Genomic DNA, 57,671 nt, shown 5'->3' on the forward strand with positions numbered 1-57,671 from the left:
GCACACGGGGCGGGCGGGGGAGTGCGCATCTTGCCTGCTTTGGGGGTGCTGTAGGAATTGACGCACAAGCCGTCACGCTTTAGGGCAGCGTCCTGCCCACAGCCCGCGGGGTGTGGCATAGGGACGGTGTATGGCGGGCATTGAAACTATCGAATTCAATGAGTAATTGATAACAACTATCATTCCTGCATTGATCTGACCGAGGAGCCGCCATGTCCCCCCTGCACCACCTGCTGCGTCAGCACGCCACCGCCTTGTTGAAGGCGGGCAGCTACTACGGGGTGCACATCGTGGTGGCCGCCGCCGTGGCCTATGCCGTCACCGGCAACTGGCTGGCGGCCCTGACGCTGAGCCTGCTGGAGCCCTCGGTCCAGGTGGTGGCCTACTTCCTGCACGACAAGGCCTGGGCCCGGGTGCCGATGGCACGCTACCGCACCCTGCTCAAGACGGTCAGCTACTATGGCGTGCACTTGGTGGTGGCGGCGGGCGTGGCCTATGCGGTCACCGGCGACTGGGTGGCCGCCCTGACGCTGAGCCTGCTGGAGCCCACGGTGCAGATGCTGTTCTTCTACCTGCACGAGACGCTGTGGGAGCGCCAGGCGCAGCGCCGCCAGGCCGCGGCCAGCCCCCAGCTGCCGGTCTGCGGCCACCGCAGCGTGCTGCAGCACAGCGCTTGACCCCCGGGAGCCCACGATGCCCACCTCGACATGGACCCGGTTTGCGCAATGGCTGGTGCAGCGGCTGGCTGGCCTGGCGCCTTGCCATGGCTAAAAAAAGAAGCGCACAGCGCTTGATCAATCAGGCTTTGCGGTACAAAACAACCACAAAGCCTTGCAGATTCAGCGCAACCTGCTCATGAAAAAACCCTGCACACCAGGGCGTGCAGGGTGGATGGGCGCGCGGGCGGCGCAGGCTCAGTCCAGCGTGATCTTGGCGGTCTTGATCACTTCGCGCCACTTGTTGATTTCGCTGTTCAGGAACACCACCGACTCCTTGGGCGACAGGCCCGAGGGCAGCACGCCCACGGCGTCCAGTTTGGTCTTCACATCCTCCTGGGGCAGGATCTTGGCGATCTCGCGGTACAGGCGGTCGATGATGGGCTGGGGGGTGCCGGCCGGCACGGCGGCCATGAACCAGGCGTCGGCGGTGAAGCCCTTGAGGCCGGCTTCATCCATGGTGGGCACCTCGGGCATGGCAGGCAGGCGCGTGTTGTGCGCCACGGCCAGGGCGCGCACATTGCCGGCCTTGAGCTGCGAGTTGATGGTCACGGCCGTCAGGAAACCGAAATCGGTTTCCCCCGCCACCAGCGACACCACGGACGGGGCGCTGCCCTTGTAGGGCACGTGCGTCACGTTGACCTGCGCCTGGATGGCGTACAGCGCCCCGCCCAGGTGGTTGGGGCCGCCCGTGCCGGACGAGGGGTAGTTCAGCTTGCCGGGGTTGGCCTTGGCCGTGCCGGTCAGGTCGGCCAGCGACTTCAGCGGGCTGTTGTGACCCACCGTCAGCACCAGCGGGCTGCGGCCCACCAGGCTGATGGGGGCCAGGTCCTTGAGCGGGTTGTAGGGCAGCTTGGGGTACAGGCCGGGGGCCATGGACATGCCGCCCACATCGCCCAGCACGATGGTGTAGCCATCGGGTGCGGACTTGGCCACGCGGTCCACGCCGATCGTGCCGTTGGCGCCGGGCTTGTTCTCCACCACCACCGAAGTGTTCAGGCTCTCGCTCAGCTTCTGCGCCAGCAGGCGGCCCAGGATGTCGGTCGAACCCCCGGGCGAGAACGGGATCACCAGCGTGATCGGTTTGCTGGGGTAGGCATCGGCCGCATGGGCAGCGCCCGTCCAGGCGGTGGCCGCCAGTGCCACCGCGCCCAGGGCTGCGCGCCAGCCGCCCGCCAAAGAGTGAGCCAAGTGAGGCATTAGTTCTCCTAATTCGTGGTTAGTGTTGTTAATGGTGGCCAGCATATCGGCAAAACGCGCCGTGGCGGCCGGTCAGGCCGTCTGTTTGCACGCATGCGGGGCTGCTGGATTGGGCATGTTCTGGTTGCAGGTGTTTGACCCGCCCCCAGTACTGGATAAGCCGTGGTTTTGATAGCAACCACCTACAATGGATCGCTCAATTCCAAAGATTGAACACGGCCAGCCGCCGGAGTGCAATCAATTTATCAGCGTCCTGGGAGACGAGACGACATGTCCGAGAACACCACCCCCGCCCTGCCCGACAAGCGCGCGCTGCTGCGCCAGTCCGCCCTTGAGTACCACCAGTTCCCCAAGCCCGGCAAGGTCGCCATCGCGGCCACCAAGCCCATGGCCAACCAGCACGACCTGGCGCTGGCCTATTCGCCCGGTGTGGCGGCCCCCTGTGAAGAGATCGTCAAGGACCCTGCGGCCGCGTTCAAGTACACCAGCCGCGGCAACCTGGTGGCGGTGATCTCCAACGGCACAGCGGTGCTGGGCCTGGGCGACATCGGCGCGCTGGCGTCCAAGCCGGTGATGGAAGGCAAGGGCGTGCTGTTCAAGAAGTTCGCCGGCGTGGATGTGTTCGACATCGAGATCAACGAGAAAGACCCGCAAAAGCTGGTCGACGTGATCGCCGCGCTGGAGCCCACCTTCGGCGCCATCAACCTCGAAGACATCAAGGCGCCCGAGTGCTTCTTCGTGGAGCGCGAACTGCGCAAGCGCATGAACATCCCCGTCTTCCACGACGACCAGCACGGCACGGCCATCACCGTGGCGGCGGCCATGGTCAATGCACTGAAGGTCGCGGGCAAGAACATCGGCGAGATCAAGCTGGTGGCCTCGGGCGCCGGTGCGGCCGCCCTGGCTTGCCTGAACCTGCTGCTGGAAGTCGGCCTGAAGCGCGAGAACGTGTTCGTCACCGACATCGCCGGTGTGGTCTACGAAGGCCGTACCGAGCTGATGGACGAAGACAAGGCGCTGTTTGCGCAAAAGACCGACCTGCGTACCCTGTCAGAAGTGATCGCAGGCGCGGACGCCTTCCTGGGCCTGTCCGCCGGCAACGTGCTGAAGAAGGACATGGTCGCCAAGATGGCGGCCAGGCCCATCATCTTCGCCCTGGCCAACCCCAACCCCGAAATCCTGCCGGAAGACGTCAAGGCCGTGCGCGACGACGCTATCATCGCCACCGGCCGCACGGACTACCCCAACCAGGTCAACAACGTCCTGTGCTTCCCCTACATCTTCCGTGGGGCCCTGGATTGCGGCGCCACCACCATCACCACCGAGATGGAAATCGCCGCCGTGCACGCGATTGCCACCTTGGCCGAGGCCGAGCAGTCGGAAGAGGTGGCGGCCGCCTACGTTGGGCAGAGCCTGAGCTTTGGTGCCGAGTACCTGATTCCCAAGCCCTTCGATCCGCGCCTGATGCTGGTCGTGGCACCGGCCGTGGCCAAGGCCGCGGCCGAGTGCGGCGTGGCCCAGCGCCCGATCCAGGACATGGATGCCTACCGCGAGCACCTCAAGACCTTCGTTTATGCCTCCGGCACCGTGATGAAGCCCATCTTCACCGCCGCCAAGAAGGCCGCCAAGAAGCGCGTGGCCTACTCGGAAGGCGAAGAGGAGCGCGTGCTGCGTGCGGCCCAGATCGTGGTCGATGAGCGCATCGCCCGCCCCACGCTGATCGGCCGCCCAGCCATCATTGCCCAGCGCATCGAGAAGTTCGGCCTGCGCCTGGAAGAAGGGCGCGACTACGACGTGGTGAATGTCGAGCACGACGAGCGCTACCGCGACTTCTGGCAGACCTACCACCGCATGACCGAGCGCAAGGGCATCACCGCCCCGATCGCCAAGATCGAGATGCGCCGCCGCCTGACGCTGATCGGCTCCATGCTGCTGCACAAGGGCGAAGTCGACGGCCTGATCTGCGGCACCTGGAACAACACCGCCATCCACCTGCACTACATCGACCAGGTGATCGGCAAGAAGGCCGGTGCCACCACCTACGCCTGCATGAACGGCCTGATGCTGCCTGAGCGCCAGGTGTTCCTGGTCGACACGCACGTCAACTACGACCCCTCGGCCGAGCAACTGGCGGAGATCACCGTGATGGCCGCCGAGGAAATGATGCGCTTCGGCATCAAGCCCAAGGTGGCGCTGCTGAGCCACTCCAACTTCGGCTCCAGCAACCAGCCCAGTGCCATCAAGATGCGCCAGACCCTGGAGCTGCTGCGCGTGCAGGCGCCCTGGCTGGAAGTGGACGGCGAGATGCACGGCGATGTGGCGCTGGACGGCGAGGCGCGCGCCAAGCTCATGCCCAACAGCTCGTTGACGGGTTCCGCCAACCTGTTGGTGCTGCCCAACATCGATGCCGCCAACATCTCCTACAACCTGCTCAAGCAGGCGGCCGGCGGTGGTATCGCCATCGGTCCGGTGCTGCTGGGTGCCAGCCAGCCCGTGCATGTGTTGACCCCCAGCACCACGGTGCGCCGCATCGTGAACATGACGGCGCTGACCGTTGCGGACGCGAACGCCGCACGCTGAGCCGGTCTGCATCAAGAAAGGGCTGATTGCTGGTGGCAATCGGCCCTTTTTTCTTGCAATTTGCAGGGGGCTGGGTCACACTTGCGGTCGATTTTCTGGGCGGAGCCAGGACTTCTGAAAGGTGTTGCGTAATGCGGGATGCGACCATCCGGCGCGTGTTGCGGGCCGTTGGGGCCATGGCGGTGGGTCTGGCGCTGGCCGGGGGGATGCCACTGGCGCAGGCCAGGGGGCCATTGCCCGTGGAGTCGGTGGCTCTGGCAGAGCTGCCTTCGCAAGCGCGCACCACCTATCGCTTGATTTTCCAGGGCGGCCCTTTTCCCTACGACAAGGATGGCTCGGTGTTTGGCAATCGGGAGCGCCTGCTGCCGGCCTACCCCCGGGGGTATTACCGGGAATACACCGTCAAGACACCCTGGGCCCGCGACCGCGGCGCGCGGCGCATCGTTTGCGGTGGCGTGCCCCCGAACCAGCCCGAAGCCTGCTACTACACCAGCGACCACTACAACAGTTTTCGGAAGATCACGCCATGAGCGCACTTGACTTGGACTGGAATCGCAGCCATCCCGCGTTGGGGAACTTGTGGGTTAGCGCGCTCTCCATCACACCTTCTGCCCCAGCTTTGTGTGGGCAGCTACGATCGATAGAAAGAACTCCGGAGATGGACACTTCGTTTTGTCCCGAACCTCAAAACCTCTTGCGTGGTGTGCGCAGCAACATCGTGCAGTCCATCCGTGCGTTCCGCATCAGTGACCTGCAGCAGGCCGCCCAGGCCACCGGTCAGCATTTCCTCTACGCCAACCTGGCCCATGCACAGACCAAGCAGGACGCCCTGGACCTGATTGCGGTGCAATTCCACTTTCCCGCCCACTTTGGCAAGAACTTTGACGCCTTGTACGACTGCCTGACCGATCCGCTGCACAAGGCCGGCCCCCAGCCTGGGTTTGTGGTGGTGCTGGACCAGCTGCCAATCGCGCACAAGTTTGACAAGGAGGTGCGCGAGCAGTTTCTGGACTGCTTCCGCGATGCGGCGGATTACTGGGCCGAGCGCAAGATTGCCTTCCGCTGCTTCTACTCCTTCCTTTGAGGCGTGATGCCCACAAAAAAGCGCCCCGTAAGGGCGCTTTTTTTATGCCTTGCATCGGCCTTGGAGGCAGGTGGCGTATGCGTTGTCAGCTCTCTTTTTGAGAGAGTTGTGCGGCCAGCGCCTCGTACTCGGCCACGGGCACTTCTTCGGCGCGGCGCTGCAGGTCGAAGCTCCCGGCAAAGCCTTGGTCCTCCAGCCATTTGCCCAGCGTGTTGCGCAGGATCTTGCGGCGCTGGCTGAAGGCCACACGCACCAGCTCTTCCAGCAGCTGCGGGTTCAGTGTCGCAGGTTGGGCCCTGGGCACCATGCGCACCACGGCGCTGTTGACCTTGGGTGGCGGATCAAAGCTCTCGGGGGGCACGAACAGCACGTTCTCCATGGCGTAACGCCACTGCAGCATCACGGACAGGCGGCCGTAGTCCGAGGAACCGGCGTCGGCCACCATGCGGTCGATCACTTCCTTTTGCAGCATGAAGTGCTGGTCCTGCACCACGTCCACATGCTCGAGCAGGTGGAACAGGATGGGCGAGGAAATGTTGTAGGGCAGGTTGCCGGCGATGCGCAGCTTGGGCGCGCCCAGTTCGGCTGCCAGGGCGGTGAAATCCACCTTGAGCACGTCGGACTCGATCACGCGCAGCTGTGGCTTGCTGCGCAGGCGTGCGGCAAGGTCACGGTCCAGCTCGATCACGGTCAGCTGGCCAGTGCGCTCCACCAGGGGCTGGGTCAGCGCCATCAGGCCGGGCCCAATCTCGACCAGGGGCTGGCCGGGCTTGGGATCGATCGCGGCCACGATGGAGTCGATGATGCCGTGGTCGGTCAGGAAGTTCTGACCGAAGCGTTTACGGGGAATGTGTTTCACGCAGAGAAAAATTTATTGCGGTGGCTCGCGGTATTCCACATAGGCCTGGCCGCGCAACTCCTGCAGCCAGGTGGCCTGCGCTTTCTCGAGCTTTTGTTCGCGCACCACGTCGCGCAGCATTTCGCGCTGCTCGCGTGGGGTCAATGTGGCTTGGCGGCGTTCCACCAGTTGGATCAGGTGCACGCCAAAGCGTGACACCACCGGTTGGCTGACCTGTCCGGGCTGCAAGGCGTTCAGGGCTTGTTCAAACTCTGGCACATAGCGGCCAGGACCTGCCCAGCCCAGGTCACCACCACTGGCCGCGCTGCCGTCTTCGGAGTATTGGCGGGCCAGGTCCTCGAAGCGGGCGCCACGGTCCAGGCGCTGGCGCAGCTCCAGCAGTTGCTGGGCAGCTTCACGTTCGCCCAATTGTGGCGAAGTGCGCAGCAGGATGTGGCGTGCATGGTTTTGTGTCACCACGGCGGCCACGCCATTCGCGCTCTTGTCCACGACCTTCAGGATGTGGAAGCCTGCGGCCGAGCGGATCGGGCCGACGACACCGCCCACGGGCGTGGTGCCCACGGCCTCGATGAACAGGCTGGGGTAGCGGTTGGCCGGGCGCATGCCCAGGATGGCCTGCCCGCCCTCGGAGAAACGGCGCGCCACGGTGGCAAAGTCGGGTTCGCTGCGGGCGGCCTGCAGGGCCTGTTCGGCCAGGGCCTGGCGTTGTGCCACTTCGGCCGGGCTGGCGCGCTCGGGCACGGTGATCAGGATGTGCCCCAGGTTGATGGTGCTGTTGGCCATGTCGGTCTGGCCGCCCTGGCTGCGTTGCTCGGCCATATAGCGGTCGATGTCCTGCTCGGACACGCGCACGCGGCCATCCACTTCGCGTTCCTGCAGGCGCTGCATCAGCATCTGGTTGCGAACCTCGTCGCGGAACATCTTCTCGGTCACACCCTGGCCGGCCATTTCGCGGCGCATGGCGTCGGCACTCATGCCATTTTGGCGGGCCAGGTTCTGGATGGCCTGGTCCACGGCGTAGTCGTCGACCTTGATGCCGGTTTCCTTGGCCGTCTGGATCTGGGCCTTCTCCACAATCAGGCGCTCGAGCACCTCACGGGCGAGTTCGTCCTGGTCCGGGGTCTGGCGGGCACCCTGGGCCTGCATGGCTTGCAGGACCCGGCGCATGCGGGCGCGGACCTCGTTGTTGGTCACGGGTTCCGAATTGACGATGGCCACGATGTAGTCGGCCGAGCGCAGCCCGGCTGCCTCGGGCGCGCGGGGGGCCGGCTGGATGGAGCTGGACAGGGCGCGGGACAGGTCCTGGGCACCAGGCTGGCGCATGCCTTGTGCATGGACCACCCCCGCGGACACAGCGGCCGCACAGACAAGCCCAAGGGCGAAATGGCGTGGCATAGAAATCAGGTGACGCATGGGGGAAACAGGTTAGTCGTAATTGCTGAAACGGCTGGGGACCGGACCGGAGCGGTCGCGCAACGGGCGATAGCCAGGGACATTCTCTTGGAGGCTGCGCAGGGGGTCGGCACCCAGGCTCAGGCGCGAGAAACCGACAAACTCCAGCTGGAACAGCAAGCGGGTGTTGGAGTCGCTGCGGCTATTTTGCATGCGCTCGACCACCACGCGGCCGATCCAGCAGCAGCTGTCGTATTCGAAGCCGACGATGGCATCGACCAGCTTCTTATCGTACATGCTGTAGTTGAGGCGGCCGACGCTGTACCAGCGCCCGCCACTGGGGGCTGCACCGAACGTGTCCTTGCGGCCACCGCTCAGTGGCCATTGCCAGCCGAAGTCAATCTGCTCGCTGCCCTGGTTGGCGACCTGCAAGCTGTTTTCGCGCTGGTAGCGGTAGGCAGCGCTCAGGGTCTTGTAGGGCCCCGGGGTGTAGCGGCCACTGATGGCAGAGCGGGCAGTGCGCTGGGTGTCGCGGTTGTATTGCACCAGGGCATCGGTGCTCCACCTGGAGTTCCAGTTGACGCCTGCGCCGATCAGGATGTCGGACCAGCCCTTCTGACCCAGCGTGTCGTAGCCTAGGCCGACGCGCTGGTCGGCAAAGCGCAGGCGCTGGGCCACCCCGAAGCGGGCGACTTCGGCACCATCGGTTGGGTTCAGGTAGCGGGTGGTCAGGCCCAGCGTCACCATGTGGTTGTCGGCAATCCGATCACGCCCGGTGTAGCTGTTCTCACTGTAGATGGAGCCAAAGTTGAAGTCCGCCAGTGCCGTGTCGTACAGCGGCAGCATGCTTTGGTCGCGGTAGGGTGTGTAGGTGTAGAACGCCCGGGGCTCCAGCGTCTGGACATAGTTCCGGCCCAGCGCGAGGGTGTCCCGTTCGAAGACCAGGCCGCTGTCCAGGCTGAACGTGGGGATGGCCAAGGATTTGTTGTTGGGGCGCGAGGCCGAAAAGTCGTCGAACTGGTAGTTGGCCGCATGCAGCTGGACTTTCGGGGTGATGAAGCCACCTGGCAGCAGGAAGGGCCGGCTGAGCGAGGTCAGGCTGTAGCTGCGCTGGCCGTTGTCGGGGTTGTTGCGCTGGTCCCAGGTGTCGGCTTCGAACCGCGTGGTCTCGGCCATCAGGGTGACGTCCCAGCCCTGAGCGGCCCAATCGTTGGTGTTGTAGTTCCAGCGCAACTGGGGCATGCGGTTGAAGGGCGGGGCAATGGGCGCATCCACGTCCTGCAGCACCTGCCAGCGTTGGGCAGACAGGGACAGTTCGTGACGACCGGTTGTCCACGACAGCGCGGCATCGCTGCCGATCAGCCGCTGCTGATAGCTGCTGCGGCTGCCGCTCAGGCTGGAAAAATCGCGCCAGTAGTTGTCGTCGCTGACGCGGTTCAGGTTCAGCTTCAGTCCCAGATCGCCGAGGGGGGCGTTCAGGCTGCCCTGGTGCTTGAAGCCATAGGCCCAGCGCGCGCGGTCGCGCAGCTTGTCATCGGGCATGTACTGCAGATCGAGCGCGCCGTTGTAGCCAGGCTCCAGGTAACGGAACTGTGTCCCCAGGCTCACGCCGCGTTTGCTCATCAGCATGGGCGTGATGGTGGCATCGCGGTTGGGGGCGATGTTCCAGTAGTAAGGCTGGCTGTACTCCACCCCGCTTTTGCTGTCGATGCCGATGGTCGGTGGCAGCAGCCCCGACTTGCGCTTGTCGGACAGCGGGAAGCTGATGGCGGGCACGGGCAGGATGGGCACGCCCTTGAACTCCAGTGCTCCCCCATAGGCGACCCCCACGTCTTCTACATGGTCCAACTCAATGCGGTCGGCGCGGATCATCCAGTCGGGGGTCCAGCTGGCGCTGTCATCGCGCAGGCAGGTGGTGTAGGTGGCACGGTAGACCACGGAGTGGTCCCGGTCAAGGAACTGCACCCGGTCGGCGTCACCATGGCCCTGGGTGGCCAGAAACTGGTAGGTGGCGTTGTTGAAATCGCCCTGGAAGGCATCCACCTGCATCTTCAGGGCCGTGCCCTGGTAGACGTTGCCGGCGCGGTTGATATGGACGTTGCCCTGTGCATGCACGGTGTCGTCGGCCAGGGTGTATTCCACGCGGTCGGCGCGGATCACGGTGTCGGCGCGGCGCAGCTCGGCACCGCCTTCCAGCACGGCGTTGATGTCCGCCTGACCAGAAATCTGTTCGGCCCGGATGTACGAGGGGAGCTGCCCGCGCAGCGTGGGGTCCACGGCTTCCTGGAGCTGGGCGCTGGGCTTGAGTTGCGGGGCGGGCAGGGCACTGTGCCACAGGCTGTGCCCGGTCTGGCCTTGCGCGTGGGCGGTCCAGGGGGTCGTGGCAGCCCAGACCAGCGCCAGGGACGCGGCCAGCGGGCGCAGACGGTGGGGCAAGGGCTGCGATGTCAGGGCGGGGGCGTGGGAGCTCACAGGCGCATTTAGTCGGTGCGGGGATGGAGGGCAAGCCCAGAGGTCATCCGAGCCGTTTGTAGAATCGGATTATCCATGAGCGATCCTATCCTCCCTCCATCTTCCGTTGTTTGGGCCGATGCCGGTCGTCAAACTTTGTTTGCACACTGGCTGTCGGGCTTGGTGCAGCCGCATGCGCTGCGCCCGGAAAGTCTACGCCCCGCCTCGGCCGATGCCAGCTTTCGCCGCTATCTGCGCATCGACACGCAGCAGGGCGGCAGCCTGATCATCATGGATGCCCCGCCGGACAGGGAGGACTGCCAGCCCTTCGTGCGCGTGCAGGCGCTGATGCAGGCGGTCGGCCTGCCCGTGCCCCAGGTGCTGGCCTGGGCGCAGGCCGAAGGCTTCATGCTGCTGACCGACGTGGGCCAGCGCACGCTGATCGAGATCCTGCACCCCGACCAGCCCCGCGAGGCCGAGCCCTGGTACCGCGAGGCCACCGACCTGCTGCTGCGCTGGCAGCTGGCGTCCCAGCCCGGCGTGCTGCCGGCCTACGACGAGGCCCTGCTGCGCCGGGAGTTGCAACTGTTTCCGGATTGGTACATTGCCCAGCACCGCCAGTGCGCGCTGGATGACAAGCAGCAGTCGGTATTGAGCAAAACCTTTGACACCATCGTGGCGCACAACCTTGCCGTGCCCAGCGTCTATGTGCACCGCGACTTCATGGCGCGCAACCTGATGCTGCCCACGCAGTCCGGTGGCGGCCTGTCGGTGCTGGACTTCCAGGACGCGGTGTACGGTCCGGTCACCTACGACATCGCCAGCCTGCTGCGCGATGCCTTCCTGACCTGGGAGGAAGACTTCGTCATCGACATCACCGTGCGCTACTGGGAAAAGGCGCGCAAGGCCGGCCTGGTCGGCGCCAAGAGCGCCAGCGGCTGGGGCGACGACTTCGGCGAGTTCTACCGCGCCGTGGAATGGATGGGCCTGCAGCGCCACCTCAAGGTGGCCGGCATCTTCGCGCGGCTGACGCTGCGCGACGGCAAGCCCAAGTACCTGGCCGACACGCCGCGCTTCATCCACTACCTGCGCTCCACCTGCAGCCGCTATCGTGAGCTGGGGCCGCTGCTGCGCCTGATCGACCAGATCGAGAACATCCAGCCCCAGGTGGGCTACGCCTACGGGCGCATGTAAAACCATAGCTGTTGACGCTGGATGTTCCGGGTTTTCAAATCGAAAAGTATTTGAAACCTAGGCTTGTCGAGCGCAGGCAGCTTCTTTTTTTTGAGGCTGCCATGCCACGCTTTCACTGCCCCTTGCCGCTGTCCGCGGGCCTGGACGTCGACCTGCCCGCCGGCGCGGCGCGCCATGTGCAGGTGCTGCGCCTGCAGCCCGGCGACACCATCACCCTGTTCGAAGGGGCGCAGGGCGGCCCCGGCGGTGAGTGGCAGGCCACCATCGTGCGCATGGGCCGCAGCGATGTGCAGGTGCGCGTGGACCAGCACCACCCCACCGAACGCGAAAACCCGCGCCCCGTGCACCTGCTGGCCGGCATCACCGCCAACGAACGCATGGACTGGCTGGTGGAAAAGGCCACGGAACTGGGTGTGACCAGCATCACCCCGCTGCTGGCCGAGCGCAGCGTGCTCAAGCTCAAGGGCGAGCGCGGCGACAAGAAGCGCGCCCACTGGCAGGCCGTGGCCGTGGCCGCCTGCGAACAGTGTGGCCGCAACCGCGTGCCCGTGGTCCACGAGGCCGTGACGCTGGCGCAGTGGCTGCAGGCCCAGCCCCAGGCCCACGGCGCCCTGCGTGCCGTGCTGTCGCTGGCCGACGGCACCCAGCCCCTGCCCAGCCTGCTGGCCGCGGCCGATGCCGGCCCCACCCGGCCGGTGTATTTCCTGTCTGGCCCGGAAGGCGGGCTGACGGCGGCGGAAGAGGCGTTGGCGCGCAGCCACGGATTCGCCCCGGTGACGTTGGGGTCACGCGTGCTGCGGGCCGAAACCGCCCCCCTGGCTGCCCTGGTGTTGGCCACGGCCTGAGTGGCGCCCTCTGACCGGGGTCCGGCAGTGTCCGTCCAGGCGGTGGGACAAAACAACATTTATTGAACATTGATAAGTAGAAACCCTGGGTTTCTCTTTTTAGACCCTGTCCAAAATGCTTGTAACTAATTTTTACAAACATTGAAGTCTGGCGGCATGACCCCTGGGCTTGGAAAGGGGTGCTGACTTGGGCAGCTTGGTGCGGCGGGGCGCTGACATACTCTTTTCGACCGACCCCATGCTGCGGGTGCGGGCCAGCATGGCCATGCTGGCCGTCTGGCTCATGGTCTGCAGCAGCGGCGTCATGCTGTGGCTGGCGCACGCCGGCTATGCCTCGGTGGCGGCCATGACCTGGTGGGCCCTGGTGGCCACGGGCGGGCTGGTGGTGATGGCCGCCCTGGTGCGCCTGGACCTCACGGCGACCTGGCGCGATCCGGCGCTGACCTTTCCGCAAATCCTCTGGGCCGTGACCAGCAGCGCCGTGGCCTATGTGCTGATCGGGGAGGTCAAGGGTGTGATCCATGGCCTGCTGGCGCTGACGCTGCTGTTCGCGGCGCTGAACCTCAAGGCCAAGCAGATCGTGGCCGTGTCGCTGTATGCGCTGGGCACTTTCTCGCTGGCGGTGCTGTTCTCCATCCACCTGAGCCACGAAAGCGCGCCGGAGATCGCCTATGCGGCCGTGCTGCTGATCATGCTGCTGGGCTGCATGCTGCTGAGCCTGCAGCTGTACCAGCTGCGCGTGCGGCTGCGCCGCCAGCGCCAGGAGCTGGTGCTGGCCCTGGCCGAGAACCGCGAACTGGCCTCGCGCGATCCGCTGACCGGCGTGCTCAACCGCCGCCACATGCTGGAGCTGATGCACCTGGAGCAGCGCCGCTGCCTGCGCGGGCAGCGCACCATGCTGCTGGCGCAGATGGACATCGACCACTTCAAGCAGATCAACGACACCCACGGCCATGGCGTGGGCGATCTGGCGCTGATGACCTTCACCCAGGTGGTGCGCGAGAACATCCGCAGCTCCGACGTGCTGGCGCGCTGGGGGGGCGAGGAGTTCGTGCTGCTGCTCAGCGACACCCACCTGGACGGCGCCCTGCTGACCCTGGAGCGGGTGCGTGCGGCGGTCGAGGCCGCCGAGGTCGAGGGCGGGCCGCCGGGCTTGCGCATGACCGTGTCCATGGGCCTGGCCGAGCACCAGCCCGGCGAGGCGGTGGAGCTGACGCTGGACCGGGCCGACAAGGCCTTGTACGCGGCCAAGCACGCCGGACGCAACCGCGTGGCGCTGGGCGAGGGCATGCGGCCACCGCCTGCGACGCCGGCCGCGTCAGGGCCGGACTCCACCCGTGTGCCGGCCGAGGTGCTGGAAGATATGTGAGCAACCGGCGCGCGTCTGCCGCGCATTTCAGGTTTTTAATACGCTGAAAACAAGAAAGCACCTGCGCCAGGTGCTTTCTTTTTGGGAGTGCCTTGCGGGCGCTGCGCAGGGGTCAGTCGCTGCTGGCCGCCGCGGCCGGCATGGGCATGGCGGCGATCACCTGGGCCACGGCCGCCGTCAGCTTTTTGGCGTAGGGCACGTGCAGGAATTCGTTGGGGCCGTGGGCATTGCTCTTGGGGCCGAGCACGCCGCAGACCATCATCTGTGCCGTGGGGAAGCCCTGGCTGAGCATGTTCATCAGCGGGATGGTGCCGCCCTGGCCGATGTAGCCGCAGTCCGCGCCAAAGTGGGCGCGGCTGGCGGCATTCAGCGCGTTTTCGAACCAGTGGGTCATGGGCGGCGCATTCCAGCCGCTGGAGCTGGACAGGCCTTCCCAGGTCACCTTGGCCTGGTAGGGGGCGTTGTCCTCCAGCAGCGTCTTCATCTCCTGCACGCAGGTGGCGGCGTCCACCAGGGGCGGCAGGCGCAGGCTGAGCTTGAAGGCGGTGTAGGGCCGCAGCACGTTGCCGGCGTTCTGCAGCGTGGGGAAGCCTTCCGTGCCGGTGACGGACAGCGTGGGCTCCCAGGTGCGCTTGAGCAGGGCCTGCACCGGGTCGGTGGTGGTGGGCAGGGCCACCAGGGTGGAGCCACCGCAGTCGTGGTGTGCCCAGGGGAAGCGTCGGTAGGTCTCGTCGCCCAGGATGGCGGCGGTGGCGCGGGCCTGGGCCAGGCGCTCGGCGGGCACCTCGCAATGGAAGCTGGCGGGCAGCATGCGGCCGGTGGCGCTGTCTTCCAGGCGGTCCAGCACCTGGCGCATGATGCGGAAGGACGAGGGCACTAGGCCCGAGGCGTCGCCCGAGTGGATGCCTTCGGTCAGGATCTCCACCTTCAGCGTGCCGCTGGCCATGCCGCGCAGGCTGGTGGTCAGCCACAGCTGGTCGTAGTTGCCCGCGCCGCTGTCCAGGCAGATCACCAGTTCCACCTCGCCCAGGCGGGGGCGCAGGGCGTCGATGTAGGGCAGCAGATCGCGCGAGCCGCTTTCCTCGGCGGTTTCGATCAGACCGACGATGCGCGGGTGGGGCACGTTCTGGCTCTTGAGCGCCTGCACGGCGGCCACGCTGGCGTAGACGGCGTAGCCATCGTCGGCCCCGCCGCGGCCATACAGCTTGCCGTCCTCGTACTTCGGCGTCCAGGGCCCCAGGTCGCTGCGCCAGCCTTCGAATTCGGGCTGCTTGTCCAGGTGGCCGTACATCAGCACCGTGGGCGCGCCGGGGGCGTTGGCGCCGGGCTGGGTGCCTTCCACTTCAAAGAACAGCACCGGGGTGCGGCCTTCCAGGCGCACGATCTCCAGCTTCAGGCCGGCCACCTTCTGCGCGTCCACCCAGGTGGCTGCGTTGCGCAGCACCGTGTCCAGCAGGCCCTGGGCGGCCCAGTCGGGGGCGAACATGGGCGACTTGGCGGGGATGGCGATGTAGTCCTTGAGCTGGGCGACGATGTCGCGGTCCCACTGCTGGCTGACCTGCGCCAGCGCCTGGGTGGTGTCCAGCGCGGTGGGGGGAATGCGTGCGTTCATGGCGGTCTCCTGAAAGGCGTGGCGGCGCGGGGCCGCCGATGGTCCCGATTGTGCGCCAACCGCCGCGGTGGCCGGGCGATGGCGCACGGGTTGTGGGTCAACCGCGGGGCAGCAGGGCCTGTGGGGCCGCCGGGCTGTCGCCGGAGAGTTTGAACACGGCCACCGAGGCTTCCAGCCCCTGGGCCTGCTGGCGCATGCTTTGCGAGGCGGCGGCCGACTCTTCCACCAGCGCGGCGTTCTGCTGGGTCATCTGGTCCAGGGCCATGACGTCCTGGTTCACCTGGCTGATGCGCGTGGACTGCTCGGAGGCCGAGGCCGCGATGTCGCCGATGATGTCTCCGACGCGCTGCACCGAGCCCACGATCTCGTCCATGGTCTGGCCCGCGTCCTGCACCAGGCGGGCCCCGGAGGCCACTTTGTCGACCGAGGTGTGGATCAGCGCCTTGATCTCCCGCGCCGCTTCGGCGCTGCGCTGGGCCAGGGTGCGCACCTCACCGGCCACCACGGCAAAGCCGCGGCCCTGTTCGCCGGCGCGGGCGGCTTCCACCGCCGCATTCAGCGCCAGGATGTTGGTCTGGAAGGCGATGCTGTCGATCACGCCGATGATGTCGCCGATCTTGCGGCTGCTGGCATCGATCTCGCCCATGGTGGTCACCACGTCGCCCACCACCTGGCCGCCGCGCGCCGCAACTTCGGCCGCCGAGGTGGACAGCGTGTGCGCCTGGCGTGCCGCATCGGCCGACTGGTGCACCCCCTGGGTGACGTCCTCGATGCTCTGCACGGTGCGCGCCAGGCTCTGGGCCGTGTGCTCGGTGCGCTCGGACAGGTCGGCATTGCCCTGGGCAATCTGGCTGCTGGCGCTGGCAATGCTGTGCGCGGCGGTGTCCACCTGCCGCAGCATGGCCACGTAGCGCTGGCGCATGCCTTCGACCTCGTGCACCAGGGCACCCACCTCATCGCGGCGCCGGCTGTGGAAGGGCTGGGTCAGGTCGCCCTGGGCAATGCGGGTGATGGCCTGGGTCAGCTCGCGCAGCGGGGCGGTGATGCCGCGCTGCAGGGTCCACAGCAGCCCCAGTGCGAGCACGATCAGGGCGGCCCCCATGGCTGCCCACAGGCCCCACAGCGCTTTGCGCTGGGTGGCCATGGCCTCGTGGTCGGAGACTTCGGTGATCACCCACCAGCCATTCTGGGCGGGGCGCATGATGGCCCAGGGGGCCTGGCCCTGGTCGGGCAGCAGGGGCGTCACCTGGGGCACGAAGCCATCGCTGTCGCTGGCCATCTCTTCCAGGGAGGCCCGGGCCTGGGGGAAGACGTCCAGCACCTTGCGGCCGGTGTGGCTGCTGTGCGCCACGAACACGGCCTCGTCCAGGCGCTTGCCGGGGGCGATCACCATGGCCCCGCCGTGTTCGAACAGGCGGGTGCTGGTCACCTGCTGCTGCATGGCGGCCTGGAAGGCGCTCAGGTCCGTGCCCACAAACAGGATGCCGACCACCTGGCCGGCCGCGTCGCGCAGTGGCACATAGGCCGTCATATAGGGCTTGCCGAACAGGTTGGCGCGGCCCACGTACGACTGGCCGGCACGCACCAGCGCATAGGCCGGGTGCTGGTGGTCCAGCAGGGTGTGCATCACGCGTTCGCCCTGGGTGTTGCGCAAGGACGTGGCAATGCGCACGAAGTCCTCGCCCCGGCGGGCAAACACCGTGGCCACGCCGCCGGTGTCGTTGCTGAACTTGTCGACGGTGGCAAAGTTGTCGTGCAGCGACACGCCATCCAGGCTGAGGGTGCCCGTCGCGGTGTCCAGTGCGACCGTGCCGCTGTAGTACTGGCCAAAGGCCTGCGAGGCGCGCTCCACCATCTGCCGGTTGGCCTGCTCCACGGTGTCGATGGAGGCCACCAGTCCCTGGGTGGCGTGCTGGACGCTGTTGCGCAACTGGGTGCGTGCGGTATCGGTGCTGAGGTGGGTGATCACGCCGCCCAGCACCAGCAGCACGAGGGCGAGCATGCCGATGCCCAGGGCAGTCACCTGGCGGGCGAGGGAGCGGTGGTAGGTCGGGGCTGAGGGGGCCTGGGGTTGCATGGCTTCGGAGGGCAAAGACGGTGGGGGCATCACAAAGAAAAGCGCCAAGCCTCGATACAAATCAATGGCTTGGCGCATGTCCGGATTGTAGGGATGGCACCCGGTCAGTCAGTGATTACACCTAGATACCTTCCGGATATGGGGCGTGTGACGTTGCGGGCGGGCTACAGGCGGGCGTGCGCGAGCAGGTGGTCCACCATGTGCAGGGCGTAGCGGCTGGCGATGCGCTCGACGAACGCGGGGAAGTCCACGTGGGCGCTGTCGTCGGCCCGGTCGGAAATGGTGCGGATGGCGGCAAATGGCAGGCCGTAGTCGGCACACACCTGGGCGATGGCCGCGCCTTCCATTTCCACGGCCAACGGGGCGTGTGCGGCCGTCTGCAGATCGTCCACGATGCGCTGCGAGGCTTCGGCCGTGGCGATGAACTGGTCGCCACTGACCACCAGACCCGCGTGGGCGCGCGGTGCGCGTGCGCCCAGCAGGGGGTCCTGCCAGGTTGCGGCCTGGGCCGTGCAGGCCTGTGCGGCCTGCTGCAGGCGCTGCACCAGGGCCGGGTCGCAGGCAAACGCCGCCGCCCCATAGCCCGGCACCTGCCAGCGCGGGAACAGGGGGCGCACATCCATGTCGTGCTGCAAGAACGCCTGGGCCACGACCACGTCGCCCACCTGCACCCCGGCGCCAATGCCGCCGGCCACTCCGGTGAACACCAGCTGCTGCACGTCCAGGTGCTCGATCAGGGTGGTGGTGGTGGTGGCCGCAGCCACCTTGCCGATCCCGGTCAGGCCCAGCACCAGGGGCTGACCGTGCAGGTGGCCGCGCACAAAGCGCCGGCCGGCGCGGGCCACGACCTGGGTGTCTTCCAGCAGGGCGGCCAGGCCGTGTTGTTCTTCGGGAAGGGCGCTCAGGATGGCGAGGGTCATGGCACGGCTTTCGGGCATGCAAAACGGCCCCGCAGGGCCGTTGGGTGGGACACAAAGGTCCGCCAGTGTACGGGCAGCGCTCAGCGCAGCTCGCGGCGCAGGATTTTGCCCACCGGGGTCTTGGGCAGCTCGGTGCGGAACTCGATCACGCGCGGCTGCTTGTAGCCGGTGAGGTTGTCGCGGCAGAACTTGCGCAGCGTCTCTTCGGTCAGGCCGGCGTCCTTCTTGACGACCACCAGCTTCACCGCCTCGCCGGTCTTCTCATCGGGCACGCCGACCACGGCGCACTCCAGCACGCCGGGGCACATGGCCACCACTTCCTCCACCTCGTTGGGGTAGACGTTGAAGCCGCTGACCAGCACCATGTCCTTCTTGCGGTCCACGATCTTGATGTAGCCGCGCTCGTCCATGGTGCCGATGTCCCCGGTCAGGAAGAAACCGTCGGCGGTAGTGACCTTGGCGGTCTCGTCGGGGCGTTGCCAGTAACCGGCCATCACCTGCGGGCCCTTGACCGCGATCTCGCCGGTTTTGCTCAGCTCGGTCACGGTCTGGCCGTCGTCGCCCACCAGCTTCACATCGGTGCCCGGCACGGGCATGCCGATGGTGCCGGTGAATTCCTTGGCGGTCACCGGGTTGCAGCTGACCACGGGGCTGGTCTCGGACAGGCCGTAGCCTTCCACCACCGGGCAGCCGGTCTTTTCCAGCCACAGCTTGGCCACGGCGCCTTGCACGGCCATGCCGCCGCCCACCGAGACCTTCAGGTGGCTCCAGTCCACGCTGTTGAAATCCGGGTGGTGGGCCAGGCCGTTGAACAAGGTGTTCACCGCCGGGAAGTTGTGGAACTGGTGTCGCGACAGCTCCTTGAGCGTGCCCGCCAGGTCGCGCGGATTGGGGATCAGGATGTTCTTGCCGCCGGTGTGCATGGCCAGCATCATGTTCACGGTGAACGCGAAGATGTGGTACAGCGGCAGGGCGCAGACGCTGGTCACCTGCTCGCCACTCTTGCGGATGTTCTGCAGCACGGGGTTGAACCAGGCTTCGCACTGCAAGGTGTTGGCGATGATGTTGCGGTGCAGCAGCACGGCCCCCTTGCTCACGCCGGTGGTGCCGCCGGTGTACTGCAGCACGGCGATGTCGTTGGGCCCGATGGCGGGGCGCTTGAAGGGCGCGCGCGCACCCTGGCGCAGGGCCTCCTTGTAGCGCAAGGCCTTGGGCAGGTCGAAGGCGGGCACCAGCTTCTTGACGTTGCGCACCACGTAGTTGACCAGGGCGCCCTTGAGCGTGCCCAGCGTGTCGCCCATGGCGCACAGCACCACATGCTCGACGGCGGTCTTGGCGATGCACTGCTGCAGGGTGTGGGCGAAATTCTCGATGATGACGATGGCCTTGGCGCCGGAGTCCTTGAGCTGGTGCTCCAGCTCGCGGGCGGTGTACAGCGGGTTCACGTTCACCACCACGTAACCGGCGCGCAGGATGGCCGCCACCGCCACGGGGTACTGGGTCACGTTGGGCATCATGATGGCGATGCGCTCGCCCTGCTGCAGCCCCAGCGACTGGAAGTAGTTGGCCAGGGACTGGCTTTGCCGGTCAATCTCGCCGAAGCTGCTGTCCTTGCCCATGAAGGAATACGCAGCGCGCGGGGCATAGGCCTTGAAAGCCTGCTCCATCAACTCTACGAGAGAGTGGTAGCTGCAGGGATCAATTTCGGTGGGCACGCCTTCGGGATAGGCCGCCAGCCAAGGACGCTCGCTCATGCTGTTGTCTCCGCTCATTGTTGTGATGCCGAATCGGCAGACATGGCGGCGGGTGGCACCCTCCCCATGCCCAGGGTCCAGGCCCTTTGTCAGGATTGTGGTGGGAGGGTTTGCGGGGGCATCTCTGTGCTAACCCTAGGTTTTTAGCGTATCGAATATCTTCTACGCAAAAAAACGAACGACAGTGCGTTTTTCGCGACAACCGTTGATCTCCATCAGCCGCGATGGCCATGAAAAAAGCCCGCGCTGCGGGCATGCAGGGCGGGCGGTGCGGGGTGCCGGGGGGGCGCTGCGTCAGGCGGCCTGGGCCGCGCGGTTCAGCGTGTCCCGGGTGTCCAGGGCTGCCTGGCGTGCGGCGGCGGCAAAGTCATCGCCTGAAGAGGCGTACAGGATGGCTCGCGAGGAATTGATGATGATGGGGCCGCCGCCGATGCGGGCGGCCTTCACGGTGGCCACGGCATCACCGCCCTGCGCACCCACGCCGGGGATCAGCAGCGGCAGGCTGGGGGCCACGGCGCGCACGCGCTCGATCTCGTGCGGGCGGGTGGCGCCCACCACCAGGCCGAGCTGGCCGTTGGTGTTCCAGGGGCCCTGGGCCAGCTTGGCCACGTGCTCGAACATCTGGGGCTGGCCGGGCAGGTCGGCCAGGGTCTGGGCCTGCAGATCGTCACCGCCGGGGTTGGAGGTGCGGCACAGCAGGAAGGCGCCCTTGCCCGCGTACTTCAGGTAGGGCGTGATGGAGTCGAAGCCCATGAAGGGCGACAGGGTCACGGCGTCGGCGCCGTAGCGCTCGAAGGCTTCCTTGGCGTACTGCTCGGCGGTCGAGCCGATGTCGCCGCGCTTGGCGTCCAGGATCACGGGCACGTGCGGCGCCACCTTGCGCATGTGGTCCATCAGCTTTTCCAGCTGGTCTTCGGCGCGGTGGGCGGCAAAGTAGGCGATCTGGGGCTTGAAGCTGTTCACCAGATCGGCGGTGGCATCGACAATCGCGGCGCAGAAGTCGTAGATCTTGGAAGCGTCGCCACGCAGGGCGGCGGGGAACTTGGAGGGCTCTGGGTCCAGTCCCACGCACAGCATGGAGTTGTTGCGCGTGGACGCGTCGCGCAGCATGTCGAGAAAAGTCATGAGCAGCAATTGTAGGTGGCGGGCACAATCTACGCCCTATGCCTGCCTTTACCCCCCGACAACTGACTCTTCTGGTGCTCTTGACACTGATCTGGGGGGTGAACTGGCCCGTCATGAAGCTGGGCGTGATGCACTTTCCGCCGCTGAGCTTCCGCGCCCTGTCCATGTGGATCGGCGTGGCCGTGGTGCTGGTGGTGCTGCGCCTGCAGAACCAGCCGCTGGGCATTGCCCGGGCGCACTGGGGCACGCTGGCGCGGCTGACGCTGTTCAACATGGTGATCTGGCACTGCCTGGTGATCGTGGCCATGCCCATGGTGTCCAGCGGGCGCGCGGCCATCCTGGGCTACACCATGCCGATCTTCTCCGCCGTGCTCGGCAGCCTGGTCTGGCGCGACCGCCTGGTGGGCCGTGCCTGGTGCGGGGTGGGGGCGGCATTCCTGGGGGTGTTGCTGCTGCTGTGGCACGAGTTCGGGGCCCTGGGCAGCCGGCCCACGGGCGCGCTCATGATCCTGTTTGCCGCGTTCTGCTGGGCCATCGGCACGCAGATGATGCGCCGCGCTGCCATGCCGGTGCCGGTGCTGACCATGGCCTTGTGGATGATGCTGATCACCGCCGTGGTGCTGTCGCTGGGCGCCTTCACGCTGGAGCGGGCGCAGTGGCAGAGGCCGGACGACGTGGCCCTGGGCACCATCCTGTTCAACGGCCTGCTGGTCGTGGGTTTTGCCCAGGTGGTGTGGTTTGTGCTGGCGCGCAGCCTGCCGCCCGTGGCGTCGACGCTGAGCGTGATGTTCATCCCGGTGCTGGGCGTGTTCAGCGGTGCCTGGTGGCTGGGCGAGGTGCTGCACTGGCAGGACTGGACGGCCGTGGGCCTGATGGTGCTGGCAATCGCCTCGGTGCTGTGGCCGGCGCGCAAGGCGGGCTGAGGCGACGCGGGCCTGCCACCGCCCGCGGCCGCGGGGCCTGCATGGACGGTGCTTCATGCGGGCGGCCGCATTTTGTGTGACCATGCCGGCGCAGCCCGCGGTCGGGTGCAACTTTTGCCGCCCGGCGCACTCCCACTGCGCTCGGCCGGTACCGCCGCCCGGGTTGGACTTTTTCAGGCTTTACAAAGGATTCCATGCTGAGCCACCTGCTCACCTCCATCATCAACGACATCCACGGCGACACCATCACACTGCGCAAGCTGCTGGAGCGCTGCGGCCGTGAAGGCATGCTGCTGGTCTGCGCCATCGCCTGCCTGCCGTTCCTGATTCCCGTCTCCATCCCCGGGGTGTCCACGGTGTTCGGCGCGGCCATCGTGCTGCTGTCGACGGCGCTGTTCCTGGACCGCCTGCCGTGGCTGCCGCAGCGCATCCTGGACAAGGACCTGGACGCCAACAAGCTCAAGCCCGTGCTGCACAAGGGCGTGGGCATGGTCGGCAAGCTGGACCGCTGGCTGCAGCCGCGCTGGTCGGGCCTGACCACATCGCCCATGCAGCGCTTCAACAGCGCCGTGCTGGTGTTTGGCGGCCTGCTGCTGATGGCGCCGCTGGGGCTGATTCCGTTCTCCAACACCGTGCCGGCTGTGGGCATCCTGCTGCTGACCGTGGGCATGATGCAGCGCGATGGCGTGTTCGTGCTGCTGGGCTACCTGGGCCACGTGCTCACGGTGGTGTACTTTGGCGTGCTGGCCTACCTGGCCTGGGTGGGCGGCAATTTCGTGCTGAGCTGACGCGGCACGGCGGCAGTGATCGCCCCCATGCAAAAAGCCACCGCAAGGTGGCTTTTTTTCATAGCTGCCAGCGCAGGCAGGACAAGCGCTGGAGGCCAATTTGGCCATGAACGGGTTTAACCGTTGGCGCGCTTTTCCAGAATCTCGAAGGCCGGCAGGGTCTTGCCTTCCAGCACTTCCAGGAAGGCGCCGCCGCCGGTGGAGATGTAGCCCACCTGGTCCTCGATGCCGTACTTGGCGATCGCGGCCAGGGTGTCGCCACCGCCGGCAATGCTGAAGGCGGGCGATTCGGCAATCGCCTGGGCCACGACCTTGGTGCCGTTGGCGAACTGGTCGAACTCGAACACGCCCACAGGGCCGTTCCAGACGATGGTGCCGGCGCTCTTGAGCATCCCGGCCAGCTTGGCGGCGGTTTCGGGGCCGATGTCCAGGATCATGTCGTCGTCGGCGACTTCGGTGGCTTTCTTGACGGTGGCCACGGCGTCGGGCGCGAAGGCCTTGGCGGTCACCACGTCGGTGGGCACGGGCACGGCGGCACCGCGCGCGGCCATGGCGTCGATCACGGCCTTGGCTTCACCGACCAGGTCGGGTTCGGCCAGCGACTTGCCGATCTTCAGGCCGGCGGCCAGCATGAAGGTGTTGGCGATGCCGCCGCCGACGATCAGCTGGTCCACGTTCTTGGCCAGGGACTGCAGGATGGTCAGCTTGGTCGACACCTTGGAGCCGGCCACGATGGCGGCCAGGGGGCGCGCAGGCGCGGCCAGGGCCTTGCTGATGGCGTCGATCTCGGCCGACAGCAGCGGGCCGGCGCAGGCCACGGGTGCGAACTGGGCGATGCCGTAGGTCGTGCCTTCGGCGCGGTGGGCGGTGCCGAACGCGTCGTGCACGAAGATGTCGCACAGGGCGGCCAGCTTGCGGGCCAGGGCTTCCTGGTTCTTCTTCTCGCCCACGTTCACGCGGCAGTTCTCCAGCAGCACGACCTGGCCGGGCGCCACCTGCACGCCGTCCACCCAGTTGGCCACCAGGGGCACGTCGCGGCCCAGCAGCTCGGACAGGCGCTTGGCGACGGGGGCCAGCGAATCGGCGGGCTTGAATTCGCCTTCGGTGGGGCGGCCCAGGTGGCTGGTCACCATCACGGCAGCGCCGGCCTTCAGGGCCATCTCGATGGCGGGCACCGAGGCGCGCACGCGGGTGTCTTCGGTGATGTCACCGGCGTCGTTCAGGGGCACGTTCAGGTCGGCGCGGATGAAAACGCGCTGGCCCTGGACTTTGCCTTGGGCGCACAGGTCGGAGAAGCGAAGGATGTTCATGGCAGCAACCGTGGAAGTCTTGTAGAAGAGTGGAATACGAACTGGGGCGCATTGTAGGTGCGCGCCCCTCGAAAACGCCTTATTTCCAGCGTTCGGGCTCGACAAACACCGTGCCCTTGTCGCTGGACAGGGTCAGCTGGCCTTCCTGGATGGTGGCCTGCAGCTGCATGCTGCGCTCGGCCAGGTTGCCCAACTCTTGCGCCACCTCGGAGGGGATGAAGTGCACCTGCAGCTTGCTTTGGCGGCCCACCTTGCCCTCCAGCCCCTTCCACCAGACGCTGGCCGCGTGGTTGAAGGGGTAGACGATCACGTGGTCGGACTTGTTGCAGGCCTTGGTGATGGGCTTTTCCTCGGGCTGGCCGACTTCGATCCACAGGCGCTTGGCGCCGGTGAAGTCGGTGATGTGCACGTCCGGATCGTCCGGGTCGGACAGGCCCACGCCAAAGCCCAGGGTGCCGTCGCCGTTGCACAGGTCTTGCAGCTGCCAGGCATTGATGGCCAGCGCGACCAGGCGGATCATCATGCGGTCGTCGGTCTCGCTGGGGTGGCGCGCCAGGGTCAGGTTGTGGTCGGCGTAGTAGTTGTGGTCGATGTCGGCGATCGACAGGTTGGCTTTGTAAACCGTGGATTTCAGGGCCATGGCGGGCGTTCTCGCTGTGCGTGCCCGCGGGCGGGCTGAAAAGATTTTTTCAAAAACAAGAGCTGCCTGCGCAGGTGTTTCCTCGCTTTGGCAGCTCTTGAAGGCTGAAACGCTTGTTTGGCAAGCGCTGTCAGCTATGGTTTTGCGTTACACGCGGCGGGCCAGCTCGGCCGCCTTGCCGATGTAGGAGGCCGGTGTCATGGCCAGCAGGCGGTCCTTGTCGGCCTGGGGAATGTCCAGGCTGCGGATCAGGTGGTGCAGATCGGCCGCCTGCACGGTCTTGCCGCGCGTGACTTCCTTGAGCTTTTCGTAGGCACCGGCCACACCGTAACGGCGCATCACGGTCTGGATGGGCTCGGCCAGCACTTCCCAGGCGTGGTCCAGGTCTTCCTGCAGGCGCTCCTCGTTCAGTTCCAGCTTGTTCAGGCCGGTCATCAGCGAGGTGTAGGCCAGGGTGGCGTAACCCAGGGCCACGCCGATGTTGCGCAGCACGGTGGAGTCGGTCAGGTCGCGCTGCCAGCGGCTGACGGGCAGCTTTTCCGACAGGTGCTTGAGCAGTGCGTTGGCCAGGCCCAGGTTGCCTTCGGCGTTCTCGAAGTCGATGGGGTTGACCTTGTGCGGCATGGTGGACGAGCCGATTTCGCCCGCCTTCAGCTTTTGCTTGAAGTAGCCCAGCGAGACATAGCCCCAGACGTCGCGCGAGAAGTCCACCAGGATGGTGTTGGCGCGGGCCACGGCGTCGAAGAACTCGGCCATGTAGTCGTGGGGTTCGATCTGGATCGAATAGGGCTGGAAGTTCAGGCCCAGGCCCTGGGGTTCGGGCGTCTCGATGACCTTCTTGGCGAAGGCTTCCCAGTCGAAGTCGGGCCAGGCCGACAGGTGGGCGTTGTAGTTGCCCACGGCGCCGTTCATCTTGCCCAGCACCTTGACGTTGGCGATCTGCTCCGTGGCCTTTTGCAGGCGCACCAGCACGTTGGCGATTTCCTTGCCCACGGTGGTGGGGCTGGCGGTCTGGCCGTGCGTGCGGCTGAGCATGGGCACATCGGCGAACTGGTGCGCCATCTCGCGCAGCTTCAGCGTGATGCGGTCCAGCGCCGGCAGCACCACCATGTCACGGCCCACGCGGATCTGCAGGGCGTGGCTGGTGTTGTTGATGTCCTCGCTGGTGCAGGCAAAGTGCACGAATTCCGCAGCCTTCTGCAGCTCGGGGCGGCCATCGAACTTGCCCTTGATCCAGTACTCCACGGCCTTCACGTCGTGGTTGGTCGTCTTCTCGATCTCCTTGATCGCCGCTGCGTCGGCTTCGGAGAAGTTGCTCACCAGACCGTGCAGGTAGGTGCGTGCACCTTCCGACAGCGGGGCAAACTCCGCAAAGCCAGCATCCGACAGCGCGATGAACCAGGTGATTTCCACCTGCACGCGGCGGTGCATGTAACCCTGCTCGCTCATGATGGGGCGCAGGGCAGAAAGTTTGGCGGCGTAGCGGCCGTCGAGCGGGGAGAGGGCGGAGATGGTGGACAGACTCATGGGGCGTGATTGTAGGTGGCCCGGCTTTGATCTGCACTGCCGGGTCTCCACATCCCATGGACGCGGCCCCGGAAAAAACAAGGGCACCGCGGCGGGTGCCCTTCGTCGAAATAAAAAGGTTGCGAAGCGTCCTGAAGCGAATTAAGAGAGGGAGGGAGGAGATGCACCCCAAGACGGACAGCCACCGCTCAAGTCGGGGCAGGCTTCGCAACACTAAAACTGGCAGGATCCAATCCCTGTCAAGCAGTCAGAGCAGGCAGTTCGGGGAAAGTTCCCAAAATTTTTCTGCCTGGGTCTTGCTTCAGGCCATCATAGAGCCAGCAGTTTTTCCAGTGGTAGGCGAACACGCACTTCTTTGTGTGCGACGGGGCTGACAATCTTCCAGGCCGCCTGGGCGGTGTCGCGCGGGATCGGCTCTCCGGTGGCCATGCCATCGCGATTGAGCAGCACCGCCACGCGCGGCGTGGCCGCCGAGGCACCGCGGCGGATGACCACGCCGGTCTCCCCGCTGGCCAGCCGGACCCAGGCGCCGGGTGGGTAGATGCCCAGGGCCTTGACCAGGGCGGCGCCGGCTTCGTCCATGGACTTGGTCTCGTCGTAGTAGCTGGCCTGCATGGCCGAGGTGACGGACATGGGGTCGCGGTTGGCGCGCGGGGCGATTCGGGCGCCGAAGATGTCGGCGCGCTGGATCAGCCGGGCCATCTGCTGCCCCAGGGTCTTTTCCGCCAGCTTGCCGGGCGCGCGGTGGTGGTGGGCGCGGATGGCGTCCAGCCACAGCGGGTCGCTGATGCCCATGCTGCGCAGGATGGCGACCGAGCTGTCCGAGTGGGTGTCGATCTCCTGGGCCTGCTGCGGGCTCAGCGGTGTGGTCTGCTGCGCCAGGTCATCCTGCAGCTGGGCCATGCCGATGTTCATGCTCAGCGCGGCGCGCCCCAGCGGCAGCACCCGGTTGTCCGGCCAGCGCAGGGTTTCACGGGCGGCCGTCATGCAGACCACCGCCGTCAGCATGGCATGCGTGGCGCTGTAGTAGCGCGTTTCCTCGGCCGACATCTGCATCAGGGCCAGCAAGGTGCCGTCCGTGGTTTTGAGCAGGTACTGGTTCAGTGCGCTGAACAGGTCTTCAAAGCGCTGGGCAAAGTCGCCGGGCTGGGGGTTGCGCAGCAGCTGCGTCAGGCCCAGCTGCCACTCGCGCCAGGCCGGAGGTCCGGAATCACGCAGACTTTCCACGGGGGCCGCGGTGGTCTGCATGGTCATGTTGGCGATCTGGTTCAGCGGCTTGTCCGACAGCAGCAGCGACTGGATCTGGGCCAGAAAGGCCCGGTAGCTGTCGCCGGACTCGTCGGTGTCGACGAACAAGGTTTGCCCGCGGGCCAGCAGGATGCGCAGATCCTCGGCCGAGCGGATGACGAAGCCCTTGTTGGCCAGCAGGCTGCCGCCAACGCCCCGCAGTGCGAACGGGATGGGCTGACCAAAAGGAATGGTCGCTAAATTGAGTTCAACGAGTTTCATTGCAACAACAAACAGGGTTGAACATATTTTTACATTTTTGGGCGAGCGTCTTTAGCGGGCAGACCCCGCAATGCCAGGTTTCAACGCTGGAAGACGGCATGCCACAGCGCCAGGATGGCGTCACGGTGCTGGGCCACGGTGGCCTCGGGGACCTGGCCATTGCCCTCATCCAGGCGCGATTTGTGCTGGATGCGGCGCAGTTCGCGGTATGCGGTGGCGGCGTGCTGGCCCACCCCTTCGGGCAGCAGCCCGGCTGCTTCGGCGCGCTGCAACAAGGCAATATTGCCGACGTTGCCGATCAATTCAGGGTGTTGGCCCGACTGGGACAGCACCAAGTATTGCACGGCAAATTCCGCATCCACCATGCCGCCCGGGCTATGCTTGACGTCGAACAGGGCGCTGCGCACCGGGTGGGCGCCACGCACGCGTTCGCGCATGCTGACGATTTCTTCCTGCAGCGACTGGGGATCGCGTGGGGCAGTGATCACGGCCTCGCGCACGGCATCGAAGCGCTGGCGCAGGTCATCGCTGCCCAGCACGAAGCGCGCGCGGGTCATGGCCTGGTGCTCCCAGGTCCAGGCGGTGTTGCTGCCGCGCTGCTGCTGGTAGTCGGAGTAGGACTGGAAGCTGCTGACCAGCAGGCCAGAGTTGCCGTTGGGGCGCAGCGCCGTGTCGATCTCGAACAGGTCGCCCTCACCGGTCTTGACGGTCAGCCAGTTGATCAGTTTGCGCACCCAGGCGGTGTAGATCTCGGGGGCGTTCTCATCGGCATCGTCGAAGATGAAGACGATGTCCAGGTCGCTGCCGTAGCCCAACTCCTTGCCGCCCAGCTTGCCGTAGCCAATGATGGCGAAGTTAGGGGTGTCGCGGTGGCGTTGCTTCAGGCGCTTCCAGCACCACTGGGCGGTCACGCGCAGCACGCTGTCGGCCAGGGCGCTGAGGTCGTCGGCCACCTGCTCCACCGTGATGGCCCCTTCCACGTCGCGGGCCAGGGTGCGGAAGGTTTCCGCATGGTGGGCGCGGCGCAGCAGGTTCAGCAGGTTTTCGTCGTCGTCCTCGCCGGTGCTCTCCAGGGCGGCCAGGCGCAGTGCCATCTCGTGCTCGAAGTCGGCGGCGACAAAGCGTTCGGTGAACAGCTGTTCGCTGGCCAGCTCGTCGATCACCCCGGGGTGCTGCAGCAGGTAGCGCGCCGGCCATTTGGCGGCCCCCAGCAGGTGCAGCAGCCGGTCGATGACGGAGGGACGTTCGAGCAGCAGCGCCAGGTAGCTTTCACGGCGCAGCAAGGGCTCCAGCCAGTTGATGAAGCGGATGGCGGCCGTCTCCTCCAGCTGTCCCTGGCTGACGCGCTGGGCGGTTTGTTGCACCAGGCGGAACAGGCGGCTGCGGGCTTCGTCACGCAGGCCCCGCACCTTGGGGTGCTCGCGCCATTCGGCCACGCGCGCGGCCATCAGCGGCGGAATCTGTTCGATCAGGGTGTCCAGCTCGGGGGCCGGGGCCTTCTGTGGCGCGCGCGGTCCGCCGCACATGCCACTGCTGCAGCCGTCGGACTGGTTGCTGCCCAGCAGGGTGTCGAACTCCTGGGCCACCAGTTCCCGGTGGGCATCCAGCTGCAGCAGGAAGCTGCGGGTGTCGGCATAGCCCATGGTGTGGGCGATCCATTCCAGGTCTTCGTCCCGCGTCGGCAGCACATGGGTCTGCTGGTCGTCCAGGTACTGGATGCGGTGCTCGACGTTGCGCAGGAAGGTGTAGGCCTGGGCCAGCTGGTCGGCGGTGTCCTGCGGCATCAGGTTGGCGCGGGCCAGGCGCTGCAGTGCTTCAAGGGTGGGGCGGCAGCGCAGTTCCGGGAACTGTCCGCCGCGCACCACCTGCAGCAGCTGGACCGTGAATTCGATCTCTCGGATGCCACCGCGCGAAAGCTTGACGTCGTTGGCACGCTCCGGGTGCCCGGCGCTGCGGCGGGCCGCATGTTCGCGGATCTGGCGGTGCAGGCTGCGTAGCGCGTCAAAGACGTTGTAGTCCAGGTAGCGGCGGAACACGAAGGGCAGGACCACGGAGCGCAGGGCCTGGACGTTGGGTGCCTTGATGCTGGCGGTCGGCGCCACGACGCGGCTCTTGAGCCAGGCAAAGCGCTCCCACTCGCGGCCATGGACCTGGAGGTAGTCCTCCAGCGCCGACAGGCTGATGGCGGCCGGGCCGGAGTTGCCGTGGGGCCGCAGTGCTAGGTCCACACGGAAGACGAAGCCATGCTCCGTGGTGTCGCCGATCAGGCTGTAGATTGCCTTGACGGCTTTGCCGAAGTATTCGTGGCTGCTGATCTTGCCGCGCCCGTCGGGCTGGCCCTGGGTCTCGCCTTCGTGCTCGTACACATAGATCAGGTCGATGTCGCTGGAGACATTCAGCTCGCGGGCGCCAAACTTGCCCATGCCGATGATCCACAGGGGCACGGCCTGGCCGTCGGCGCCCAGCAGCGGGCCATGGCGTTCGTCAAGTTCCTGGCGCGTCTGCTGGCAGGCGCGGTCCAGCGCCAGTTCGGCCAGGGCAGTGACCCCCTGGGTGATGGTGGCCAGGTCGGCCTGCTGGCTGCAGTCCAGCGCCATGAGGCGTTCCATCGCCAGTTGTCGCAGCATGCGCAGGGCCGCTGACAATGGGTGTCCCTGGGCTTGCAGGGCCTGGAGCGCCTGTTCCAGGGTCTGCCGTGTCGGAGGTCCGGGGGGCAGCAACGCCAGCACGTCGCCATAGCGGCGGTGGAGGCGCTGCCAGAAGCGCGAATGGGCGGCGGGGCTTGTCGCGGGCGTCGGAATAGGGTCTGCGATCTGCATGCTTGGCGCTGGTTGTGCGAGTTCACGGCGTCCTGTGGACGTTACCCGGGATGTCCTGCCCTGGTCGGAGCAAGCGGGCGATAATTCCAGCCACTGGTGAACCCACGAATGATCGATCTGAGCCCTCCCCCTCCTTCAAGAAAGCTGCATCTCGTGGCCCGCGTGGCGCGTTGGACCTTGGGACTGGTGCTGGCGTTCTGGTTGATGCTGATGGGCGTATGGGGGGCTCTGCACGGATTCATTGTGCCGCGAATTGGGGAGTGGCGCGTGCAAGTGGAGCGTTTGGCGACGCAGGCCCTGGGGGCTCCGGTGCGCATCGATGCCCTCACGGCGCGCTCGGAAGGCCTGTTCCCGACCATCGAGCTGTCCGGTGTGTCCATCATGGACCCGCAGCAGCGCCAGGCGCTGAAGCTGCAGCGCGTGGTGGTGACGGTGTCGGCGCGCTCGGTGCTGCGCCTGGGGCTGGAGCAGCTGTATATCGACGCCCCCGAGCTGGATGTGCGCCACCTGCAGGACGGGCGCTGGCAGGTCGCGGGCCTGGACGTGGTGTCCAGCGACGCCACGCAGGACAACCGGGCCCTGGAGTGGCTGCTGGAGCAGCCTGAGCTGGTGATCCAGCATGGCGTGGTGCAGTTCACCGATGAACAGCAGTCCCCCGAGGCCACGCAATGGCGCGATGTGGAGGTGGTGGTGCGCAACCGCCACTGGCACCACGTGCTGCGCATGGACGCCACCCCCGTGGCAGGGGAGGGCGAGCGCATGCAGGTGGTGGGGGAATTCCGCCAGCCGCTGCTGCCTTCGTCCCTGCCCCCGTGGCAGCGCTGGAATGGCCAGTGGTATGCCGCCTTGCAGATGCGCCAGGTACCGGCCTTGCCCTGGCCCCAGGCCTGGGGCATCCAGGCGATCGAGGCCCGCGGCGCGGTGCGCGTCTGGGTCGATGTGGCCCGCGGGCAACCGGTGGGCGTGTCGGCCGACGTAGCCCTGCCCCAGGCTCAGATACAGTGGCGCGACAGCCAGGTACCGGCCTTGCAGCTGCAGCAGTTGCACGGCCGGCTGCAGGTCGACTGGCAGGAGCAGGCCTGGCGGCTGTCCGGCCAGAATTTCAGCTTTGTCCAGGTGGATGGCCAGCACTGGCCCAGCAGCAACTGGGAGGTGCGCACCTCGGGGCCTGCGGCACAACCGCGCACCCAGGTGTCCCTGGACTATGCCGACATCGCCATGGCCGCGCAGGTGGTCCAGGCCTTGCCGGTGCCGGCCGAGGTGCTGGCCCCTTTGCAGCGCTGGAAGCCCGAAGGCGCCGTGCGGCAACTGCAGCTGGAATGGGTCTCGCCCACCGACTACCAGGCGCGCGGGCTTGTCAGCGGCCTGGTGGTCCAGCCGCAGCCGGCCGAGCACGGGACCGGACTGCCCGGGGTCGAGGGCTTGAATGCCACCTTTGAGCTGGACGAGCGCGGTGGCAAGGCCAGCCTGGATCTGCAGTCCGGGGTGTTGCACTTCCCCGGGGTGTTCGAGGAGCCGGCGATCCCGATGGACACGCTGCAGGCGCAGGTGCGCTGGCGGGTGGACCGTGACCAGCTCCGGCTGGATGTGCCCACCCTCCGCTTTGCCAATGCCGATGCCCAGGGCCAGGCGCAAGGCAGTTGGCGCATGGGCGAGACACCGGAAGACCGCCTGCCCGGCTACCTGCAACTGACCGGGGAGCTGGAGCGGGCCGACGGCGCGCGCGTGCACCGCTATCTGCCGCTGGAGGTGCCGGAGCTGGCGCGCCACTATGTGCGCGACAGCGTGCGCCAGGGCGAGGGCCGCAAGGTCCAGTTCGAGGTGCGCGGCAACCTGCACGACATGCCGTTCGAGCAGCCGGGCAGCGGGCGCTTTTACATCCAGGCGCCGGTGCGCAACGTGGTCTACGACTTCGCCCCGCAGCGGCTGCTGGGCACCGGCCACCTTCCGTGGCCGGTGCTGCAGGACCTGAGCGGCACGCTGGTGTTCGAGGGCAACAGCATGGTGGTGCAACAGGCGCGCACCGGCTTCCAGGGCCAGGGCGCCTTGCGCATGGACAGCATCGAGGCGCGCATTCCCGATCTGAACCACCCGCACCTGACGCTCAAGGTCGCAGGCCAGGCGCCGCTGCAGGCGCTGCTGGGGGTGGTGCAGACCTCGCCCCTGGCCGCCATGACCGAGCATGCGCTGGACACGGCCAAGGCCCAGGGTCCGGCCAGCCTGGCGTTTGAGCTGGACCTGCCGATTGACCACCTGGAGCGCACCCGGGTGCAGGGGCGCCTGGGCTTGCGCGGCAACAGTCTGCAATTGACCGCCTCCACGCCGCTGCTGCAGCAGTTGGGGGGCGAGGTGCGCTTCAGCGACCAGGGCTTTGCCCTGGCCGGGGTGCAGGGGCAGTCATTGGGCGGACCGATCAAGCTGGACGGCGGCATGGCCTCCGTGAAGGATGGGGTGCGCATCCAGGCCCAGGGGCAGGCCACGGCCCTGGGACTGAAGAAGGATGGCAGCTTGCCGGTGGCCACGCAGCTGGCGGAGCATGCCGAGGGCCGGGCCGCCTACAGCGTCAGCGTGGTGGCCAGGCAGGGGCAGCAGACGGTGGTGGTGCGTTCGGACCTGCGCGGCCTGGCCCTGCGCCTGCCGGCCCCGCTGAACAAGCCTGCCGAGGACAGCCTGGGGCTGGAAGTGACGCAGACGCTGGATGCCGCCCATCGCCAGGAGTTGCGGGTGGAGGTGGCCGGGCGCGGCCAGGTGGTGTATGCCCAGGACGTGTCCGTCGAACCGGCGCGGGTGCTTGCCGGGCGCATCGTGCTGGGCGAGTGGCCCAAGCAGGGCCTGCCCGACAGCGGGGTGGTGGCGCAGGTGCAGTGGCCCACGCTGGATGCCGATGCCTGGCTGGCGGTGCTGGACGCGGGCGGCGGCAGTGGCGCCAGCGCCGTGCCGGCGCAGGTCCAGAGCTACCTGCCCCAGCGCCTGGAGCTGCGCGTGCCGCGCCTGCTGCTGCGCCAGCGCGAGCTGGTCGGTGTTCAGGCCGACCTGGTGCACAGCGGCGACACCTGGCGCGGTCAATTGCAGGCCCAGCAGTTTGGCGGCTATGTCGAATACCGCTCCGCCAGTGCGGGCGGCAGCACGGGGCGCCTGTTTGCGCGCCTGTCCCACCTGTCGATCCCCAAGGCCGAGGCGCAGCGCCTGGACCAGGCACCGCCCGACGATGTGGACCCGGACAGCCTGCCGGCCCTGGACATCCAGGTGGAGCGCCTGGAGATTGCGGGCAAGGCGCTGGGGCAGTTGTCGCTGCAGGCCCGCAACCGCGCCGGCGAGGCGGGGCGGGAGTGGTTGCTGGAGCAATTCCAGCTCACCACCAAGGAGGCCCGCTGGAAGGCGAATGGCTATTGGGGCGCAGCACGCCCGGGTGCTGCGCGTACCACGCACCTGAGTTTCCTGCTGGACATGGACAGCGCCGGGCAACTGCTGGACCGCTTCGGCATGGAGGGCGTGATCCGCGATGGCCGTGGCCAGCTGAGCGGCCACATCGCCTGGCGCGGTTCGCCCATCACGCCGCATTGGCCGAGCATGGACGGGGCGGTGCACCTGCAGGTGGACAAGGGGCAGTTCCTGAAGGCGGAGCCCGGCATGGGCAAGCTGCTCAGCGTGCTCAGCCTGCAGTCGCTGTCGCGCCGGGTGACCCTGGATTTCCGCGATGTCTTCAGCCAGGGCTTTGCCTTTGACTTCATCCGCGGCGACGTGAACGTGGTCCAGGGCGTGGCGCGCACCAACAACCTGCAGATGAAGGGCTTGAATGCCGCCGTGCTGATGGAAGGCCAGGCCAGCCTGGTGGACGAGACGCAGGACGTGACCGTGGTGGTGGTGCCCGAGATCAACGCCATGACGGCGTCGCTGGCGGCCACGGCCATCAACCCGGTGATCGGCCTGGGCAGCTTCCTGGCCCAGGTCTTCTTGCGCGGGCCACTGATGGAGGCGGCCACGCGCACCTTCCACCTGCACGGCACCTGGAGCGACCCCGTGGTCGATCCCGTGCGCAAACGCCCGGCCGCCGCCCCGGCGGCCAGCGAGGCCCCCACCACCCCACCCGGAGGACGCCCATGAAAGTCGCGGTCTTGCAAATGGTTTCCACCCCCGACGTCGCGGAGAACCTGCGGGCGGCGCAGCAGCTGGTGGCACAGGCCAGCAGCGAAGGGGCCGAGCTGCTGGTGCTGCCCGAGTATTTCTGCGGCATGGGCTGGCGCGACACCGACAAGCTGGCATGGGCCGAGCCGCTGGGCACCGGTCCGGTCCAGCAGGCGCTGGGGCAGATGGCCGCCACGCACGGCGTGTGGCTGGTGGCCGGCACGGTGCCGATCCGCGGCGCGGACGCCCAGAAGGTGCGCAACACCAGCCTGCTGTTCGACCCGCAAGGCCGGCAGGTGGCGCATTACGACAAGATCCACCTGTTCCGCTTTGCGACGGGCAGCGAGCGCTACGACGAGACCGCCGTGATCGAGCCCGGGGCCACGCCCGTGGTGGCGACGATCACGGACCGCAGCGGCCAGACCTGGAAGCTGGGGCTGAGCGTGTGCTACGACCTGCGCTTCCCCGAGCTGTATCGCCAGCATGCGGCCCTGGGGGCCGACATTCTGCTGGTGCCGGCGGCCTTCACCCACACCACGGGCCAGGCGCACTGGGAGGTGCTGCTGCGCGCGCGGGCGATTGAAAACCAGTGCTGGCTGCTGGCGGCCGCCCAGGGCGGCAAGCACCCGAACGGGCGCCAGACCTGGGGCCAGAGCATGGTGGTCGACCCCTGGGGGCAGATCGTGGCCCAGCAGGAACAAGCCGGGCCGGGCATCAGCTTCGCCGTCCTGGAACTCTCATTTTTGCAGCAGGTGCGCCAGCGCCTGCCTGCCCTGGAGCACCGTTGTTTGTAAATCCGCTGCAACCTTGGCCCTGGCAGCGCTGGCACAGCGCCTGGCGCCGCTGGTCCCTGTGGACCCTGCTGGTCGTGCTGGTGGCCGGCATGCTCATCATCATGGTCTGGCTGGCCGGGCGCTACGAAGCCTCGCAGGTGCAGGACAAGCTGGAGCGCGATGCCGCGCAGGCGGTGGTCGAGATCCGCTCCGCGCTGGGGCGCAACCTGCAGGACCTGCAGGCGGTGAACGCCCTGCACGTCACGCCCGAGCAGTGGAGCGTGCGCGTGGCCGAGATGCTGCAGGTGCGCCGTGAACTGCTGCGCGTGGAGTGGCGCGGCGAGGACATGGACATCCGCCAGGTGGCGGAAACACCCTATCGCTCGGTGGTGTGGGACACCGACCTGCGCGAGGAATCCTTCAGCCACGCGGTGACGGCCTGTGCCAACGCCAAGCGCACCAGCAGTCCGTCGTATTCGCCCAGCTACTTCCAGATCCTGGGCGAGGCCATGGGCGCCGAGCTGATGGAGGTGTGCCTGCCGCAGATGGAGGCCGGCCACATCAAGGGCTACATGGTGGGCACCTATTCGCTGCAGAACATCCTGACCACCCAGGTCAGCAAGAACCTCACGCAGAGCCAGGAAGTCTCATTCACCGAGCCCGACGGCACGCGGCTGGCGCTGGTGGGCGCGGCCTGGCGCGGCTCGCGCGTGTTCACGGCCCAGCACCTGCTGGACCTGCCGGGTAACACCATGGTGCTGCGCATGGACAGCTGGCACCGCGCGCCCAGCGTCTTCCCGAACGTGCTGACGGCCCTGGTCACCGGCATGGCGATTGCCCTGGGCTCTGTGCTGGTGGTGCTGGTGCGCGACAACCGCCGCCGCCTGCGCGCCGAGCGCGACCTGGGCGACGCCCTGGCCTTCCGCAAGGCGATGGAGGACTCGCTCATCACCGGGCTGCGTGCGCGCGACCTGCAGGGCCGCATCAGCTACGTCAACCCGGCGTTCTGCGCCATGGTGGGCTTCAGCGCTGAAGAGCTGCTGGGGCAGAGCTTTGCCCCCTACTGGCCGCCCGAGCTGGCCGAGGAATACGTGCGCCGGCAGGCACGGCGCCTGGCCGGGGCCATTCCGGCGGCGCGCGAAGGCCATGAGTCGGTGTTCATGCGCAAGGATGGCACGCGTTTTCCGGTGCTGATCTTCGAAGCCCCGCTGATCAATGCCCAGGGCCAGCAGACCGGCTGGATGAGTGCCTTCATCGACATCACCGAGCAGCGCCGCATGGAGGAGCTGACCCGGGCCTCGCACGAGCGCCTGCAGGCCACGGCGCGCCTGGCCACGGTGGGGGAAATGGCCTCGTTGCTCAGCCACGAGCTGACCCAGCCGCTGATGGCCATGTCCAGCTACGCCAACGGTTCGCTGAACCTGCTGGCGCAGGATGGCGACCTGGAGCGGCTGGAGGCCGGCGCCCTGCGCCAGCGCCTGCACGAGCTGCGCTCGGCCATGCAGCGCATCGCCTTCCAGGCCGACCGCGCGGGCAAGGTCATCAAGAGCGTGCGCGACTTTGTGCGCCGCCGCAGCCAGACGCACGAAGGCATCACCGCCACCGAGCTGCTGGACGCTGTCATGCCCCTGGTGCGCATGCAGGCCAGCAAGCTGGGCGTGCAGGTGCAGGTGGACATCGAGCCGCGCCTGCCCCCCGTGGTCTGCGACGCCACCATGATCGAGCAGGTGCTGCTGAACCTGGCGCGCAACGCCATGCAGGCCATGGAGCAGGCGCCGCCGGCGCACAAGGCGCTGCACATGCGCGCCTTGTGGGACGACGCCGCGCAGCGCGTGGTGTTCGCGGTCGAGGACCAGGGCTGCGGCATTCCGCCCGAGGTGGCCGAGCAGCTGTTCACCCCCTTCTTCACCACCAAGGACGAGGGCATGGGCCTGGGGCTGAGCATGTGCCGCACCGTGCTGGAGCAGCACGGTGGAGAATTGCGCCATGCCGCGAATGCCCCACGGGGCACGGTGTTTACCTTCAGCCTGCCGGTGGCGGGCCTTCAAGACCAGTTAAGCTGATTCCCATGGAACCTGTGACCAATGCCACGGTGTATATCGTGGATGACGATGCGGATGTGCGTGACGCCCTGGCGTGGCTGCTGCGTTCGCGGCGCCTGTACAGCGAGAGCTTTGCGAGCGCCGAAGACTTTCTGTCCATGCTGGCCGAGCGCCCCGTGCCCCGCCATCCCCAGTGCCTGTTGCTGGACGTGCGCATGACGGGCATGACCGGCCTGTCGCTGTTCGACCTGCTCAAGCAGCGCGAGGGCCTGATCCAGACCGTGCCCGTGATCTTTCTGACCGGCCACGCCGATGTGCCGACCGCCGTGCAGACCGTCAAGCAGGGGGCCTTCGACTTCTGTGAAAAACCGTTTTCGGACAATGTGCTGGTCGACCGCATCGAGCAGGCGCTGCAGCAGTCGGCCCAGTACCTGGAGGCCACGGCCCTGCGCCATGTGCTGCTCAGCCGCCTGGGCGAGCTGACCGACCGCGAGCGCGGCGTGATGCAGTTGGTGGTCGAGGGCGTGCCCAACAAGCTGATCGCCGACCAGCTGGACATCAGCGTGCGCACGGTGGAAGTGCACCGCGCCCGCGTCTTCGACAAGATGCAGGTCAAATCGGCCGTGGAACTGGCCAACCTGCTGCGGGCGCACGGCCAGCTGTAACGCGCTCGGGGCGCCCCTGCGCACCTCGCGTGCGGGGACGTCCCATGGCGTCGGGCGGTGGTGGTTGTGCACCACGCCATCAAAAAAGGCTCTGAATGCATTCAGAGCCTTTTTGCTGTCTGGCGCTTGTCTGTTAAGCGCCAATAGCTATGCTTTTGGGTGCGTTACTGCGCGCGCTCGCCGACAAAGATTTCCACGCGGCGGTTGCGGGCGCGGCCTTCGTTCGTGCTATTGGAGGCAATCGGCTGGTAGGAGCCGCGGCCCTCGGTGTGGATGCGGCTGCCGCTGACGCCACGCATCATCAGGTAGTCGCGCGTGCTGTTGGCACGGTTGAGCGACAGCGGGTTGTTGATGGCGTCCGAGCCGGTGCTGTCGGTGTGGCCGACGATGCGCACCTCGGCATTCGGGCTGGTGCGCAGGCCTTCGGCAAAGCGGTCCAGGATGGGGGCGAAGTTGCTCTTGATGTCGTAGCGGCCGGTGTCGAACGAGATGTCGCTGGGGATCTCCAGCTTCAGCTGGTTGTCGGGGGTCTGGACCACGTTGACGCCGGTGCCCCGGGTGGCGGCTTCCATTTCCTGCTTGCGCTTTTCCTGGTTCTGCGACCAGATGTAGGTGCCGATGCCGCCCACGGCGGCGCCCGCCACGGCGCCGACACCGGCCTTGCCCCCGGTGGCCGCGCTGATGGCAGCGCCGGCCAGTGCGCCCACCCCGGTGCCGATGGCGGTGCGTTTTTGGGTGTCACTCATGCCGGAGGTGCCGTCCGAGGCACAGCCGGAGAGGATGAGGGCGGCCGCCACGGTGGCGGCCAGGGTCAGATTCTTGCGCATGGTTGTATTCCTTTTCATGGTGGCACGGCGCTGTCGCGCCGTGCGTGGGACCATTGTGTGAATCGCCATGGCCAGGTCTATCGGTCACGCCTGATGCCGGGCGTAGGAATTTGCCCTCGCCGTGCGGCCTCAGTGCGGGTCGCGGGGCTCGTCCTGGGGGGGCAGTTCCCCCTTGCTGCGACCCTGGAACATGGTCCACCAGACAATGCCCAGCAAAATCACCAAAGCCAGCAAAGCTTCAAGCAAAATCAGGCCCATGACCGTATCTCTCCTGCTTCGTGTGTCGATGGCGCTGATTGTAGGCACCCTCGCCGCCTGCTCCTCCGGCCCCCGCGTTCCCCCTGCCTCCACGTCCCAAGACGGTCCGAGCACCAGTTTTCCCACGGGTGCGGTCATCGACACGGCCCCGCTGGGTCCACCCTCGCTGCGCGCCAAGAGCCGCTGGCTGCCGGTGCGCTGGGCCGAGCTGCCGGGCTTTGACGACGATGCCCTGCACGAAGCCTGGAACGCCTGGCTGCGCAACTGCGAGCGGCCCCACGCGGCCCTGGCGGGCCTGTGCAAGGATGTGCGCCGCCTGAGCATTGCCAGCCCGGCCGAGCAGCGTCACTGGCTGCAGACGCAGCTGCAGCCGTACCGCGTGGAGTCGCTGGATGGCCGCTCGGAAGGCATGCTGACCTCGTACTACGAGCCCGAGATGGTCGGCTCGCGCGTGCGCACGGCCGAGTTCAACATCCCGCTGTACCGCACGCCGCAGAGCTTGGGCACGCGCAAGCCCTGGTACACGCGCCAGCAGATCGAGACCCTGCCGGAGGCCCAGGCCGCGCTGGCCGGGCGCGAGATCGCCTGGCTGAACGACCCGGTCGAGGCGCTGGTGCTGCACATCCAGGGCTCGGGCCGCCTGCGCATCACCGAGCCCGATGGCAGCGTGCGCCAGATCCGCCTGGCGTATGCGGGCACCAACGACCAGCCCTACAAGAGCGTGGGCCGCTGGCTGCTGGACCGGGGCCTGATCACCGACGCCAGCTGGCCCGGCATCAGCGCCTGGATTGCCGTGAACCCCGACCGCGTGCAGGAAATGCTGTGGAGCAACCCGCGCTATGTGTTCTTCAAGGAAGAACCGCTGGAGGGGCTGGATGCGGCCTTCGGCCCCAAGGGCGCACAGGGCGTGCCGCTGACGCCGGGGCGCTCCATCGCGGTGGACCGCGGCAGCATCCCCTACGGCACGCCGGTGTGGCTGTATTCCAAGGGCATGGAGGTGGAATACAAGCGCCTGGTGATGGCGCAGGACACGGGCAGCGCCATCGTGGGCGCGGTGCGGGCCGACTATTTCATGGGCTGGGGCAAGAGCGCCGGGGATCTGGCCGGGCGCATCAAGCAGCCGCTGCGGCTGTGGGCGCTGTGGCCCAAGGGCCTGCCGGTGCCGCAGCAATAAACGGAGCGGCTGGCGCGCGTCTGCTGGCGCTTTCAAGGTGTTTTATCTTTGAAAGCATGGCTGGATAAGCGCTACCAGCTCTTATTTTTGCTAATCGTCCACCCTGCACCCAGGCTGCTTCGGCAGCCTTTTTTGTGCCGCGCCAGCGTGGCCCACGGTCATGCGCACCGCAGGAAGGTGGTCACGATGGCGCCGCAAGCCGCAAGCCGTATGCAGGCATGCGCCGTACGAGCCTGCGGCCCCGCCGCGCCGCGCGGGTGGCGTTGATGTCTTGCTGGGCCAGCAGGGGCGGCCGGCCGTGCTTCAGTCGGTTTCGAAGAAGCGGCTCACGCGCGGCGGCTGGTCCAGCACGTGGAAGGCCAGCTTGCGCTCGCGCAGGGCCACGTCGGCGGCCGTGACGCGTTCGAAGCGGCGCAGGTGCTCGGTCCAGGATTCGTCCACGATCTGTTCCACATAGCGCTCGGGCTGCTCCATGCTGTGCAGCAGGCTCCAGCCCACGGCGCCCTGGCGCAGGCGGCTGCGGCGGCTTTCCTGCATCAGCGTGCGAAAGCGTTTGGCCTTGGCCGGGTTGATGCGGTATTCGATCTGCACCACCACGCGGCCGCTTTCGGGTTGGTCGTGCGTGGGCGGTGTCCAGGCCTTGGAGGGGCTCAGGTCCTCCAGCGCTTGGCGCTCGGTCACCAGGCGCTGCACCAGCAGCATCACCAGCACGCCGGTGGCGGCGGCGCACAGCAGGCTGGTGGGCACGCTGGTCAGCGAGGCCACCTTGCCCCACAGCGCCGCGCCGATGGCCGTGCCGCCCATGATGGACATTTGGTAGGCCGCCATGCCGCGCGCGCGCACCCAGTTGGGCAGGGCCATCTGGGCCTTCACGCCCAGGCTGTTGGCGGTGGAGATCAGCGCCATGCCCGCGACCATCATGCAGGCGATGGCCAGCAGCAGGTGCGGCACCAGGGCGATGCCCACGGTGGCCAGCGCCATGGTGCAGGTGCCGACGATGACCAGCTTCTCGCCCAGCGCCTGGCGCAGGCGCGGCAGGAACATGGCGCTGACGATGGCGCCCGCGCCCATCGAGGCCAGCAGGATGGTGAAGGTGCCGGCGCCGCCGACGAAGTGCCCCTCGAAGCGCTGGGCCGTCAGCGGCAGCAGCGCCATGATGGCCGTGGACATGAAGAAGAAGGCCACGGTGCGTGCGATCACGGCGCGCATGCGCGGCGATTCCTTGACGAACTGCAGGCCCACGCGCATGGCGCTGTGCAGGCGCTCGCGGCCCAGCGGGTTCTCGGGCTGGTGGCGCTTCCAGCGCACCAGCACGATGCCCGAGATGATGGACAGCACGGCATTCAGCACAAACACCCAGGCACTGCCCAGGCTGGCGATGATGCCGCCGGCCACCAGCGGGCCGATGATGCGTGAGGCGTTCATGGCCACGCCGTTGAGGGCCATGGCCGAGGGCAGGTGGGACTTGCTGACCATCTCCGGCAGCAGGGCCGAGAACACCGGCCAGCGCATCGCCGTACCGATGCCGTTGGCAAACGTGAGGGCCAGCAGCAGCGGCGCGGTCATCCAGCCCATGGCCACGGTGATGCACAGCAGCACCGCCACCGTGGCCACCAGGAACTGCGTGGCAATCACGTAGCGGCGGCGGTCCAGGATGTCGGCCAGCGCGCCACTGGGCAGGCCCAGCAAAAAGACCGGCAGTGTGGAGGCCGTCTGCACCAGGGCCACCAGCACCGGCGAGGTGGTCAGCGAGGTCATCATCCAGGCTGCGGCCACATCGTTCATCCACATGCAGATGTTGGCGGCCAGCGTGACGCCCCAGAGCATGCGGAAGCTGGGCGAGGCCGCCAGCGGCGCCCAGGTGGACACGGGCTTGGCAGCCTGCGTGCTGGGCGTGGCACCCGGTTCTTCAAGAATCCGCCCCGGCTGGGGCGTGTGCGACGGAGGGGCTTGGTGGTCTGGCATCACCGGCGATTGTCGCGGCAGCGGCATTTTCTTGCAGTCCAGGTTTGGACAGGGTCCAAGCCCTGGGGCGCTATAGCCCGGAGGGCACGGGGGGCATTGGCCAGACGGGGCTGGCCTTGACCTCGCCCAGCGAAAAGCTGGTGTGCATGTCCTTCACGTTCGGCAGGTTCAGCAGCACGCGGCGCGTGAACTGCGAAAAGCTCTCCAGGTCCTTGGCCACCACCTGCAGCTCGAACATGCCCTTGCCGCTGATGTAGTGGCAGGTCACCACCTCCGGGATGGCGCGAATCGCCTCTTCCATCTCGCGCGTGCGGGCGCCGGAGCTGATTTCCGCATCGATGCGCACAAAGGCCAGCACGCCCAGGCCGATCTTGTGGCGATCGATGGCAGCGTGGTAGCCCAGGATGTAGCCGGCCGCCTCCAGCGCCCGCACACGGCGCCAGCAGGGGGCGGCGGACAGGCCGACGCGCTGCGCCAGCTCGGCGTTGGTGAGGCGTCCGTCGGCCTGCAGGTGGGTCAGGATGGCCAGGTCAAATTTGTCCAATTGATTCACGTTAACCCTTGTTTGAGCAAGATTCTTGCTCAATAGTGGATTTGAAGGGCAAAAAAAGCAATCACTTACCCGAACGGGACTTCTACACTTGATTCACGTCATCGACACAGACACAAGAAGAGGCCGGTCATGAGCCAGGCCTCACACCAGGAGACACAGATGAAGGCCCCACGCAATGACGTCGCGCTGCGCGCGCACGCCCCCGCCCGCTTTGGCGACCTATGGCACCACGGTGCACACCCCTGCGCAGGAGGTGTGCAATGAACGCCCCGCTGGACGACGTCACCCGCCGGGCGCTGGAAAGCATCACGCTCGATGACAAATACACCCTGGAGCGCGGCCGCGCCTTCATGAGTGGCGTGCAGGCCCTGGTGCGCCTGCCCATGCTGCAGCGCCAGCGTGATGCCAAGCACGGCCTGAACACCGCCGGTTTCATCAGCGGCTACCGGGGCTCGCCCCTGGGCACCTACGACCAGTCGCTGTGGGCGGCCAAAAAGCACCTGGAGGCCCAGCACATCGTCTTCCAGCCCGGCGTCAACGAGGAACTGGCCGCCACGGCCGTCTGGGGCACGCAGCAGCTGGACCTGTACCCGCAGACCAAGAAATACGACGGCGTGTTCGGCATCTGGTACGGCAAGGGTCCGGGCGTGGACCGCTGCTCCGACGTGTTCAAGCACGCCAACATGGCGGGCACGGCCCAGCATGGCGGCGTGATCGCGATTGCGGGCGACGACCACATCAGCAAGAGCAGCACCGCTGCCCACCAGAGCGACCACATCTTCAAGGCCTGCGGCACGCCGGTGTTCTTCCCCAGCAATGTGCAGGACATCCTGGACATGGGGCTGCACGCCTTCGCCATGAGCCGCTTCTCGGGCCTGTGGTCGGGCATGAAGACCATCCAGGAGGTGGTGGAGTCCTCGGCCAGCATTGCCGTCGATCCGGACCGCGTGAACATCGTCCTGCCCGAAGACTTCCAGATGCCGCCCGGCGGCCTGCACATCCGCTGGCCCGATGCGCCGCTGGAGCAGGAAGCGCGGCTCATGGACTACAAGTGGTACGCCGCGCTGGCCTATGTGCGCGCCAACAAGCTGAACTACAACGTGGTGCAGGGCGCCAACGATCGCTTTGGCCTGATCGCCAGCGGCAAGGCCTACAACGACATGCGCCAGGCCCTGGTCGACCTGGGGTTGGACGATGCGGTCTGCCGCCAGCTGGGCATCCGCGTGCACAAGGTGAACGTGGTCTGGCCGCTGGAGGCGTCGATCACCCGCGACTTCGCCCAGGGCCTGCAGGAAATCCTGGTGGTCGAGGAAAAGCGCCAGGTCATCGAATACCAGCTCAAGGAAGAGCTCTACAACTGGCGGCCCGACGTGCGCCCCAACGTGCTGGGCAAGTTCGACGAGCAGCCCGGCGACGACTCCGGCGGCGAATGGAGCATGCCCAACCCCAGCCAGAACTGGCTGCTGCGCCCCAAGGCCGACCTGACGCCGGCCATCATTGCCCAGGCCATTGCCAAGCGCCTGAAGAAGCTGGGCGTGCCGGCCGACATCGAGGCGCGCATGGAGCAGCGCCTGGCCGTGATCGCCGCGCGCGAGCGGGCCCTGGCCGAGCTGCCTGCCGGCGGCAATGACCGCACGCCCTGGTTCTGCAGCGGCTGCCCGCACAACACCAGCACCCGCGTGCCCGAAGGCTCGCGCGCCGTGGCCGGCATTGGCTGCCACTACATGACCACCTGGATGCCCGACCGCAACACCAGCACCTTCACGCAGATGGGCGGCGAGGGCGTGACCTGGGTCGGCCAGTCGCCCTTCACGCAGGAAGCGCATGTGTTTGCCAACCTGGGCGACGGCACCTACTTCCACAGCGGGCTGCTGGCCATCCGCCAGAGCATTGCGGCCGGGGTGAACATCACCTACAAGATCCTGTACAACGACGCCGTGGCCATGACCGGCGGCCAGACCGTGGGCGAGCGGCCCGAGGGCCACTCCGTGGCGCAGATCGCGCACAGCCTGCGCGCCGAGGGCGTGGTCAAGCTGGTGGTGGTGACGGACGACCCCAGCAAATACCATGGCCGCACGCACCACATCGACGCCAACCCGGCGCGCGCCCAGCACCAGGAGCTGATCAACGACCTGCCCGCTGGCATCGAGGTGTTCCACCGCGACGAGCTGGACCGCATCCAGCGCGAGTTCCGCGCCATCCCCGGGTGCACGGCCATCATCTACGACCAGACCTGCGCCACCGAAAAGCGCCGCCGCCGCAAGCGCGGCACGCTGGCCACGCCGGACAAGACCGTGGTCATCAACGAGCTGGTGTGCGAGGGCTGCGGCGACTGCTCGGTGCAGTCCAACTGCCTGTCGGTGGAACCCGTGGAGACCCCGTTCGGGCGCAAGCGCCGCATCAACCAGAACACCTGCAACAAGGACTATTCCTGCGTCAACGGCTTCTGCCCCAGCTTCGTCACCGTCGAGGGCGGGACCTTGAAGAAGCCCAAGAAGGAGAAGAAGGGCGATCTGTCGTCCCTGCCCGCCATCCCCGAACCCCAGCTGCCCAGGGCTGACACCGCCTGGGGCATCGTGGTCGGCGGCGTCGGCGGCACCGGCGTGATCACCATCGGCTCCCTGCTGGGCATGGCCGCGCACCTGGAGGGCAAGGGCGTGATCACGCAGGACGCCGGGGGGCTGGCGCAAAAGGGCGGCGCCACCTGGAGCCACATCCAGATCGCCAACCGCCCCGAGGCCATCTACACCACCAAGGTCGACATGGCCAAGGCCGACCTGGTGATCGGCTGCGACCCCATCGTGGCGGCCAACAAGGCCTCGCTGGCGGTCATGCAAAACGGCCGCACCTTTGTGGCGCTGAACAGCCATGGCACACCCACGGCGGCGTTCGTGCACAACCCCGACTGGCAATTCCCCGGCGGCAGCTGCGAGGCGGCGATCGCCGGGGCCGTGGGCCCGGGTCTGGTCGGCAGCTTTGATGCCGAGCAGGCCGCCGTGCAGCTGCTGGGCGACAGCATCTACACCAACCCGCTGATGCTGGGCTATGCCTGGCAAAAGGGCCGGGTGCCACTGACCCGCGCCGCGCTGATGCGCGCCATGGAACTCAACGGCGTGCAGGTGGCCAACAACCAGGCCGCTTTCGAGTGGGGGCGCCGCTGCGCCCACAACCTGGCCGAGGTCGAGGCCCTGTACCGCACGGCCCAGGTCATCCAGTTCGTGAAGAAGACCGGCCTGCAGGAGCTGGTGGCCCAGCGCGAGCAGTTCCTGACGGGCTACCAGAACGCGGCCTATGCGGCGCAGTACCGCAGCTTCGTGGACCAGGTGCAGGCGGCGGAAGGGCGGCTGGGCAGCTCGACCCGGCTGACCGAGGCTGTGGCCCGCTACCTGTTCAAGCTGATGGCGTACAAGGATGAGTACGAGGTGGCGCGCCTGCACACCGACCCGGCCTTCACCGCCAAGATCGCCGACATGTTCGATGGTGACTACAAGCTGGTGCACCACCTGGCGCCCCCGCTGTCGGCCGCCAAGGACGCCCAGGGCCACCTGGTGAAAAAGTCCTACCAGCCCTGGATCCGCAGCGCGTTCGGCGTGCTGGCCAAGCTCAAGGGCCTGCGCGGCACCCCGCTGGACCTGTTTGGCCGCACGGCCGAGCGCCGGACCGAGCGGGCGCTGATCGTTGAGTACCGCGACTGCATCACGCAGCTGCTGCCGCAGTTGACGGCCGACAAGCTGGAGCTGGCGGTGCAGATTGCGCGCATCCCCGAGGACATCCGCGGCTACGGCCACGTGAAGGAGCGCCACCTGGCGGCGGCGCGCAGCAAATGGCAGGGCCTGATGCAGCAGTGGCAGGCCCCGCAGCCCGGCGCCCAGCACCGGGCCTGAAACGGGTGGGGCGCGGGGGGCACCGTGCCCCGTCCGGCGGACGGCGGCGTGGCCGTGCCGGCTGAAAATATTTAAACCATAGCTGCTCACGCATGCTGGATGCGCGTCAGAGCACGATTTGGCTTGAAAAACCCGGGCTGGCAAACACCGGCCCGGACTCAGGTTTAGCCCCGGCGGCCCCCAAGGCGCACGCATACAATGCTTCGTTGACTTGTGCTCGGCTATGCTGTAGCGCTTGGCAGGCCGGATGGCCTGTTCTTTTTTTGACCCATTCCGCTTTGGAGTTCGTCCGTGTTTATTTCTTCTGCCTTTGCCCAAACCGCCCCTGCTGCTGCCGCTGGTGGCGGTGACATGATGTCCTCGCTGACCGGCATGCTGCCCCTGGTGCTGATGTTCGTGGTGCTGTACTTCGTGATGATTCGTCCCCAGATGAAGCGCCAGAAGGAACACCGCTCCATGGTGGAAGCCTTGGCCAAGGGCGACGAAGTGGCCACCGCCGGTGGCATCCTGGGCCGCGTGGTGGACCTGGACGAGCAGTTCCTGTTCATCGAGATCGCGTCCGGCGTGAAGGTGCAGATCCAGCGCAGCGCCGTGGTGCAGGTGCTGCCCAAGGGCTCCGTCAAGTAATCAGCCGCATTCGCTGATCGAGTGGGCCGGTGGGCTTTCCCAGGCATGCCGCGCCCTGTTTCCTGCGTGAGAGATAGAGCGCGATCATGAACCGATACCCGGTCTGGAAGTACGCGATCCTTGTGGTCGCGCTACTCATTGGGGTGATCTACACCCTGCCCAATTTCTTCGGCGAGGCCCCTGCGGTGCAGGTGTCCTCGGCCAAATCCACCGTCAAGGTCGACGAGGGCGTGCTGGCCCGCGTGCAAAGCGCGCTGCAGGCGGCCTCGCTGTCGCCCGACATCCTGAGCCTGGAAGGCACGTCCGTGCGCGCGCGCTTCAACACGCCGGACGAACAGCTCAAGGCCAAGGACGTGATCGAGCGTGCGCTGATCACCGACGCCTCGGACCCCGCCTACATCGTGGCGCTGAACCTGGTGTCGCGCTCGCCGCAGTGGCTGTCGTCCCTGGGCGCACACCCCATGTACCTGGGCCTGGACTTGCGCGGTGGCGTGCACTTCATGCTGCAGGTGGACATGCAGGCGGCGCTGACCAAGCGTGCCGATTCGCTGGCCGGTGACCTGCGCACCATGATGCGCGACAAGAACATCCGCCACGGCGGCATCAACCGCGATGGCCAGGCGATCGAGATCCGCCTGCGCGACGACGCCAGCATGACGGCGGCCCGCAACCTGATTGCGGACCAGTTCCCGGACCTGCAAGTGGCCGAAGCCAGCACCGGCGCCGATGGCCGCCTGCGCGCCACCATCAAGCCCGAATCCCTACGCAAGGTGCAGGAGCAGGCCCTCAAGCAGAACATCACCACGCTGCACAACCGGATCAACGAGCTGGGCGTGGCCGAGCCCGTGATCCAGCAGCAGGGCCTGGACCGCATCGTGGTCCAGCTGCCGGGTGTGCAGGACACGGCCAAGGCCAAGGACATCCTGGGCCGCACTGCCACCCTGGAGCTGCGCCTGGTCGACGAATCCACCGAGGGCCGCGCCGCCGAGATGGGCTCGGGCAACGTGCCGTTTGGTTCCGAGCGCTACCTGGACCGCAACGGCAACGCCGTGATCGTCAAGAAGCAGGTCATCCTGACCGGCGAGAACCTGACCGACGCCCAGCCCGGCTTCGACAGCCAGACCCAGGAGCCCACGGTGAACCTGGTGCTGGACGCCAAGGGCGCCCGCATCTTCAAGGACATTACGCGCGAGAACATCAACAAGCGCATGGCCATCATCCTGTTTGAAAAGGGCAAGGGCGAGGTCGTGACGGCACCGGTGATCCGCTCGGAAATTGGTGGCGGCCGCGTGCAGATCTCGGGCCGCATGACCACCGTGGAAGCCAATGACACCTCGCTGCTGCTGCGTGCGGGTTCGCTGGCAGCGCCCATGGAGATCATCGAGGAATACACCATCGGCCCCAGCCTGGGTGCCGAGAACATCGACCGTGGCATCAACTCGGTGGTCTGGGGCTTCATCGCCATCGCCATCTTCATGTGCATCTACTACCACCTGTTCGGGGTGTTCTCCACCGTGGCGCTGGGGGTGAACGTGTTGCTGCTGATGGCCATCCTGTCCATGCTGCAGGCCACGCTGACGCTGCCCGGCATTGCCGCGATGGCGCTGGCGATTGGTGTGGCGATCGACTCCAACGTGCTGATCAACGAGCGCATTCGCGAAGAGCTGCGCTCGGGCATGTCGCCGCAGGCGGCGATCCACGCCGGCTATGACCGCGCCTGGGCCACCATCCTGGACTCGAACCTGACCACCCTGATCGTGGGCCTGGCCCTGCTGGCCTTCGGCTCCGGCGCGGTGCGTGGCTTTGCCGTGGTGCACTGCATCGGCATCGCCACCAGCATGTTCTCGGCCGTGTTCTTCTCGCGCGGGCTGGTGAACCTTTGGTACGGCCGCCAGAAGAAGCTCAAGAGCGTGTCCATCGGCACCATCTGGCGCCCTGACGGCTCGGCCGTCGAAGAAGCGAAGTAAAGGAGGAAGACATGGAACTCTTCCGTATCCGCAAAGACATTCCGTTCATGAAGCACGCGTTGGTGCTCAACGCGATCTCCATCATCACCTTCGTGCTGGCGGTGTTCTTCCTGGTGACCAAGGGGCTGCACCTGTCCGTGGAATTCACCGGGGGCACGGTCATGGAGGTGGCGTACAGCCAGCCTGCCGACCTGGAGAAGGTGCGCAACACCATCCAGGCCAAGGGCTACACCGACGTGACGGTGCAGAACTTCGGGACGGCGCGCGACGTGATGATCCGCATGCCCGTGCAAAAGGACGTGACCTCGGCCCAGCAGAGCGAGCAGGTGATGGTGGCGCTGAAGGCCGAGGACCCCGAGGTGACCCTGCGTCGCACCGAGTTCGTCGGCCCCTCCGTGGGCGAGGAACTGGTGACCAACGGTTTGCTGGCCCTGGGCGTGGTGATGCTGGGCATCATCGTCTACTTGGCCTTCCGTTTCGAGTGGAAGTTCGGCGTGGCCGCCGCCTTCGCTAACTTCCACGACGTGGTGATCATCCTGGGCTTCTTCGCGTTCTTCCAGTGGGAGTTCTCGCTGCCCGTGCTGGCCGGCGTGCTGGCGGTGCTGGGCTACTCGGTCAACGAGTCGGTGGTGGTGTTTGACCGGATCCGCGAAACCTTCCGCAAGCAGCGCAAGATGGACACCAAGGCCGTGATCAACCACGCCATCACCTCCACCATGAGCCGGACCATCATCACCCACGCGTCGACCGAAGCCATGGTGCTGGCCATGTTCTTCTTTGGGGGGCCCAGCCTGCACTACTTCTCGCTGGCGCTGACCATCGGCATCTTGTTCGGCATTTATTCGTCCATCTTCGTGGGCGCCGCCATCGTGATGTGGCTGGGCGTCAAGCGCGAAGACCTGGTCAAGCCGACCAAGCAGGAGCAGGACCCGAACGATCCCAACGCCGGGGCCGTGGTCTAAGGTCACTGTGGCCACCACGCTGTTCACACCAAAAGGCACCTTCGGGTGCCTTTTTTGATGGCCGTTTTAGGCGCGCGCCGTGCGCTGGAACAGCCCGCCAGGCAGGCGGGACAGCCAGCCCTCTAGCTCCAATTCCAGCAACTGGGCCTGCAGCTGGGCCGCCCCCCAGCCGGTGCGGGCGGACAAGGCATCCAGTCCGATGGGGTCGTAGCCCATGGCCTGCAGCAGCGGGGACTCTGCGGCAGCAGGGGTGCGGGTCGTGGCATCGCTCGCTGCCGGGGGCCGCTGGCTGCTGGGGCCCTGCAGTTCCTCCAGGATGTCCTGCGCGCAGGTGACCAGCTTGGCGCCCTGCTGGATCAGGGCATGGCAGCCGCGGGACTGTGGGGCGTGGATGGAGCCCGGAATGGCGAACACCTCCCGCCCTTGCTCGGAGGCGGTGCGTGCCGTGATCAGCGAGCCGGATGCCAGCGCCGCCTCGACCACCAGGGTGCCGCAGGACAGCCCCGAGATGATGCGGTTGCGCTTGGGGAAGTTGCTGGCAATCGGCGGTGTGCCCAGCGGGAACTCGCTGAGCATGAGTCCGTGCGCGGCAATCTGGTGGGCCAGCTGCTTGTGCTGGCGCGGGTAGACCCGGTCCACCCCGGTGCCGACGACGGCGATGGTTGGCACTTCCGTGGTGTCCGCGGCGAGGGCGCCGGCGTGTGCGGCGGCGTCGATGCCCAGGGCTATGCCCGAGACGATGCACCAGCCCATGTCGGCCAGGCTGTGGGCAAACTGCCGGGCGTTGTCAGCGCCCTGGGGCGTGGGGTTGCGGGAGCCAACCATCGCCAGGCTGCGGGCACTGTGTGTCAATGGCTGCGGACGCTGCAGCCAGCGTGCCGGCCCGGTCACATACAGCATCAACGGGGGATCGGGGATGTGCAGCAGGCTGTCCGGGTAGCGGACGTCGCCCAGTGTGACCAGGGCGTGGCTGCAACCTTCGGCGGCCCCTTGCAGCCACTGCCCGGTGGTGGACAGGGCCTGGGCAAATCCTTCGGGCGCGTGGCGCAGCTGGGCGGCCTGGGCCAGGCTGACGCAGTCCTGCAGCTCGGTGACCGAGGCCTGGAAGATGGCGGGGGCGGAGCCGAAACGTGCCAGCAGGCGGCGTGCGGCCGCGTTGCCCACGCCGGGCGTGAGGGACAGGCGCAGCCAGGCTTCCAGTTCCGGGTGTTCCAGGGGCGGAAGCGCGCCGGCCATGGGCGTCACTGCGGAGAGATCAGTCGATCACCAATTTGAACGCCGTGCTGGATGTCCATGATGAGGACGTAGGACACACGGTCGAAGCTGCGGAACACCATGGCCAGCCCGTTTTCTTCGTCGGGCAGCTTGACGGTGGCACGTTGCGGGTCGGTCTTGTCGACCATGGTCTGCCCCTGGGTCATCAGCGACAGCACCATGCCGGGGACCACGCCGTCCTGGGTGCCCTTGTTGATGGCCACCACCTGGTGCTGGGTGCCGTAGCGCACGGCGGTGCTGCTGTACAGCGAGGCCACGTGGGCCGTCACCGGCTCCTTGGGGGCGTGCGGGACGAAGCTCAGGTACTGGCGGGGTGGCTCGGGCAGCAGGCGGTCACCGGCCAGGATTTCTTCCTTGATCCTGGTGATGTGCACGCTGGCCGGCAGGGTGGGGCTGCGCTGGGCCTTGTCGGGTGCGGGCGGGGCCGGGGTTTCGCTGCGCTCCAGTTCGGCCTGGCCCAGGTACTGGGCTTCGTAGCCCAGGATTTCCTTGGTGATCGGGTCGCGCACGGGCGTGGCCTGGCGGAACAGGCGATAGCTGCGCGACGTGCCGGGGCTGTGCAGCAAGGGGGCGTCGACCGGGCCGCGGGCATAGGCCCGATCCCCGGGCGAGAGCATGATGCGTTCGTTGTCGCCGGCGATGATGCGGGGCGCGCGCTGCAGCGTGTCGGTGTTGATGACCAGGGGCTCGGTCAGGAACGGCTCGATCAGGTGCATCTGCAGCGTGGGCAGGGCCAGGTCCGACAGGCTCTCGCTGCGCACACGGGGGGTCAGCTTCACGGTGGGGGTGCTGGTGCCGCGCTTGCTGCTCAGGCGGGCATAGCCCCCGGATTTCTCCAGGTACAGCACCTGGCCGGGGTAGATCAGGTGCGGGTTGGCAATCGCCTGCAGGTTCATGCCCCACAGCTCCGGCCAGCGCCAGGGCTGGCGCAGGTACAGCCCGGCAATGCGCCACAGCGTGTCGCCGGACTGCACGGTGTAGCTGTCGGGGGCATTGGGGTTCAGTGCGGCCAGGGGCACGCCTTGCTGCGCCACTTGCTGGGCGGTGGCGCGCTGCGCCGCGGTGACCGGAAAGGAGGGCTGGGCCTGTGCCGCAGCCGTGGCACCGCAAAGCAGGGTACCGATGGCCCAGACCCAAGTGGTGGCAGTTCCCTTCATGTTTCTTCCCTCTCCTTGGTGCAGGCTTTTGGCTGCTGTGCAACGAATCATCCTGGCAGATTCTCATTCCAAGGCCTTGATTGGGCAATGCATATCGGTGCCCGGTGCTGCGTCATTTCGTGAAAGTGGCGAAAATAGCGACAAATTTTCTGAACTTGCCATGGCCTTACTTCCGATTCTTTGCTTCCCCGATCCCCGCCTGCACAAGGTCGCCCAACCTGTGAAGCAGGTGGACGCGCGCATCCGCAAGCAGATTGAGGACATGTTTGAGACCATGTATGACGCCAACGGCATCGGTCTGGCGGCCACGCAGGTGGATTTCCATGAGCGCCTGATCGTCATCGATGTCTCGCAGGACCGCGACCAGCCCCTGGTGCTGATCAATCCGGAGCTGGTCTGGGCCAGCGACGAAAAGCAGGTGGGCGAGGAAGGCTGCCTGTCCGTGCCCGGCATTTACGACGGTGTGGAGCGCTCCACGGCCGTCAAGGTGAAGGCCCTGGACGAAAACGGCGCCAGCCGCGAGATCGAGGCCGAAGGCCTGCTGGCCATCTGCATCCAGCACGAGATGGACCACCTGATGGGCAAGGTGTTCGTGGAATACCTGTCGCCCCTCAAGCGCAACCGCATCAAGACCAAGCTGGTCAAGATGCAGAAGCAGGCGGCCCACTGATGGCGGTGCGCCCAGGGCAGGCCCAAGGGTGGCGCTGGGCGTGGGTGGTGGCCGGCTGCATGGCCTTGTCCGCCTGCATGGTGCCGCAGTGGCAAAAGCCCGGCACACCGGCCGCGCAGATTGCGCAGGGCATGGGGGCGCCGCAGGTCCAGGTGCCCCTGGTCGATGGCGGCGAACGCTGGGTCTACAGCTTCCAGCCGGCGGGCCAGCAGGTCTACCACATGGTGATGGATGGGCAGCAGCGCCTGCTGCGCGTGGAGCAGGTGCTGCAGGAGGCCTATTTCCAGCGCTTGCGCGTGGGGGTGGACGACCGCCAGAGCGTGCTGGATTTCTTCGGACGCCCTGCGCTGGTCGAGGGTGTCGCCAACTTCAAAGGCGATATCTGGACCTACCGGATTCGCGAAAATGGCATCGACCGCCAGGCGCACGTGTTCCTCGATCCGCAGGGCGTGGTGCGCCGCGTCATGTTCACCGACGAGCGGCGCCTGGACGACGATACGCGCCCTTGAAGACTCCGCCTGCTGCACCGGTGGTCGGCCCGGTAGCGCGGCAACTGGCAGTTTTGCCTTGGATGGAACGCATGAGAGTGATTTTTGCTGGCACGCCCGATTTTGCGCGTGTGGCGCTGGAACGCCTGCTGCAGGCAGGTTTTGAGGTCCCGCTGGTGCTGACCCAGCCCGATCGCCCCGCAGGCCGCGGCATGAAGCTGCAGGCCTCGCCCGTCAAGCAGTGCGCCCAGGCGCACGGCATCCCGGTGGCGCAGCCCCTGAGTCTGCGCCTGGACGGCAAATACCCCGAGGACGCCGCTGCCGCGCGCCAGGCCCTGCTGGAGGCCCGCGCCGATGTGATGGTGGTGGCCGCCTATGGCCTGATCCTGCCGCAGTGGGTGCTGGACCTGCCGCCGCGCGGCTGCCTGAACATCCACGCCTCGCTGCTGCCGCGCTGGCGCGGGGCGGCGCCCATCCACCGCGCCATCGAGGCCGGCGACGCCGAGACCGGGGTGACCATCATGCAGATGGACATCGGCCTGGACACCGGCGACATGTGCCTGATCGAGCGCCTGCCGATCACCGCCAGCGACACCACGGCCAGCCTGCACGACAAGCTGGCCGACCTGGGGGGCCGCATGATCGTCGAGGCGCTGGAGATGAGCGCCTGCGGCGGCCTGCCGCGCACCCCCCAGCCGGCCGAGGGCGTGACCTATGCCCACAAGATCGAGAAAGCCGAAAGCTGGATGGACTGGCGCCTGTCGGCCGACGCACTGGACCGCCGCCTGCGCGCCTTCAACCCCTTCCCCGGGGGCGCCACGCAAGCGGGCGACGAGGTCATCAAGCTGTGGGCGGCCGTGCCCCAGGCCTATGCTGGTTCGGCCCTGCCGGGCACCGTGCTGGCCGCGGACGCCGACGGCGTGGTGGTCGCCTGCGGCCAGGGGGCCTTGTGCCTGACGCAACTGCAGCGCGCGGGCGGCAAGCGCTTGCCGGCGGCGGACTTCCTGCGCGGCTTTGAGCTGCCCGTGGGCGCGGTGCTGACCCAGCCTGCCGACGCCTGAACATGTCAGTGCATTCCATGAGACAGCGCGCGCAGGGGATTGCGCGCGATCCGGCCTATCGCCAGGGTGTGCAGGCCGTGCTGGCCACCATGCTGGGGATTGCCGCCTGGGGCCTGGTGACGGGCGTGGCCATGGTCAAGAGCGGCATGTCGGTGCCGCTGGCGCTCTTCATGTCGCTGACCGTCTACGCCGGCAGCGCCCAGCTGGCGGTGCTGCCGCTGATGGTGGTGGGCGCGCCGCTGTGGGTGGTGTGGTTCACGGCCATCTGCGTGAACCTGCGTTTCGTCATCCTGAGCAGCATGTGGCGCCACTATTTCAGCCACCTGCGCCGCCCGCACCGCCTGGCGCTGGGCTATTTCAGCGGGGACGTGATCTTCGTGGCCTTCAGCCAGCGGTTCAGCACCCCGGAGAAAACGCCGGAGCAGTTGCCCTTCTTCTGGGGCGCGGCCACGGTCAATTGGCTGTCGTGGCAGATCGCCTCGATTGCCGGCATCCTGCTGGCGCACGCCATCCCGCTGGAGTGGGGCCTGGGCTTTGCCGGCGTGCTGGCGCTGCTGGGCGTGCTGTACTCCATGCTCAAGGATGCGGCCACCTGGATGGCCTGCGTGGTGGCCTGCGGCGCGGCCGTGGCGGCGTTTGCGCTGCCACTGAAGCTCAACATCCTGGTGGCGATTGCCGCGGCCGTGACGGCCGGGCTGCTGATGGAGGCGGCCGAGCGCCGCGCCCAGCGCCTGCGCCCGCAGCCGGCCATCCGCCCGCCCGACCCCGCCCGGGGCGAAAAGCACCCGGTCATGCCCTTGCCCGGGCATGCCGACACCAAGGAGCCGCGATGAGCACCGCTGTGATGACGGGCTGGGAGCCCTGGGTGGCCTCCGTCGGCCTGGCGCTGGTGACCCTGGTCACGCGCGCCTTCTTCATGATTCCCGAGCGCGAAGTGCCCATGCCCGAATGGTTCAAGCGCGGTCTCAAGTACGCGCCGCTGGCGGCGCTGGCGGCGGTGATCGCGCCCGAGCTGGTGATGCAGCAGGGCGCCCTCATCACCAGCCTGGCCGATGCCCGCCTGCCAGCCGCGCTGTGCGCCACCGCCTACTTCTGGTGGCAGCGCGGCATCCTGGGCACCATCGTGATTGGCATGGCCGTCTACCTGCCGCTGCACATTGGCTGGGGCTGGTAACCGTCGCTTTTAAAAAGAAGAGCTGCCAGCGCGCGTCCATCCATCGTTTCGATGTCAAAAGCCTTGCAAATGACTGCAGGGCGAGCGCAGGTAGCTATACCTTTTAAGACCGTCCCTCGACGGCGCGCTCGGCATAGCGCGTGAAGCGCCAGGCCTGGCCTTCGTCGGTGATGCGCCGCCACACGGCGCGCTTGGCGTACGGGCTCAACCCGGGCCACAGCTGCACCTCGGCAAAGCTGCGGCCACAGCCCTTGCACTGGTCATCGCCCTGGCTGGTCGAGCAGATCGCGATGCAGGGTGTGTCCGGCTGCGTGTCGTACCAGGCCAGCCAGGCCTGCAGCGCGGCGTCGGGCAGGTCCTTAATGGCAATCGCTGTGGTTTTGGCGCAAATCATGCCGGCATACACCTCGGCCAGGTGGGTGGTGGCCGGCGCCAGCGCCGAGCCGGTGCCCGCAGGGCTGCGATCGCGCCAGTAATTGATGGCGGCTTCCAGATCCGTGATGTGAATGCTTTCCATGACGGCGACAGCGTACGCCAGGCCCAGGCCGCACGCTGGCGGCATCCGCAAAATCCACATGCACATTTGTGCCCACAGGACTTTGACTTGTGTTTAAATTGCGGGCTTCAAAGGGGAGTAGCTCCCTGCTGGGTGGCGCAATTCAGCCGCCCCCCGGCAGATTGACAGGTCGTCAGTACGAAGCTTATGGCTTCCGGCTTGTCAGGCAAGGTTCTGCGGGAACTTGCGGGCAAGACCTTTGGGCGACTGACTACATGTGGTCTCCCAAGAAGCTCCCACAGTGCCCCGGCATTCTGCCGCGGTAACTCCCGCTTCTCTTTGGTGAGCCATGCGTAACAACTGCCGCATGGCGCTTGCGCTCGTGCGGTCTTCTACAGAGGTTTTATATGGATTTGGATTTCCTGACCCATGCCCCTTTCTGGATTGCGCTGGGGCAAATCATCATCATCGACATCCTGCTGGGTGGCGACAACGCGGTCGTGATCGCGCTGGCCTGCCGCAAGCTGCCCCCTGAGCAGCGCCGCAAGGGCATCATCTACGGCACGGCCGGTGCCATCGTGCTGCGCGTCATCCTGATCGCGTTCGCCATGGTGCTGCTGCAGCTGCCGTTCCTGAAGATCGTCGGCGCGCTGCTGCTGGTGTGGATCGGCATGAAGCTGATTGCCCCCGAAGAGGAAAGCCACGACAACATCGAAGGCAGCGACAAGCTGTTTGCCGCCATCAAGACCATCATCGTGGCCGACCTGGTGATGTCCGTGGACAACGTGATCGCCATCGCCGGCGCAGCCCAGAGCTCGGGCGAGCACCAGCTGC

At 67.0% G+C, this 57,671-nt stretch carries 45 protein-coding genes and 1 pseudogene (1 of these 46 running past the window's edge); 25 read left to right on the forward strand and 21 right to left on the reverse strand.

The window, feature by feature from the left end:
* Positions 1-212: 212 nt before the first annotated feature.
* Together FYM52_RS03255 and FYM52_RS03260 are read left to right on the forward strand one after the other, a co-directional pair.
* Positions 213-413, forward strand: a pseudogene (locus FYM52_RS03255) (DUF2061 domain-containing protein); the annotation flags it as partial.
* Positions 414-419: 6 nt separating this feature from the next.
* Complete coding sequence (locus FYM52_RS03260) at positions 420-677, forward strand: DUF2061 domain-containing protein (RefSeq protein ID WP_154163186.1); 258 nt, start codon at positions 420-422, stop codon at positions 675-677.
* A gap of 237 nt (positions 678-914) precedes the next feature.
* Here FYM52_RS03260 and FYM52_RS03265 read toward each other — a convergent pair whose 3' ends face one another.
* Positions 915-1,916: a tripartite tricarboxylate transporter substrate binding protein gene (locus FYM52_RS03265; RefSeq protein WP_154163085.1), complete on the reverse strand. Its 1,002-nt coding sequence runs from the start codon at positions 1,914-1,916 to the stop codon at positions 915-917.
* A gap of 270 nt (positions 1,917-2,186) precedes the next feature.
* Here FYM52_RS03265 and FYM52_RS03270 point away from each other — a divergent pair, with 270 nt between their 5' ends.
* From FYM52_RS03270 to FYM52_RS03280, 3 genes are all read left to right on the forward strand, one after another.
* Positions 2,187-4,496: an NADP-dependent malic enzyme gene (locus FYM52_RS03270; protein ID WP_154163086.1), complete on the forward strand. Its 2,310-nt coding sequence runs from the start codon at positions 2,187-2,189 to the stop codon at positions 4,494-4,496.
* Between the two features lie 131 nt (positions 4,497-4,627).
* A complete protein-coding gene (locus tag FYM52_RS03275; protein WP_045265826.1) occupies positions 4,628-5,026 on the forward strand; it encodes a ribonuclease domain-containing protein in 399 nt (132 codons plus the stop codon).
* 128 nt (positions 5,027-5,154) lie between these two features.
* Complete coding sequence (locus FYM52_RS03280) at positions 5,155-5,580, forward strand: barstar family protein (RefSeq protein ID WP_043378484.1); 426 nt, start codon at positions 5,155-5,157, stop codon at positions 5,578-5,580.
* An 85-nt stretch (positions 5,581-5,665) separates the two neighbouring features.
* On the opposite strand, the gene rsmA is transcribed toward FYM52_RS03280, so the two are convergent.
* From rsmA to FYM52_RS03295, 3 genes are read right to left on the reverse strand one after another with little or no spacing between them, the layout of a single operon-like run.
* Positions 5,666-6,439, reverse strand: coding sequence for a 16S rRNA (adenine(1518)-N(6)/adenine(1519)-N(6))-dimethyltransferase RsmA (gene rsmA / locus FYM52_RS03285; protein WP_162524642.1), 774 nt, complete (start codon positions 6,437-6,439; stop codon positions 5,666-5,668).
* 12 nt (positions 6,440-6,451) lie between these two features.
* Complete coding sequence (locus FYM52_RS03290) at positions 6,452-7,852, reverse strand: peptidylprolyl isomerase (protein ID WP_154163087.1); 1,401 nt, start codon at positions 7,850-7,852, stop codon at positions 6,452-6,454.
* Positions 7,853-7,864: 12 nt separating this feature from the next.
* Positions 7,865-10,303: an LPS-assembly protein LptD gene (locus tag FYM52_RS03295; protein WP_162524643.1), complete on the reverse strand. Its 2,439-nt coding sequence runs from the start codon at positions 10,301-10,303 to the stop codon at positions 7,865-7,867.
* A gap of 75 nt (positions 10,304-10,378) precedes the next feature.
* Here FYM52_RS03295 and FYM52_RS03300 point away from each other — a divergent pair, with 75 nt between their 5' ends.
* From FYM52_RS03300 to FYM52_RS03310, 3 genes are all read left to right on the forward strand, one after another.
* The gene (locus FYM52_RS03300) at positions 10,379-11,476 is read left to right on the forward strand and encodes an aminoglycoside phosphotransferase family protein (RefSeq protein ID WP_043378495.1); all 1,098 of its coding nucleotides are present in this window, start codon (positions 10,379-10,381) and stop codon (positions 11,474-11,476) included.
* A gap of 101 nt (positions 11,477-11,577) precedes the next feature.
* Entirely contained in the window at positions 11,578-12,321 is a 744-nt protein-coding gene (locus tag FYM52_RS03305) for a 16S rRNA (uracil(1498)-N(3))-methyltransferase (protein ID WP_154163088.1), read from the forward strand.
* Between the two features lie 238 nt (positions 12,322-12,559).
* The gene (locus FYM52_RS03310; protein ID WP_238826102.1) at positions 12,560-13,690 is read left to right on the forward strand and encodes a diguanylate cyclase; all 1,131 of its coding nucleotides are present in this window, start codon (positions 12,560-12,562) and stop codon (positions 13,688-13,690) included.
* A 112-nt stretch (positions 13,691-13,802) separates the two neighbouring features.
* Here the strand turns inward: FYM52_RS03310 and FYM52_RS03315 are convergent, their stop codons facing one another.
* From FYM52_RS03315 to pyrF, 5 genes are all read right to left on the reverse strand, one after another.
* On the reverse strand, positions 13,803-15,302 hold the full coding sequence (locus FYM52_RS03315; protein WP_154163089.1) for a M20 family metallopeptidase: 1,500 nt from the start codon (positions 15,300-15,302) through the stop codon (positions 13,803-13,805).
* A 97-nt stretch (positions 15,303-15,399) separates the two neighbouring features.
* Complete coding sequence (locus FYM52_RS03320) at positions 15,400-17,409, reverse strand: Cache 3/Cache 2 fusion domain-containing protein (protein ID WP_238826103.1); 2,010 nt, start codon at positions 17,407-17,409, stop codon at positions 15,400-15,402.
* A 134-nt stretch (positions 17,410-17,543) separates the two neighbouring features.
* Positions 17,544-18,299: a 5'-methylthioadenosine/adenosylhomocysteine nucleosidase gene (locus tag FYM52_RS03325; RefSeq protein WP_043378801.1), complete on the reverse strand. Its 756-nt coding sequence runs from the start codon at positions 18,297-18,299 to the stop codon at positions 17,544-17,546.
* Between the two features lie 80 nt (positions 18,300-18,379).
* The gene (locus FYM52_RS03330; protein ID WP_154163091.1) at positions 18,380-20,053 is read right to left on the reverse strand and encodes a long-chain-fatty-acid--CoA ligase; all 1,674 of its coding nucleotides are present in this window, start codon (positions 20,051-20,053) and stop codon (positions 18,380-18,382) included.
* Positions 20,054-20,347: 294 nt separating this feature from the next.
* Positions 20,348-21,178 (reverse strand): orotidine-5'-phosphate decarboxylase, encoded by an 831-nt coding sequence (gene pyrF / locus FYM52_RS03335; RefSeq protein WP_043378507.1) that lies wholly within the window; start codon positions 21,176-21,178, stop codon positions 20,348-20,350.
* Between the two features lie 38 nt (positions 21,179-21,216).
* Between pyrF and FYM52_RS03340 the strand changes: the two genes are divergently transcribed.
* Both FYM52_RS03340 and FYM52_RS03345 read left to right on the forward strand, forming a co-directional pair.
* A complete protein-coding gene (locus FYM52_RS03340; RefSeq protein ID WP_154163092.1) occupies positions 21,217-22,101 on the forward strand; it encodes a DMT family transporter in 885 nt (294 codons plus the stop codon).
* A 194-nt stretch (positions 22,102-22,295) separates the two neighbouring features.
* Positions 22,296-22,889 carry an exopolysaccharide biosynthesis protein gene (locus tag FYM52_RS03345; RefSeq protein ID WP_042416361.1) on the forward strand — a complete coding sequence of 198 codons (594 nt, stop codon included), beginning with the start codon at positions 22,296-22,298 and terminating at the stop codon, positions 22,887-22,889.
* A gap of 116 nt (positions 22,890-23,005) precedes the next feature.
* Here the strand turns inward: FYM52_RS03345 and FYM52_RS03350 are convergent, their stop codons facing one another.
* The 5 genes from FYM52_RS03350 to glnE all read right to left on the reverse strand — a co-directional run bounded on the left by FYM52_RS03350 (position 23,006) and on the right by glnE (position 30,694).
* The gene (locus FYM52_RS03350; protein WP_154163093.1) at positions 23,006-24,199 is read right to left on the reverse strand and encodes a phosphoglycerate kinase; all 1,194 of its coding nucleotides are present in this window, start codon (positions 24,197-24,199) and stop codon (positions 23,006-23,008) included.
* A 79-nt stretch (positions 24,200-24,278) separates the two neighbouring features.
* A complete protein-coding gene (locus FYM52_RS03355; RefSeq protein WP_154163094.1) occupies positions 24,279-24,839 on the reverse strand; it encodes a YaeQ family protein in 561 nt (186 codons plus the stop codon).
* 147 nt (positions 24,840-24,986) lie between these two features.
* Complete coding sequence (purB, locus tag FYM52_RS03360; RefSeq protein ID WP_042416369.1) at positions 24,987-26,366, reverse strand: adenylosuccinate lyase; 1,380 nt, start codon at positions 26,364-26,366, stop codon at positions 24,987-24,989.
* Positions 26,367-26,675: 309 nt separating this feature from the next.
* A complete protein-coding gene (locus FYM52_RS03365; protein WP_043378518.1) occupies positions 26,676-27,875 on the reverse strand; it encodes an HD-GYP domain-containing protein in 1,200 nt (399 codons plus the stop codon).
* A gap of 80 nt (positions 27,876-27,955) precedes the next feature.
* Positions 27,956-30,694, reverse strand: coding sequence for a bifunctional [glutamate--ammonia ligase]-adenylyl-L-tyrosine phosphorylase/[glutamate--ammonia-ligase] adenylyltransferase (gene glnE / locus FYM52_RS03370; RefSeq protein WP_154163095.1), 2,739 nt, complete (start codon positions 30,692-30,694; stop codon positions 27,956-27,958).
* A 210-nt stretch (positions 30,695-30,904) separates the two neighbouring features.
* Between glnE and FYM52_RS03375 the strand changes: the two genes are divergently transcribed.
* The 4 genes from FYM52_RS03375 (at position 30,905) to FYM52_RS03390 (ending at position 38,299) form a co-directional block, all read left to right on the forward strand.
* On the forward strand, positions 30,905-34,798 hold the full coding sequence (locus FYM52_RS03375) for a YhdP family protein (RefSeq protein WP_238826108.1): 3,894 nt from the start codon (positions 30,905-30,907) through the stop codon (positions 34,796-34,798).
* Positions 34,795-35,613 carry a carbon-nitrogen hydrolase family protein gene (locus FYM52_RS03380; RefSeq protein ID WP_154163097.1) on the forward strand — a complete coding sequence of 273 codons (819 nt, stop codon included), beginning with the start codon at positions 34,795-34,797 and terminating at the stop codon, positions 35,611-35,613. Before FYM52_RS03375 ends, FYM52_RS03380 begins: the two co-directional genes overlap by 4 nt.
* Before the next feature lie 89 nt (positions 35,614-35,702).
* A complete protein-coding gene (locus FYM52_RS03385) occupies positions 35,703-37,655 on the forward strand; it encodes an ATP-binding protein (protein WP_154163190.1) in 1,953 nt (650 codons plus the stop codon).
* A gap of 5 nt (positions 37,656-37,660) precedes the next feature.
* Entirely contained in the window at positions 37,661-38,299 is a 639-nt protein-coding gene (locus tag FYM52_RS03390) for a response regulator transcription factor (protein ID WP_042418598.1), read from the forward strand.
* A gap of 164 nt (positions 38,300-38,463) precedes the next feature.
* Here FYM52_RS03390 and FYM52_RS03395 read toward each other — a convergent pair whose 3' ends face one another.
* Both FYM52_RS03395 and FYM52_RS19030 read right to left on the reverse strand, forming a co-directional pair.
* Positions 38,464-39,126: an OmpA family protein gene (locus FYM52_RS03395; protein ID WP_154163098.1), complete on the reverse strand. Its 663-nt coding sequence runs from the start codon at positions 39,124-39,126 to the stop codon at positions 38,464-38,466.
* Between the two features lie 129 nt (positions 39,127-39,255).
* Positions 39,256-39,384, reverse strand: coding sequence for a hypothetical protein (locus tag FYM52_RS19030; RefSeq protein ID WP_255446749.1), 129 nt, complete (start codon positions 39,382-39,384; stop codon positions 39,256-39,258).
* Here FYM52_RS19030 and FYM52_RS03400 point away from each other — a divergent pair.
* Positions 39,332-40,558: a murein transglycosylase A gene (locus FYM52_RS03400; RefSeq protein WP_238826104.1), complete on the forward strand. Its 1,227-nt coding sequence runs from the start codon at positions 39,332-39,334 to the stop codon at positions 40,556-40,558. The two genes, FYM52_RS19030 and FYM52_RS03400, sit on opposite strands and share 53 nt — an antisense overlap.
* Before the next feature lie 303 nt (positions 40,559-40,861).
* On the opposite strand, the gene FYM52_RS03405 is transcribed toward FYM52_RS03400, so the two are convergent.
* Together FYM52_RS03405 and FYM52_RS03410 are read right to left on the reverse strand one after the other, a co-directional pair.
* Positions 40,862-42,523, reverse strand: a complete 1,662-nt coding sequence (locus tag FYM52_RS03405; protein WP_042418633.1) for an MFS transporter — start codon at positions 42,521-42,523, stop codon at positions 40,862-40,864.
* Between the two features lie 70 nt (positions 42,524-42,593).
* A complete protein-coding gene (locus tag FYM52_RS03410; protein ID WP_042418590.1) occupies positions 42,594-43,076 on the reverse strand; it encodes an Lrp/AsnC family transcriptional regulator in 483 nt (160 codons plus the stop codon).
* Positions 43,077-43,336: 260 nt separating this feature from the next.
* Between FYM52_RS03410 and FYM52_RS03415 the strand changes: the two genes are divergently transcribed.
* From FYM52_RS03415 to secF, 4 genes are all read left to right on the forward strand, one after another.
* Positions 43,337-46,960 (forward strand): indolepyruvate ferredoxin oxidoreductase family protein, encoded by a 3,624-nt coding sequence (locus FYM52_RS03415; RefSeq protein ID WP_154163101.1) that lies wholly within the window; start codon positions 43,337-43,339, stop codon positions 46,958-46,960.
* 291 nt (positions 46,961-47,251) lie between these two features.
* The gene (yajC, locus tag FYM52_RS03420) at positions 47,252-47,587 is read left to right on the forward strand and encodes a preprotein translocase subunit YajC (RefSeq protein WP_042418583.1); all 336 of its coding nucleotides are present in this window, start codon (positions 47,252-47,254) and stop codon (positions 47,585-47,587) included.
* A gap of 86 nt (positions 47,588-47,673) precedes the next feature.
* On the forward strand, positions 47,674-49,554 hold the full coding sequence (gene secD / locus FYM52_RS03425) for a protein translocase subunit SecD (protein WP_154163102.1): 1,881 nt from the start codon (positions 47,674-47,676) through the stop codon (positions 49,552-49,554).
* A gap of 11 nt (positions 49,555-49,565) precedes the next feature.
* The gene (gene secF, locus FYM52_RS03430; protein ID WP_045265847.1) at positions 49,566-50,516 is read left to right on the forward strand and encodes a protein translocase subunit SecF; all 951 of its coding nucleotides are present in this window, start codon (positions 49,566-49,568) and stop codon (positions 50,514-50,516) included.
* A gap of 66 nt (positions 50,517-50,582) precedes the next feature.
* Here the strand turns inward: secF and dprA are convergent, their stop codons facing one another.
* Positions 50,583-51,731 (reverse strand): DNA-processing protein DprA, encoded by a 1,149-nt coding sequence (dprA, locus tag FYM52_RS03435; protein WP_154163191.1) that lies wholly within the window; start codon positions 51,729-51,731, stop codon positions 50,583-50,585.
* Between the two features lie 26 nt (positions 51,732-51,757).
* Positions 51,758-52,948, reverse strand: coding sequence for a LysM peptidoglycan-binding domain-containing protein (locus tag FYM52_RS03440; RefSeq protein ID WP_154163103.1), 1,191 nt, complete (start codon positions 52,946-52,948; stop codon positions 51,758-51,760).
* Between the two features lie 160 nt (positions 52,949-53,108).
* Between FYM52_RS03440 and def the strand changes: the two genes are divergently transcribed.
* The 5 genes from def to FYM52_RS03465 all read left to right on the forward strand — a co-directional run bounded on the left by def (position 53,109) and on the right by FYM52_RS03465 (position 56,341).
* Complete coding sequence (gene def, locus FYM52_RS03445) at positions 53,109-53,618, forward strand: peptide deformylase (RefSeq protein WP_042418571.1); 510 nt, start codon at positions 53,109-53,111, stop codon at positions 53,616-53,618.
* A gap of 59 nt (positions 53,619-53,677) precedes the next feature.
* Entirely contained in the window at positions 53,678-54,127 is a 450-nt protein-coding gene (locus FYM52_RS03450) for a hypothetical protein (protein ID WP_370513797.1), read from the forward strand.
* A gap of 71 nt (positions 54,128-54,198) precedes the next feature.
* Positions 54,199-55,167 (forward strand): methionyl-tRNA formyltransferase, encoded by a 969-nt coding sequence (gene fmt, locus FYM52_RS03455; protein WP_043378813.1) that lies wholly within the window; start codon positions 54,199-54,201, stop codon positions 55,165-55,167.
* 17 nt (positions 55,168-55,184) lie between these two features.
* Positions 55,185-56,000 (forward strand): AzlC family ABC transporter permease, encoded by an 816-nt coding sequence (locus FYM52_RS03460; protein WP_370513792.1) that lies wholly within the window; start codon positions 55,185-55,187, stop codon positions 55,998-56,000.
* Positions 55,997-56,341: an AzlD domain-containing protein gene (locus FYM52_RS03465; RefSeq protein ID WP_231907208.1), complete on the forward strand. Its 345-nt coding sequence runs from the start codon at positions 55,997-55,999 to the stop codon at positions 56,339-56,341. Before FYM52_RS03460 ends, FYM52_RS03465 begins: the two co-directional genes overlap by 4 nt.
* A 103-nt stretch (positions 56,342-56,444) precedes the next feature.
* On the opposite strand, the gene FYM52_RS03470 is transcribed toward FYM52_RS03465, so the two are convergent.
* A complete protein-coding gene (locus FYM52_RS03470) occupies positions 56,445-56,858 on the reverse strand; it encodes a DUF3717 domain-containing protein (protein ID WP_154163105.1) in 414 nt (137 codons plus the stop codon).
* Positions 56,859-57,244: 386 nt separating this feature from the next.
* Here FYM52_RS03470 and FYM52_RS03475 point away from each other — a divergent pair, with 386 nt between their 5' ends.
* On the forward strand, positions 57,245-57,671 hold the 5' portion of the coding sequence (locus FYM52_RS03475) for a TerC family protein (RefSeq protein ID WP_154163106.1). It continues 341 nt past the right edge of the window; only the first 427 of its 768 coding nucleotides appear in the window; the start codon lies at positions 57,245-57,247; its stop codon lies off the right edge, out of view.

Origin of the sequence: Comamonas sp. CAH-2, from assembly GCF_009668305.1 — a bacterium.
Taxonomy (GTDB): domain Bacteria; phylum Pseudomonadota; class Gammaproteobacteria; order Burkholderiales; family Burkholderiaceae_C; genus Comamonas; species Comamonas aquatica.

Bases quoted from the DNA above. Each gene is read 5' to 3' on its own strand.
- FYM52_RS03395 (WP_154163098.1), bottom strand. From the start codon at position 39,126: ATGCGCAAGAATCTGACCCTGGCCGCCACCGTGGCGGCCGCCCTCATC.
- FYM52_RS03260 (WP_154163186.1), top strand. From the start codon at position 420: ATGGCACGCTACCGCACCCTGCTCAAGACGGTCAGCTACTATGGCGTG.
- fmt (WP_043378813.1), top strand. From the start codon at position 54,199: ATGAGAGTGATTTTTGCTGGCACGCCCGATTTTGCGCGTGTGGCGCTG.
- FYM52_RS03375 (WP_238826108.1), top strand. From the start codon at position 30,905: ATGGGCGTATGGGGGGCTCTGCACGGATTCATTGTGCCGCGAATTGGG.
- FYM52_RS03275 (WP_045265826.1), top strand. From the start codon at position 4,628: ATGCGGGATGCGACCATCCGGCGCGTGTTGCGGGCCGTTGGGGCCATG.
- FYM52_RS03290 (WP_154163087.1), bottom strand. From the start codon at position 7,852: ATGCGTCACCTGATTTCTATGCCACGCCATTTCGCCCTTGGGCTTGTC.
- FYM52_RS03270 (WP_154163086.1), top strand. From the start codon at position 2,187: ATGTCCGAGAACACCACCCCCGCCCTGCCCGACAAGCGCGCGCTGCTG.
- FYM52_RS03310 (WP_238826102.1), top strand. From the start codon at position 12,560: ATGCTGCGGGTGCGGGCCAGCATGGCCATGCTGGCCGTCTGGCTCATG.
- FYM52_RS03465 (WP_231907208.1), top strand. From the start codon at position 55,997: ATGAGCACCGCTGTGATGACGGGCTGGGAGCCCTGGGTGGCCTCCGTC.
- secD (WP_154163102.1), top strand. From the start codon at position 47,674: ATGAACCGATACCCGGTCTGGAAGTACGCGATCCTTGTGGTCGCGCTA.
- glnE (WP_154163095.1), bottom strand. From the start codon at position 30,694: ATGCAGATCGCAGACCCTATTCCGACGCCCGCGACAAGCCCCGCCGCC.
- FYM52_RS03305 (WP_154163088.1), top strand. From the start codon at position 11,578: ATGCCACGCTTTCACTGCCCCTTGCCGCTGTCCGCGGGCCTGGACGTC.
- def (WP_042418571.1), top strand. From the start codon at position 53,109: ATGGCCTTACTTCCGATTCTTTGCTTCCCCGATCCCCGCCTGCACAAG.
- FYM52_RS03280 (WP_043378484.1), top strand. From the start codon at position 5,155: ATGGACACTTCGTTTTGTCCCGAACCTCAAAACCTCTTGCGTGGTGTG.
- FYM52_RS03320 (WP_238826103.1), bottom strand. From the start codon at position 17,409: ATGCCCCCACCGTCTTTGCCCTCCGAAGCCATGCAACCCCAGGCCCCC.
- FYM52_RS03380 (WP_154163097.1), top strand. From the start codon at position 34,795: ATGAAAGTCGCGGTCTTGCAAATGGTTTCCACCCCCGACGTCGCGGAG.
- FYM52_RS03300 (WP_043378495.1), top strand. From the start codon at position 10,379: ATGAGCGATCCTATCCTCCCTCCATCTTCCGTTGTTTGGGCCGATGCC.
- secF (WP_045265847.1), top strand. From the start codon at position 49,566: ATGGAACTCTTCCGTATCCGCAAAGACATTCCGTTCATGAAGCACGCG.
- FYM52_RS03315 (WP_154163089.1), bottom strand. From the start codon at position 15,302: ATGAACGCACGCATTCCCCCCACCGCGCTGGACACCACCCAGGCGCTG.
- FYM52_RS19030 (WP_255446749.1), bottom strand. From the start codon at position 39,384: ATGGGCCTGATTTTGCTTGAAGCTTTGCTGGCTTTGGTGATTTTGCTG.
- purB (WP_042416369.1), bottom strand. From the start codon at position 26,366: ATGAGTCTGTCCACCATCTCCGCCCTCTCCCCGCTCGACGGCCGCTAC.
- FYM52_RS03405 (WP_042418633.1), bottom strand. From the start codon at position 42,523: ATGCCAGACCACCAAGCCCCTCCGTCGCACACGCCCCAGCCGGGGCGG.
- FYM52_RS03355 (WP_154163094.1), bottom strand. From the start codon at position 24,839: ATGGCCCTGAAATCCACGGTTTACAAAGCCAACCTGTCGATCGCCGAC.
- FYM52_RS03400 (WP_238826104.1), top strand. From the start codon at position 39,332: ATGCCCAGCAAAATCACCAAAGCCAGCAAAGCTTCAAGCAAAATCAGG.
- FYM52_RS03415 (WP_154163101.1), top strand. From the start codon at position 43,337: ATGAACGCCCCGCTGGACGACGTCACCCGCCGGGCGCTGGAAAGCATC.
- FYM52_RS03460 (WP_370513792.1), top strand. From the start codon at position 55,185: ATGAGACAGCGCGCGCAGGGGATTGCGCGCGATCCGGCCTATCGCCAG.
- FYM52_RS03330 (WP_154163091.1), bottom strand. From the start codon at position 20,053: ATGAGCGAGCGTCCTTGGCTGGCGGCCTATCCCGAAGGCGTGCCCACC.
- FYM52_RS03390 (WP_042418598.1), top strand. From the start codon at position 37,661: ATGGAACCTGTGACCAATGCCACGGTGTATATCGTGGATGACGATGCG.
- FYM52_RS03365 (WP_043378518.1), bottom strand. From the start codon at position 27,875: ATGAAACTCGTTGAACTCAATTTAGCGACCATTCCTTTTGGTCAGCCC.
- FYM52_RS03450 (WP_370513797.1), top strand. From the start codon at position 53,678: ATGGCCTTGTCCGCCTGCATGGTGCCGCAGTGGCAAAAGCCCGGCACA.
- FYM52_RS03350 (WP_154163093.1), bottom strand. From the start codon at position 24,199: ATGAACATCCTTCGCTTCTCCGACCTGTGCGCCCAAGGCAAAGTCCAG.
- FYM52_RS03440 (WP_154163103.1), bottom strand. From the start codon at position 52,948: ATGAAGGGAACTGCCACCACTTGGGTCTGGGCCATCGGTACCCTGCTT.
- FYM52_RS03345 (WP_042416361.1), top strand. From the start codon at position 22,296: ATGCTGAGCCACCTGCTCACCTCCATCATCAACGACATCCACGGCGAC.
- FYM52_RS03470 (WP_154163105.1), bottom strand. From the start codon at position 56,858: ATGGAAAGCATTCACATCACGGATCTGGAAGCCGCCATCAATTACTGG.
- pyrF (WP_043378507.1), bottom strand. From the start codon at position 21,178: ATGACTTTTCTCGACATGCTGCGCGACGCGTCCACGCGCAACAACTCC.
- FYM52_RS03265 (WP_154163085.1), bottom strand. From the start codon at position 1,916: ATGCCTCACTTGGCTCACTCTTTGGCGGGCGGCTGGCGCGCAGCCCTG.
- FYM52_RS03325 (WP_043378801.1), bottom strand. From the start codon at position 18,299: ATGACCCTCGCCATCCTGAGCGCCCTTCCCGAAGAACAACACGGCCTG.
- FYM52_RS03340 (WP_154163092.1), top strand. From the start codon at position 21,217: ATGCCTGCCTTTACCCCCCGACAACTGACTCTTCTGGTGCTCTTGACA.
- FYM52_RS03385 (WP_154163190.1), top strand. From the start codon at position 35,703: ATGCTCATCATCATGGTCTGGCTGGCCGGGCGCTACGAAGCCTCGCAG.